The sequence below is a fragment of the Massilia sp. IC2-477 genome (genome assembly GCF_020707265.1).
Classification (GTDB): domain Bacteria; phylum Pseudomonadota; class Gammaproteobacteria; order Burkholderiales; family Burkholderiaceae_D; genus Telluria.
The window spans coordinates 230,687-272,324 of record NZ_JAJFEQ010000008.1 but is presented as its reverse complement, the minus strand read 5'-3'; the positions used below and the strand labels follow the sequence as shown (position 1 = coordinate 272,324).

Sequence of the window (41,638 nt, the reverse complement as noted above, 5' to 3'; positions counted from 1 at the left end):
CCGGGGTGTACGGCCGCCCAACGGCCGGCCGTACAACCCGGTCGTCACCCTGAACGGCTGGTCGCTACCCTGGCGCATGAACAATGGCGTCAAGGAGTTCCACCTGATCGCCGAACCGGTGGTGCGCGAGATCGCACCGGGCATGAAGGCCAACCTGTGGGGCTACAACGGCCAGAGCCCGGGCCCCACGATCGAGGTGGTCGAAGGCGACCGGGTGCGCATCTTTGTCACCAACCGCCTGCCCGAGCACACCAGCATCCACTGGCACGGCCAGCGCCTGCCCAACGGCATGGACGGCGTGACCGGGCTGACCCAGCCCGGCATCCAGCCGGGCAAGACCTTCGTTTATGAGTTCGTCGCGCGCCGGCCCGGCACCTTCATGTATCACCCGCACGCGGACGAGATGGTGCAGATGGCGATGGGCATGATGGGCTTCTGGGTCACGCACCCGAAGAACCCGGCCCAGCACCGGGTCGATCGCGATTTCGTGTTCCTGCTGAACGCCTACGACATCGAGCCGGGCAGCTATACGCCACGGGTCAACGAGATGCTCGACTTTAACCTGTGGACCTTCAACAGCCGCGCCTTCCCCGGCATCGACACCATGAACGTGCGGCAGGGCGACCGCGTGCGCATCCGGGCCGGCAACCTGACCATGACCAACCACCCGATCCACCTGCACGGGCACGAGTTCGAGGTCACCGGCACCGACGGCGGCTGGACCCGGCCCGAGTCGCGCTGGCCCGAGGTCACCACCGACATCGGCGTGGGCCAGATGCGCGCCATCGAGTTCATCGCCGATGAACCCGGCGACTGGGCCTTCCACTGCCACAAGTCGCACCACACCATGAACGCCATGGGCCACGACTTACCGAACCTGATCGGCGTCGACCACCGCGGCGTGGCCGAGAAGATCACCAAGCTCGTGCCCGACTACATGGTGATGGGCGAGAAAGGCGGCTCCATGGGCGACATGGAGATGCCGCTCCCGGAAAACACCCTGCCGATGATGACCGGCCAGGGTCCCTTCGGCGGTGTCGAGATGGGCGGCATGTTCACCGTGCTCAAGGTGCGCAAGGACCAGAAAGCGGGCGACTACAAGGACCCGGGCTGGTACAAGCACCCGGCCGGCACCGTCGCCTACGAATGGAAAGGCGAGGCTCCGGCCGCGGTACGCAACCAGGGCGCGGGTGGCCAGTCCATGCCGGCGAAGAAACCGGCGGACGTGGAAGTCACCGTCCGGAAACCGGGCGGCCACAAGGGCCATCATTGATTAATAACCCACGATAAAAGGAGAACCCCATGAACGCAATTCCAACACTGATGCTGGCAGCCGTCATGGCCGCTGCAACTTCGATGGCGGTGGCCCAGGACAGCGGGCACGCGCATCACGAACATGCCGCCCACGGGGCGCCGGCCGCCGCCGAACTGGCTGACGGCGAGGTGAGGAAGATCGACAAGGACGCCGGCAAGATGACGCTGCGCCATGGCGAACTCAAAAACCTCAACATGTCCGCCATGACCATGGTGTTCCGGGTCAAGGACTCGGCCATGCTGGATGCGGTCAAGCCCGGCGACAAGGTCAGGTTCGCGGCCGAGCGTGTGGACGGCGCCATCACGATCGTCCAGCTTCAGGCGGCCCAGTGAACCGGGAGCCCGGCATGAAAATTACCTCCGTCCTGCGGGCCGCGGCGAGGGCCCTGGCCCTCGGTGCTGCCCTGTTCACCGTATCCCCGCTTACTCTGGCGGCAACGCCGAAAGAGACGCTCGAAGCCTTCCACCAGGCTCTCGCCACCGGCGACAAGGCCAGGGCACTGGCCCTGCTGTCGCCGGAAGTGGCGATCCACGAATCCGGCTATGTCGAGCGCTCCCGCGACGAGTACGCCAGTCACCATCTAGGCGGCGACATGGAGTTCGCCGGGACTACGAGCCGCAAGCTGCTGAAACAGACCGAGCGCATCGACGGCAACACAGCCGTCGTGTGGGAAGAAACCGAAACCACGGGCACGTCGCGCGGCAAGCCCGTGCACCTGTTCGGCACCGGCACGGCAGTCCTGGAGAAGAAGGACGACGGCTGGGCCATCGTTCACGTGCACTGGTCCTCGCGTAAGGCAAAGTAAGAGCACTCCAAGCCAGCCATGCGCCTGCCCCGGCGGGCGCATGCTATCGTGCCCCTGCAATGTCGCAGGCCAGCAGGGACACGCATGCACCCGTCGAACATCGTCCTCCTCGAATTCCATCCCGAACGCGACGAGCTTTGCTACGGCAAGGAGCTGCGCGACGGCCTGTCGGTGGCCCTGCGCACCGGCAGCTCGCTGTGGGTCGCCAACGACGAATCGGTCAGCCTCGAACGACTCACCGTGTGCGCGGAAGACAGCACCGGAAAAAGCAGCTTCACGCGCGATCATCGCCAGTACGCACTGCACGATTTTTTCAATCTGCCGCTGCCGCCGCACGGCGACACGTCGGATGATATCAACGAAGCCGACATCGAAGGCCTGGCCTGCGACGGCAAGTACCTGTGGATCGCCGGCTCGCACAGCCTGCGCCGCAAGCAGCCGAAGGACGGCGACGGCGTGAAAAAGGCGCAGAAGCGCCTGGCCACCATCAGCGCCGACGGCAACCGCTACCTGCTCGGGCGCATTCCCCTGGTCAAAGACGGCGACGGCTATACCCTGGCCCGTGAAAGCACCCACAAGGACAAGCTGCGCAGCGCCGCCCTGCTGCGCGGCGACGAACACGGCAACGAACTGACGGCGCTGCTGCGCGAGGACGAGCATCTTGGTCCTTTCCTCGCCATCCCCGGCAAGGACAACGGCTTCGACATCGAAGGCCTGGCGGTGGCCGGCAAGCACCTGCTGCTTGGCCTGCGCGGCCCCGTGCTGCGCGGCTGGGCGGTGGTGGTGGAAGTCGCGCCGGTGGACGATGCCGAACCGGGACGCCTGCGGCTCGGGCCGGTGGACGACGAGGGCCGCCCCTACCGCAAGCACTTCGTCGACCTGCATGGTCTCGGCATCCGCGACCTGTGCGTGCAGGGCAAGGACATCCTGGTGCTGGCCGGACCCACCATGGACCTGGATGGCCCGGTGACCCTGTTCCGCTGGCGCGGCGGGGCCGAGCCGGGCAAGGACTGCGTGCTGGCGGCGCACGAACTCGAACGGGTGCTGGAACTGCCCTACGGCCACGGCGTCGACCATCCCGAGGGCATAGCGCTGTTCGCCGACGACAGGCAGGGCGGCGCAGCCCTGCTGGTGGTGCATGACGCGGCCTCTCCGAGCCGGCAGATCGGCGACAGCACCCTGGTGGCGGACGTGTTTTCGCTGCCGCGCCGCGGAAAATAGCCGCGCGCCGCTTAATGCCGGTCACTTAAGGCCATCGCTCATCCGTAGGGTGGGCGGGGGAATATAGTCCAGTGGACTATATTCCGCCCACGCGGTCAAATCACAGTACTGCAGCCCGTGCGGCTGTTCATATCACAACTATCACCGCGTGGGCGGGCAAGCCGCCCACCCTACCATTCTCACTAACTGACCGGCATTAGCGCGTCGCTACCCCTTGTGCATAAGCTTCACGACATATGCATATTTCACCCGCTTCGTGAGTTTTGTTGAATTTCGTGCCCCGGGGCCGGTGGTATTCTCGCCGCCTTGCTTTCGCTTGCACCCAATGACACCCAAGAACACCCTGCTGGCGCTGCTCGCGCTGATGTTTGCCTGCGGCCTCACCCAGGCCATGTACGACGCCGCGCACATGCGCATGCCTTCCTGGTGGGCGATCGTGTCGGCCCTGCTGTCGAACTTCCTGCCTTTCTACTGGTACCGCCTCGACAGCGAAGCGCGCCGCTTCCGGCGCTCGCGCTGGATGAGCTCGGCCGTTGTCGCCGTCTCTCCACTCGCTATTCCGCTCTACCTGCTGCGCAGCCGCCCGAAAGGCGCGCGCCTCGCTTCCCTGGCCCGCATGTCGGGGTTCGTGCTGCTGATGCTGGGCGCCACCGTTGTCGGCGGCGTGGCCTTCTTCGCCATGCCTGGCTGAAGCGCACGAGGCCTGCGCCCCGTCCGCCGGGTTTTTGATAAGGTGGCCTCAACGCCGCGCGCCGCGCGGCCGCGGGAGTATTCCCGCCCTTTTCACGAATGGGAGAACAGCATGCGCAAGATGATCATGATGGCCATTGCAGGCCTGCTCTGGAAGAAATTTGGCGGCAAGATGGCGCAACGCTACCCGATGGGTCGCGGCGGCTATCGCCGCTACTGATGCACGGACGGCCAAATGGCCGTCCCAAGCAGTCCACCTTGCAGTAGAATCGCTGGCTTTAAGGCAACTTTCGTATCACCACCTTAAGGCCGACGATGGAACACGCTCAGCAAGAACACAGCAACGAACTCCGGCGCGGGCTCAAGAACCGCCACATCCAGCTGATCGCCCTCGGCGGCGCCATCGGCACCGGGCTGTTCCTGGGCGTGGCCCAGACCATCCAGCAGGCCGGCCCATCCGCCCTGCTCGGCTACGCCCTTGCCGGCCTGGTCGCCTTTTTGATCATGCGCCAGCTCGGCGAGATGATCGTCGACGAACCGGTCGCCGGTTCCTTCGGCTACTTCGCCAGCAAATACGGCAGCCCGATGATCGGCTTCATCTCGGGCTGGAACTACTGGGTGATGTACATCCTCGTCAGCATGGCCGAACTCTCGGCGCTCGGCATCTACGTCCAGTACTGGTTCCCCGAGGTCCCGACCTGGATGTCGGCGCTTGCCTTCTTCTTCCTCGTCAACGCCCTCAGCCTGCTGAACGTGAAAGCCTTCGGCGAGCTCGAATTCTGGTTCGCGATCATCAAGGTGGCGGCCGTGGTCGGCATGATCGTGTTCGGCCTCTACCTCCTGGTCAGCGACACTGCCGGCCCGCAGGCCGGCGTGGCCAACCTGTGGCAGCATGGCGGCTTCTTCCCCTACGGCTTCACCGGCCTGGCGCTGTCGATGGCGGTCATCATGTTCTCCTTCGGCGGCCTGGAGATGATCGGCATCACGGCCGCGGAAGCGGATAACCCGGGCCGCACCATTCCGCGCGCGATCAACCAGGCCATCTGGCGCATCGCCATCTTCTATGTCGGCGCGCTGGCCGTGCTCCTGATGCTCTACCCGTGGCAGAAGGTGGTCACGGGCGGCAGTCCCTTCGTCCTGATCTTCGCTGCGCTCGACAGCAATGTCGTGGCCAACGTCCTGAACCTCGTGGTGCTGACGGCCGCGCTGTCGGTCTACAACGGCTGCGTCTACGCCAACAGCCGCATGCTGTTCGGCCTGGCCGAACAGGGCAATGCCCCGCGCGCCCTGCTCAAGGTGTCGCGGCGCGGCGTGCCGCTGGCGGCGCTGGGTGTGTCCGCCATCGCAACCGGCATCTGCATCTGCATCAACTACTTCCTGCCGAAGGAAGCCTTCGGCATGCTGATGGGACTGGCCGTGGCGGCGCTGGTCATCAACTGGGGCATGGTGTGCTGGAGCCACCTGCGCTTTCGCCGCACCAAGCAGGCTGCCGGCCAGGCGACCGCCTTCCGCAGCCCGTTCTTCCCCTTCACCAACTACCTGTGCCTGGCCTTCCTGGCCGGCATCGTGGTGGTGATGTACCTGACGCCTGGCCTGCAGCTGTCGGTCTGGATGATCCCGGCCTGGCTCGCCCTGCTCGCTGTCGGCTACCGCCTGCGCCAACGCGGTGCCGCCGCCGCAGCGGTATCCGCCTGAGCCGGCACCGAGTCGTGCCGCGCTGGCTTAACAGCCGGGCTATTGCTACAGTATGCCGATGGGGCCGGTGTTGATCCGGCCCGCGATGTATTTACCGACCGTCATCACACCATCCACGCGCTGAAGGAAATGCCTTGAAGAAGATCGTCGCCAGTCTCGTCGCCCTCTCCCTGTTCTCCGCCGATGCAGTGTCCATCGCAGCGGCCCAGGACTATGCCAAGTACTCCGCCGAAGCCCTCGACAGGGAACTGGCCGCCATCGCCACCTCGCGCCTGTCGGTGATGGTACCGATGCGCGACGGCGTGGGACTGTCGACCGACATCTACCTGCCGAAGAATGCCTCGGGCAAGCTGCCGGTCATCCTGTGGAAGACGCCCTACAACGAAGGCAAGCTGAAGGGCTCGACCCAGCGCTACGTGCTGGAGTCGGTCAAGCGCGGCTACGTCTTCGTCGTCCAGAACGAACGCGGCCGTTACTTCTCGCAGGGGAAATGGGAAATCCTCGGCAACCCGCAGACCGACGGCTACGACACCCTGTCCTGGATCGCCCAGCAAGCCTGGTCGAACGGCAAGGTCGGCACCCTCGGCTGCTCCTCATCCGCGGAATGGCAGCTGGCCCTCGCCGGACTGAACCACCCGGCGCACGCGGCCATGGTGCCGATGGCCTCGGGCGCCGGCATCGGCAAGGTCGGACGCTTCCAGGAACAGGGCAACTGGTACACCGGCGGCGTGCCGCGCAACCTGTTCTTCGTCTGGCTCTACGGGGTCGACAATCCGCTGCGCGCCCAGCTGCCGGCGATTGCCGACGACAAGCTGCGCGCACGCATCGAGGCCTACAACGACCTGAATCCGAGCAAGCCGCAAGTCGACTGGAACAAGCAGATCAAGCACCTGCCGGTCGACGGGTTGCTCAGCTCCCTGGGCGAACCCGCCGGCACCTTCGAGCAGCTCATCCAGCGCACGCCAGGCGACCCGGCCTGGCGCCAGGGCGGCCTGTACCACGAAGGCATGGGCTGGGGCGTGCCGGCGCTGTGGTTCAACAGCTGGTACGACGTGTCGATCGGCCCGAATCTCGAGCTGTACAACCACGCGCGTGCGGCCGGCACCGACAAGGAAGCCAGCGCCAACCAGTACGTCGTGGTGGCGCCGAACACCCACTGCGCCTACGCCCGCCTGGGCCCGGACATGACGGTCGGCGAGCGCTCGATGGGCAATGCCAGCTTCGACGTCGACGGCGCCATCTACGGCTGGTTCGACCGCTGGCTCAAGGGCGACAGCAAAGCCTTCCCGTCCACTACCGCGCATGTGCGCTACTTCGAGATGGGCGCCAACCGCTGGCAGAGCGCCGGCACCTGGCCGCCGGAGACGGCAAAACCGATGCGCCTCTACCTGCGCTCGGGCGGCCGCGCCAACTCGCTGTATGGGGACGGCCGCCTGAGCAGCGAAGCCCCGGGCGCGGGCGAAGCGGCGGACCGTTACCGCTACGATCCGATGAATCCGGTGCAGACGGTCGGCGGCGGCGACTGCTGCAACGGCGGCATCGTGGTGCCAGGCGCGTTCGACCAGCGTGCGGTCGAGGCAAGGAACGACGTGCTGGTCTACACCAGCGATCCGCTGCCGAAGCCCGTGAGCGTGGCCGGCTTCGTCGACGCCGTGCTGAAGGTCTCGTCGAACGCCAAGGACACCGACTTCGCCGTGAAGCTGGTCGACGTCGCACCGGACGGCACCGCCTGGATCATCGGCGACACCATCTTCCGCGCCCGCTACCGCAACGGATTCGACAAGCCGGAAATGCTCGCGCCGGGCCAGGTCGTAACCATCCGCCCGACCCCGATCGCGACCGCCATCCAGTTCGGCGCCGGACACCGGATCCGGGTCGAGGTGACGTCCTCGAACTTCCCGAAGTTCGTGCGCAACCTGAATACGGGCGGGGCGAACGAGAGCGAAAAGCAAGGCGTGGTTGCGGACAATGCCGTCCACCACGACGCGGCAAACCAGAGCTACATCGAACTGCCGGTGCTACGCTAGGTCCATGACGACCCGCCATGCCTCCTGCACCTGCGGCCAGCTCACCGCGCAAGTAAGCGGTGAGCCACTGCGCATCTCGATCTGCCACTGCCTGAACTGCCAGCGCCGCAGCGGTGGGCCGTTCGCGCAGCAGGCCCGCTTCCTGCGCGAGCAGGTACGAATCGAGGGGCATTCGACCGAGTTCGTGCTGGCCGGCGACTCGGGCGCCCGCGCCCGCTTTCACTTCTGTCCCCAGTGCGGCGCCACGGTCTGGTACGAGCCCGAGGCGCTGCCGGACTTCATCATGATCCCGGTCGGCGCCTTCGCCGACCCGGGTTTTCCCGCGCCGACAGTGTCGGTGTATGAGGAACGCATGCACGGCTGGGTTGCGCCGCCAGCGGGGGCGCAACGCATCCAGTAAGCACGGCAGGGCTTAGCCCGCCACCTGGACTGCGCCCGCTTCCTGTTCCATCTCTTCGATACGGCGTACGATGTCGCTGAAAGCCATCGAGCGCCCGAACAGCCATCCCTGGGCGTACTGCACGCCGCGCTTGCGCAGGAACTCGGCCTGGGCCTGGCTCTCCACGCCTTCGGCGATCATGCACAGGCCAAGGTCCTTCGCCATGCCGATGATGTGGCCGACCACCTGGCTGGTCGGCGCGCCGGTACCGATCGCTTCGATGAAGCTACGATCGATCTTGAGGTAGTCGAGTTCCAGCGATTCGAGGTAAGACAGGCTTGAATAGCCGGTGCCGAAGTCGTCAATCGCCACCGCGAAGCCATGGCGCCGCAAGGAACCAGTGGTCTCGCGCGCCACTACCGGGTCCAGCAGGCCGCGCTCGGTCACTTCCAGGATGAGGTTGCCGGGCCGGGCCTGCATCGCCTCCAGCTTCAGCTGCAGCTTGTGCATGAAGTTCGGCGTATGGAAGTCGGCCGGGGAAACGTTGATACCGACATGGAAGTCGGGGTGGGACTGCAGGTAGCTGCCCGCATCGTGGCAGACGCCGGTCAGCACCTGCTCGGTGAGTTGCACGATCAGCTCATGCTGTTCGGCGATCGGAATGAACATATCCGGCATCACGATCTCGCCGGTCGGGCGCCGCCAGCGCACCAGGGCCTCCACGCCCATCCACTTGCCGGTTCGCAGGTCGACGACCGGCTGATATTCGAGGAAGAATTCCTTACGCCGCAGGGCCGCCTTCACCGCAGCCGGGAGCGCCATCTGATGGCGCGCCAGGAACAGGATCGCCAGCGACAGAACGATACCGGCCAGCAGGCCGGCGGGCACCAGACGCATGGCGAAGTCGTGTGAGCGAGCCTCGAGGTAACGCAGCGGTACGGCCGCGATGCCTGCCGCCTGGAATCCAGTGGAACGGACTACGGCAACGATGTGTCCGTCTTCCGAAAACACTGCTTCCCTCGCGTTCCCCAGCCGCGCCACCCAGGTGGGGTCGACATACCCGCGCGCGCTCAAGGGCGCGGAGTAATCGACCGAGATCGCGGCCAGCGACACGTCCGCTTCGCCTTTCGCGGTATCGATCAGCAGCCGGCCGTGCAGGATGGCGGCATAGCGGCCGAACTGGAGCACGACGTAGCTGTGCTGGGGCGCGAACGGAAAGCGCACGTCGCTGCGCACCAGGGCCCCGCCCGAGCTCGTATAGGATGGCGGGCCGAGCTCGAGGATGCGCTCCGGCCCCGCGATCGACGAACACAGCATGCGGCTGCCTTCGACGTAGCCAACCGCCTGGATATAGGTCGACGCGAGGTCGATGTCGCGCATCAGGTCGATGCTGGCCGGTGAACAGGGCGGCGCCGCCTGCGCTTCCAGGCGCCGGACCGCGACCTGTACCTGGCGTCCGGTCTCGTCCACGCGCAGCACGACGTCGCGCGCATAGCCGAGTGCGTGCGTGCTTTCAGCCTTGAAGGCCTGGCGTGCCGATTCCTCGATCGCCAGCCACAGGGGAAGCCCGATGCCGGCGGCGACGAGGATCAGCGTGAACAGGACGATCACAGTTTTTTTCATGGTTCCCTGCGGGCTGGCATGAACGTGGTTCAGCGACCGGTCCATACTACAGACGCCGCGCGCGGCCTGCAAACGCGGCACGCCTTTGTGCCGCCGCCGCCACGGGACAGGCACGCGACGGCCATCCGCTATGTTGCATAGCAATATGAAAATAGTTCGCCAGGGTCTTCGTGTGCGCGGCCGTAAGCCTTATCATGCTTGCCGCAAGTCACCTTACAAAGGGGAAGCGTTTATGAGTCAGAGTAAGCCTCTGTCGCTGCATGTACCGGAGCCTACCGGCCGCCCGGGATGCAAGACCGATTTTTCGTACCTACAATTAAGTCCCGCCGGTGCCATCCGGCGCCCACCCGTCGATGTGGCGCCGCTCGACACGAGCGACATCGCAACCGGCCTGATTCGCGTCCTGGACGAGAACGGCGACGCCGTCGGCCCCTGGGCCCCGGAACCGGATCCCGAAATGCTGCGCTTCGGGCTGCGCACCATGATGAAGACGCGCATCTTTGACGCGCGCATGGTGATCGCCCAGCGCCAGAAGAAAATGTCCTTCTATATGCTGTCGCTCGGCGAAGAAGCCCTCGGCACCGCCCAGGCGCTCGCCCTGGAAGACGGCGACATGCACTTCCCGACCTACCGCCAGCAAAGCCTCCTGATCGCCAAGCAGGTGCCGCTGGTCGAGATGATCTGCCAGCTGCTGTCCAACGAGAAGGATCCGCTCAAGGGCCGCCAGCTGCCGGTGATGTACTCGGTGCGCCGCGCCGGCTTCTTCACCATTTCCGGCAACCTCGCGACCCAGTACCCGCAAGCCGTGGGCTGGGCCATGGCCTCTGCCATCAAGGGCGACACGAAAATCGCCTCGGCCTGGATCGGCGACGGCGCGACTGCCGAATCCGACTTCTCCACCGCCCTCACCTTTGCCCACGTCTATCGCGCGCCGGTGATCCTCAACGTGGTGAACAACCAGTGGGCGATCTCGACCTTCCAGGCGATCGCCGGCGGCGAGAGCGTCACCTTCGCCACCCGCGGCATCGGCAGCGGCATCGCCTCGCTGCGCGTGGACGGCAACGACTTCCTGGCCGTACTGTCGGCATCGAGGTGGGCGGCCGAACGGGCGCGTTCCAACCTGGGCCCGACCCTGATCGAATGGGTCACCTACCGCGCCGGTCCCCACTCCACCTCGGACGACCCGTCGCGCTACCGCCCGGCGGACGACTTCCAGCACTTCCCGCTGGGCGACCCTGTCGCCAGATTGCGCCAGTACCTGACCAAGCAGGGCTGGTGGTCGGACGACGAGCATGAAAAGGTCCAGCTTGAGCTCGAAGCGGAAGTCCTCGCGGCCCAGAAAGAGGCCGAGTCCTACGGCATCCTGGGCGACGAGCGCGCCCCGAGCGCCGCCACGATGTTCGAGGACGTGTACAAGGAAATGCCGGAGCACCTGCGCCGGCAGCGCCAGGAACTGGGAGTCTGATGATGGCACGCGATGATCAAACGAAGGACCAGGAAAAGGACAAGGACGCGGCCACCATGCCGATGACCATGATCCAGGCGCTGCGCTCGGCGATGGACGTGGTGATGGAACGCGACAGCAATGTCGTCGTCTACGGCCAGGACGTGGGCTATTTCGGCGGCGTGTTCCGCGTCACCGATGGCCTGCAAGCGAAATACGGCAAGTCGCGTGTATTCGATGCGCCGATTTCCGAAGGCGGCATCGTCGGCACCGCGGTGGGCATGGCGGCCTATGGCCTGCGTCCGGTGGTCGAGATCCAGTTTGCCGACTATTTTTATCCGGCGACCGACCAGATCGTGTCGGAAGCGGCGCGCCTGCGCTACCGCTCGGCCGGCGAATTCACCTCGTCGATGGTGATCCGCATGCCCTGCGGCGGCGGCATCTATGGCGGCCAGACCCACAGCCAGAGTCCGGAAGCCTTCTTCACCCACGTGTGCGGCCTGCGCACCGTGATGCCGTCGAACCCGTACGACGCCAAGGGCCTCTTGATCGCCTCGATCGAAAACGACGACCCGGTGATCTTCCTGGAACCGAAGCGCCTGTACAACGGCCCCTTCGACGGCCACCACGACCGTCCGGTCGTGCCCTGGTCCGGCCACCCGCTGGGCAATGTGCCGACCGGTCACTACACGGTGGAGCTGGACAAGGCCAACATCGTCCGCCCCGGCAGCGACGTCACCGTGCTGGCCTACGGCACCATGGTGTGGGTCTCGGAAGCGGCAGCGCGCGAGAGCGGCGTCGATGCGGAAGTCATCGACCTGCGCAGCATCTGGCCGCTCGACCTCGACACCATCGTCGAGTCGGTCAAGAAGACGGGCCGCTGCGTGATCGTGCACGAAGCCACCCGTACCAGCGGCTTCGGCGCCGAACTGGCGGCCCTGGTGCAGGAACACTGCTTCTACCAGCTGGAGGCGCCGATCGAACGCGTCACCGGTTGGGACACCCCCTATCCGCATGCGCAGGAATGGGCATACTTCCCGGGCCCGGACCGCGTCGCGACGGCCCTGAAACGCACGATGGAGGGTCGCTGAACATGGGTATTCACGTTATCAAGATGCCGGATCTGGGCGAAGGCATCGCCGAGGTCGAGGTCGTCGCCTGGCACGTCAAGCCGGGCGACACGGTCAAGGAAGACCAGGTACTGGCCGACGTCATGACCGACAAGGCCACGGTCGAGATCCCGTCGCCGGTGGCCGGCACCATCACCAGCCTGGGCGGCGAAGTCGGCCAGGCCCTGGCCGTGGGCGCGGAGCTGATCCGCCTCGAAGTCGAAGGCGCCGGCAACTATTCAGGCGAGCAAGCCAGGCAGCAAAAAGAGCAGGCCAAGGCGCCCGCAGCCACGGCGCCGGCCGAAGAAGTCGGCGATCCGCAGCTGGAAGCGGTAGCGCAGGCGGAAGCCAAGCAAGGCGCGACGGCGAAATCGGCTGCACCAGCTGCTGCGCCGCCTCCGAAGGCGCCTGCTCCGCAGCAGCGCAGCTACCAGAACGGCCCCACGCCAATGCGTGCGGAAGGCGAAAAGCCGCTGGCCGCACCGGCCGTGCGCCAGCGTGCCTGGGACCTCGGCATCGAGCTCCAGTTCGTGCACGGCACCGGTCCGGCCGGCCGCATCACGCACGCCGACCTCGACGCCCATGTGGCTGGCCGCCGTGGTGGTGGCCAGGGCGGTGGCAGCGACAACCGCTACGCGAAGCGTGACGGCGAACACGCCGCCCCCGTGATCGGCCTGCGCCGCAAGATCGCCGAGAAGATGCAGGAGGCCAAGCGCCAGATCCCGCACTTCACCTATGTCGAAGAGATCGACGTCACCGAACTGGAGCTGCTGCGCGCCCAGCTCAACGCCAGGTACGGCGCCGAGCGCGGCAAGCTGACCTTCCTGCCGCTGCTGATGCGCGCCGTGGTGCTGGCGCTGCGCCAATATCCGATGATGAACGCGCGTTTCGATGACGCCAACAACATCCTGACCCAGTATGACCCGGTCCATCTGGGTATCGCGGCCCAGACCGACGCAGGGCTGATGGTGCCGGTGGTGCGCCATGCGGAAGCGCGCGACCCGTGGGACAGCGCGCAGGAAGTCGCGCGCCTGGCCGACGCGGCGCGCACCGGCAAGGCCACACGCGACGAGCTCACCGGGTCGACCATCACCATCACCAGCCTGGGACCGCTGGGCGGCATCGTCACCACCCCGGTGATCAACCGTCCGGAAGTCGCGATCATCGGCACCAACCGCATCGTCGACCGTCCGGTCATCAAGGACGGCGCGATGGTGGCGCGCAAGATGATGAATCTGTCGTCCTCGTTCGACCATCGGGTGATCGACGGTCAGGTGGCGGCGAAGTTCATCCAGGCGATCCGCGGCTACCTCGAAACCCCGGCCACCATCTTCGTGGAGTGAAGCTATGGAGACCATTAATACAACCCTCCTGATCATCGGCGGCGGTCCCGGCGGCTACGTGGCCGGCATCCGTGCAGGCCAGCTGAACGTGCCGACCGTGCTGGTCGAAGGCGCCTCGCCCGGCGGCACCTGCCTGAACATCGGCTGCATCCCGTCCAAGGCGCTGATCCACGCGGCCGAGGAATTCTGCAAGGCCCGCAGCTACGCGGCCGAGACGTCGCCGCTGGGTATCACGAGTAGCGAGCCCAGGATCGACCTGGAACGCACGGTGGCCTGGAAGGACGGCATCGTCAAGAAGCTGACCGGTGGCGTCGGCGCCCTGCTCAAGAAGAACGGCGTCAAGCTGGTGAACGGCTGGGCCACCATCCTGGACGGCAAGACCGTCGAGGTGCGCCAGGAAGGAGAGCTCGAGGCCTCGGTGCGCATCCGCTGCGAGCACATGCTGCTGGCGGCCGGCTCGCTGCCCGTCGAACTGCCCTTCATGCCCTTCGGTGGCCCCGTGATCTCGTCGACCGAGGCGCTCTCGCCCGACGCCGTGCCGCAGCGCCTGGTGGTGGTCGGCGCCGGCTACATCGGGCTGGAACTGGGTACCGCCTACAGGAAGCTGGGCAGCCAGGTGACCGTGGTGGAAGCAGCCGACCGCATCCTCCCCGCTTATGACGCCGACCTGGTCAAGCCGGTGGCGGCGGCGCTGGGACGCCTGGGCGTCGAGCTGCGCCTCGGCACCTCCGTGCTGGGCATGGACGGCAACAACGTCCGGGTGCGCGATGCCTCCGGCGTTGAAGCGCTGCTGGAAGCGGACCGCGTGCTGGTCGCGGTCGGACGCAAGCCGCGCACCACCGGCTGGGGCCTGGAAAACCTGATGCTCGACATGATTGGGCCCGCGATCAAGGTCGACGACCAGTGCCGCACCTCGATGCGCAACGTATGGGCCATCGGCGACCTCGCCGGCGAGCCGATGCTGGCGCACCGCGCAATGGCGCAGGGCGAGATGGTGGCCGAGATCGTGTCCGGCAAGCGCCGCCACTTCGCCCCGGCGGCGATTCCGGCGGTGTGCTTCACCGACCCGGAGATCGTGGTAGTTGGCATGTCGCCGATGGAGGCGGACAAGGCCGGTGTGGAGATCGTCACCGCGAATTTCCCGTTCAGCGCCAACGGCCGCGCCATGACCATCGAAAGCACGGACGGTTTCGTGCGCGTGGTGGCCAGGAAGAGCGACCACCGCATCATCGGCTGGCAGGCCGTGGGCGGCGCCGTATCGGAACTGGCGGCCGGCTTCACCCAGTCGATCGAACTCGGCGCCCAGCTCGAGGACATCGCCGGCACCATCCACGCCCACCCGACCCTGGGCGAAGCGGTGCAGGAAGCCGCCTTGCGCGCGCTCGGACACGCCCTGCATATTTGAGGCATTCCTGTCTTCGCTTCCCATGCCGCCCCGAGAGGCGGCATTTTTCATTCTGAGCGCATATTCTTTGCCAGCTGCCTTAGCATGGCAAACGTCATATGCATATTTTCTTACATTTGCAAACAATATTTGCAGTTTTATGCCAAGTGAAAAATTGCGTGAAGTGTAACCCTGACGCAATAATCACTTCGCGCTCGGGAATGAGCCCCAGCGCGTCACCAAGATAAGAAAAGGCACAAACATGTTCAAGAATATTGCAGCCGCTACTGCCCTGATCCTCGCCGCATCGAGCGCCCTTGCCGCGCAGCCGAATACCTTCTACGGGGGCGTTGACGCCGGCCGCACCAAGATCGATGACTTCTCCAAGCGCGACACCAGTGTCGGCGCATTCGTGGGCTACAACATCAACCAGAACTTCGCCGTGGAGGGTGGCTACCGCCGCCTCGCCGACCAGGACATCTACCTCGACGGCGGCGCCGGCATGGTGAAGGGCAGCGCGAAAGCCGACCAGGTGCACCTGTCCGTGATCGGCAGCCTGCCGGTCAGCGAGAACTTCAGCGTCTACGGCCGCCTCGGCCTCAACCGCCTGGAAGCCAAGATCGACTCCAACGTGTACAGCGCCAAGGATCACACCACCAAGGCACTGTATGGCGTGGGCGTCAGCTATGCGATCACGCCGGCCGTATCGGCGCGGGTCGAGGTGCAGAAGCCGACCAGTGATTCGACCAATCTGAGCGCAGGCGTGGCCTTCCAGTTCTAAGCAACACTGCCCGAAGCACGTGCCGTCTGCGGGCGGCATGTTTCATTCATCCGGCATATCTTTTGCATTTTCGCCGCTTTGGCATAGGAGATATGCATACAAAGTTACCTTTACAAAGAATATTCGTGGTTTTTGCGCAAATCATGAATTGCGTATAGTGTATCCTTAGTGCAATAATTCGCCCCGCGCTGGGAAATATTTCTCGGCCGCAATAACCAAGATAAAAAAAGGTACTAACATGTTCAAGAAAATCGCAGCCGCCACCGCCCTGATCATCGCTTCGTCGGCAGCCTTCGCCGCCCAGCCGAGCACCTTCTACGCAGGCGCCGATGTCGGCCGCACCAAGATCGACGACCTGGACCGTGACACCAGCTACGGCGCCTTCGTCGGCTACAACTTCACCCAGACCCTCGCTGTGGAAGCGGGCTTCCGCCGCCTGGCAGACGTGGACTACCGCGTCCTGAACGTGAACACCAAGGTCCGTGCCGACCAGCTGGCCCTGTCGGTCGTCGGTACCTACCCGATCGCTGAAAGCTTCAGCATCTTCGGCCGCCTGGGCCTGAACCGCCTGGAAGCCAAGGCAAGCGCCGGTGGCTTCAGCGCCAAGGACGACGAGACCAAGGCCCTGTACGGCATCGGCCTGAGCTACGCTTTCACCCCGGCCGTGTCGGCCCGCGTCGAAGTGCAGAAGCCTGCCAGCGACGTGACCAACGTCAGCGCCGGCGTGTCGTTCCAGTTCTAATCGGAACGTCGCTCCATGAAAAAACCCGGCCGAGGCCGGGTTTTTTCTTTGGCGCGCGCCCTCGATGTCGCGGGATGTATCAGGCGGCCGCCCGGCCCCTGCCCTGCGGCGCCGACAGCACCATGCCAAGCCGCAGCGCTGTGTCGACCACCTGCTCGATGTCGGGCGCGTAGCCCTTGTCGATCCAGCGCAGTGCGATGTGGATCACGCCGCCGACCACGCCGGCCTGCAGCAGCTCGTCGTCGGGGGCGCCCGGCGGCGCCACGATGCGCGCCACTTCGTGCCCGATCGCGCGCAGCGCACCGTCAAAGGCCTGGTCCACGGCGCGGCTGACGCCCCGGATCTCGACCAGGAACACGCGCGCCGACTGCGGCTCGCGCTGCAGCGCCGCGAAATACGCGTGCAGCATGGCGCGCGAGCGCGCGATGCGCCCGCGCTCCGCTTCGCGCGCCGCCTGGGTGATCTCGTCCAGCACCGAATACGTGACGGCGTTGAAGGAGTCGATCAGCAGCGCTTCGCTGTTGGCGAAGGATTCGTAGAAGTAGCGCTCGGTGAGTCCGGCGGCTTCGCACACCGCCTTGACGGTGGCCTGGTGGTAGCCGCGTTCGCCGTAGACGGCGATCGCCGCGGCGATCAGGCGCGCCTTGCGGTCGGCGCGCCGCTCCTCCTGCGACATCCCGCGGTAGGAACGGGTGGTGGTGAGCTCTGGGTTCATGCCGACATTCTACACAGAAACTTGCCACGAAAATTCTGACAATGTACAGTGTCAACATAAGCTCAAAAATACGAGACAGCATGCATCCATCCGCACCTTCCCCCGCGCGGGCTGCGCCCGACGAGAGTCCGCTCGACGTCCTGATCGTCGGCGCCGGCCTGTCCGGCATCGGCGCCGCCAGCGCCCTGCAGCAGGGCTGCCCCGGCAAGCGCTATGCCATCCTCGAGGCGCGCGAGCGCCTGGGCGGCACCTGGGACCTGTTCCGCTATCCCGGCATCCGCTCCGACTCCGACATGTACACCCTCGGCTACTCCTTCCGTCCCTGGCTGGACGCCAAGGCGATCGCCGACGGCCCGGCCATCCTCGACTACGTGCGCAGCACCGCGTGCGAGAACGGCATCGAGCCCCACATCCGCTACGGCCACAAGGTGGTGGGCGCCAGCTGGTGCTCGCAACAAGCCCTGTGGACGGTCGAAGCACAGCTGGCAAGCGGCGAGAAGCGCACGGTGCGGGCGCGCTTCCTCTACCTGTGCAGCGGCTACTACAGCTACGACGAAGCCTACCGCCCGCGCTTCGAGGGCGAGGACGGCTTCGCCGGCCGCATCGTGCAGCCGCAGTTCTGGCCCGAAGACCTCGACTACAGCGGCAAGCAGGTGGTGGTGGTCGGCAGCGGCGCCACCGCCGTCACCGTGGTGCCGGCCATGAGCGAACGGGCGGCTCACGTCACCATGCTGCAGCGCTCCCCTACCTATGTGGTGGCGCGGCCCTCGCGCTACCGCTTTGCGGAACGCATGCGCCGCCTGTTCCCCGAGCAGCTGGCCTACGGCCTGACGCGCTGGCGCGTGATCGGCGAGAGCATGTTCCTGTACTGGCTGGCGCGCAGCAAGCCGGAACTGGTCAAGCAGAAGATCGTCGAGATGGCCGGCCAGCAGCTCAACTCCCGGGAAGCCGCGGCCGCCCACTTCACGCCCAGCTACAAGCCCTGGGACCAGCGCGTCTGCGTGGTCCCGGACGGCGACCTGTTCAAGGCGGTGCGCAAGGGCCGCGCCTCGGTGGTCACCGACCGCATCGCCCGCTTCACGCCGGGCGGGATTCAGCTCGAATCGGGACGCGAACTGCCTGCCGACCTGGTGGTCATGGCCACCGGCCTGACCCTCAAGCTGTTCGGCGGCGCCACCCTGGTGGTCGATGGCCGGGTGATCGACCCGAGCCGCGCCATGTCCTACAAGGGCATGATGCTGAGCGGCGTGCCGAATTGCGCGCTGGCCTTTGGCTACACCAACGCCTCCTGGACCCTGAAAGCCGACCTCACCGCCGCCTGGGTGTGCCGCCTGCTGCGCCACATGGATGCGCGCGGCCAGGCCATCGCGGTGGCGCACCGCGACCCGCAGGTTCCGGAAGCGCCCTTCCTCGACTTCAATTCCGGCTACGTCGAACGGGCCCGCCACATCCTGCCCAAGCAGGGCGCGCGCAAGCCCTGGCAGGTCTACCAGAACTACCTGCGCGACCTCCTGACCATCCGTTACGGCCGTATCGACGACGGCGTTCTGCGCTTCGGCGCGCAAGGAGCCATGCCATGAAACTCGCCAACCGCGTCGCGGTCGTTACCGGCGCCGGCGGCGGCATCGGCCGCGCCACCGCGCTCTCCCTGGCGCAGCGCGGCTGCCACCTGGCCCTGGCCGACATCGACGGCATGGCTGCCGCCGATACCGCCCAGGCCGCGCGCCAGCTGGGCGTGCGCGCCTCCAGCCATGCGCTCGACGTAGCCGACCGCGCAGCCGTGCGCGCGCTGCCGGAGGCGGTATTGGAAGCGCACGGCCGGGTCGACCTGGTCATTAACAATGCCGGCGTGGCCCTGGGCGGCAGCTTCGAACAGGTGCTTGAGACCGACTTCGACTGGCTCATGGAGATCAACTTCCACGCCGTGGTCCGCATGACGCGCGCCTTCCTGCCGCACCTGCACGCCAGCGACGACGCGCGCCTGGTGAACGTCTCGAGCATCTACGGCATCGTCTCGCCGCCCGGCCAGAGCGCCTACTCGGCCAGCAAGTTCGCGGTACGGGGTTTCAGCAATGCGCTGCGCCACGAACTCGAAGGCAGCAAGGTAGCGGTCAGCGTGGTCCACCCGGGCGGCATCGCGACTTCGATCGCGAAAAATGCCCGGGTGCCGCAGGGCGCCCCGGCGCACGAGATCGAGCGCGGCCGCGCGATCGCCCAGCGCCTGCTGCGCATGCCGCCGGAACGGGCGGGCGAGATCATCGTGCGCGGCATCGAGCGGCGCCAGGCCCGCATCCTGGTTGGCAGCGACGCCAAATTCGTGGCCCTGCTCGAACGCCTCAGCCCTGTCCATTACTGGAAACTTCTCAAGAAAGCGAGCGCCCGATGACTTCACCCCTGCTGTACGTGCTCGGCGGCCTCGCGCTGCTGCTGGTCCTGCTGGCTGTCTTCACCCGGCGCACCGCGCGCCGCATCGAAGCCTACCTGCCGCCCAGCGGCAGTTTCGTGGAGGTCGAGGGTGTGCGCCTGCACGTGCGCGACGAGGGCCGCGGCCCGGCCCTCCTGATGATCCATGGCCTGGGCGGCCAGATGGCGCACTTCAACTACGGCGCCGTGCGCGAACTGTCCCAGCGCTACCGCGTGGTCACGCTGGACCGCCCGGGTTCCGGCTACTCGACCCGCCCCGAGGGCGTGCCGGCCGACCTCGCGACCCAGGCGCGCGCCATCGCGCGTCTGATCGACAAGCTGGGGCTGGAGCGTCCGACCGTGGTCGGCCACTCGCTGGGCGGCGCCACCGCGCTCACGCTGGCGCTCGATCATCCGGGCCAGGTCGGCGCACTGGCCCTGGTGGCGCCGCTCACGCACGCACCAGGCACGGTGCCGTCGGCCTTCCGCGCCCTGACCATCGAAACCGGCTGGCTGCGCCGCCTGTTCGCCGCGACCCTGGCGGTTCCCTTGAGTATCGTGGCCAGCAAGGGCGTGCTGGCCGAGGTGTTCGGCCCCGAGCCCGTCCCGCGTGACTTTCCAACCCGCGGCGGCGGCCTGCTCAGCCTGCGTCCGGGTCAGTTCCTGGCGAGCAGCGCCGATCTGCAGGCGCTTGGCGGGCATATGCCGCAGCTGGAGCAGCGCTACGCCGCGCTGCGCGTGCCGCTGCACATCCTGTTCGGCCGCGAAGACCGCCTGCTCGACTGGCGCGCCAACGGCCAGGCGCTGGCCGACAAGGTCGCCGGCGCACGCCTCGAACTGGTCGACGGCGGCCACATGCTGCCGGTGACCCAGCCCGAACTGACGGCGCGCTTCATCGAGGAAGCGGCGTCTACCCGCCTGGCCCTGGCTGGCTAAACGCGCTTTATTCGCGCGGCGCCGTACCCTGGTCGTACTGGTCGGCGTCGGTCTGGCTGGTGTCCTGGCCGCCCTGTCGGTTCTGGTCCTGGCCGGACTGCTGGCTCCCCGGCTGGCCGGACTGGCGCTTGCCCTGTCCGATGCCTTCCATCCCCGTCTGTACCTGGCCGGACTGGCTGCCGCCGCTGAAGGCCTGGTCGGCCTCCTGGTGCGTGGTGTCGCCGGCGAGCAGGTCATCGCTGCGGCTGGACTGCTGGTTGCCCTGGCCGACCGATTCGCTGCCCATGGCGCCGATGTCGCCGGTACCGCCGGTGCCGACACTGGCTGCGCTGCCCGTGCCGTCGCGCGTGGTCTGGTGGTAGTTGCGTCCCTTTGCGTTATTGCCTTCGCTTTGCATCGACATGCTGGCCTCCGTATTCATGGAATGATGCGAGCATCATAGACCCACGAGGAGCGCGCACGAATAGGCCGGCGCCTGCCGCGACTGTAGGAAGAGGCCGCCGGAAGACAGAAGTTTATTGCAGGAGGGATATGACCAACTGCGACATGCTGTTGGTTTGCTTGAGCATGGCAGTGCCGCTCTGCATCAGCATCTGGCTGGCCGTCATCGCTGCGGTCTCGCTGGCAAAATCCGTGTCCACGATGCGGCCGCGGGCGACCTCGGTATTGGTCTTGATGTTGCTGAGATTGCGATGCACGCTTTCCAGGCGGTTGGCCGTGGCTCCCAGCTGGGCACGCACCTGCCCCACGTCCGCCAGTGCCTCGCCGACCTTGCCGACCAGCACATTGGCCGATGCACTGGAGGTCAGCTCGGTGCCACCCGCGTCGACCGGGTAGCCGGCAAGATTGCCGCCATCGATCGCATAGTAGAGCGAGCCGTTCAGCCTTCCCAGTGCAGGACGGAAATCGACCGACATGGTCTCATCCGGGCTGGCGCCGATCTGGAATACCTGCGGGCCGCTGCCCAGGGTGCCCGGAGTGCTGACCGTATAGCGGATCAGCGGCGAGCCGTTATACGGCGTTTCGTGAATGGTGTCGAGCACCTGCTCGCTGAGCAGGACGTATTCCGCATGCAGGGCCGCACGGTCGTCGTCCGTACTCGAGGCGTCGGCAGCCTGGATCGCCAGGTCCTGGATGCGGATCAGGATGGTCCCGACCGTATCCATCAGCCCTTCCGCCGTCTGCAGCATCGAGATGCTGTTCCGGGTATTGCGCATGGCAACCGCCATCCCGCTGGATTGGGCCTTCAGCCGCGTGGCCACCTGTAGGCCCGACGCGTCATCCATCGCCGAGTTCACCCGGCGCCCCGTTGCGAGGCGGGTCTGGGACTGCGCCAGTGCCTGGCCCGAACGCTGGAGGGCGTTCTGGCTGACAAGGGAAGCGCGGTTGGTGTGGAGACTCAGCATGAAGCTGATTGTATCAGGAAACACATCTTGTCAAAAGGCAAGACGCCACATTACCCTTTCTGGGTGTGGCATCCTGCCAACCGTTTCCCTCCTGTCAAGCGGCCACTGCCTGTTGCCCCAGTACCCTCATCAGGCTCTGCAGGTCATAGGGCTTGCGCAGCACCACTGCATCCGGCCAGTTCGCCACCTCTCCATTCCCGGTCGCAAACACGATGCGCACGCCCGGCGCATTGCTGCGCGCCTGCGCCGCGAGGGCGTCGCCCCACATGCCCGGCAGCTGCACGTCGGTGATCAGGACATCGGTGGCGGCGCTGATCATGGGCAGCGCCGTTTCCGCATCGGGCGCCGACTGCACCCGGTGTCCCAGGTGCTCGAGCAGGGCCGCAGTGCTGGTCCGGATGTTCTCTTCGTCCTCGACCAGCACGATCGCCAGACCGGACGCTTTCGGCGGGGCCGGCGGCGCGGGCGGGGCCTCGGGCGCCCGCTTCTGGTTCGCCAGCACCTGGCGGATGCGCCGCGCCAGGCGTTCGCGGGTGTAGGGCTTGCCCAGCAGTTCGACGCCCGGATCGAGGCGTCCGCCGTGCACGATCGCGTTCTCGGTATAGCCCGAGGTGAACAGCACCGCCAGGTTGGGCAGGCGCTCGCGCGCCATGCGCGCCAGCTCCGGGCTGCGCAGCCGCCCCGGCATGACGACGTCGGTGAACAGCAGGTCGATCGGCACGCCGCTGTCGATCACGGCCAGCGCGCTGGCGGCATCGGGCGCCTTCAGCACGCGGTAGCCCAGGCCCGACAGCATCTCGACCACGGTGGCGCGCACCGCTTCGTCGTCCTCGGCCACCAGGATCGTCTCGCTGCCGCCCACCGCCTGCTGCTGCTCGACCGGGCCGAGCGGTTCTTCGGCGGCGGTGGAGCGCGGCAGGTAGAGCTTGACCGTGGTGCCCTGGCCGATCTCGCTGTAGATCTTGACGTGGCCGCCCGACTGCTTCACGAAACCGTACACCATCGACAACCCGAGGCCCGTGCCCTTGCCTTCTTCCTTGGTCGAGAAGAAGGGCTCGAAGGCGCGGTTGGCTACTTCCGGCGGCATGCCGCAGCCGGTGTCGCTCACCGCCAGCATCACGTACTGGCCGGGGATCACGTCGCCGTGCGCGCGGCAGTACAGGTCGTCGAGCACCGCATTGGTGGCTTCGATCGTCATGCGCCCGCTGCCCTCCATCGCGTCGCGCGCATTGATCGCCAGGTTCAGGAGCGCGTTCTCGACCTGGGCCACGTCGACCGCCGTGTTCCACAGGCCGCCCGAGATCACCATTTCGATCTCGATCTCTTCGCCCAGCGAGCGGCGCAGCAGGTCTTCCATGTTGGACACCAGGCGGCTGATCCTGATGACCTTCGGCTCGAGCGGCTGGCGGCGCCCGAAGGCGAGCAGGTAGCTGGCCAGCTTGGCGCCCTTGTCCACCGCCAGGCGCGCATTCTCGATCCAGCGCCCGCAGTCCGGGTTGGCGGCGCTTCTCGCCACGCCCGACATCTGCAGCAGCTGCAGGTTGCCCGAGATGATCTGCAGCAGGTTGTTGAAGTCGTGGGCTACGCCGCCAGTCAGCTTGCCGATGGTTTCCATCTTCTGCGACTGCTGCAGGGCCAGCTCGGTGCGGCGGATGGTTTCCACCTGCTCGCGGTCAGCCGTGATGTCGCGCCCGATCGCATGCACGTAGCGCTCGTCCGGCGACGCGGTCCAGGACAGCAGGCACCAGCTGCCGTCCTTGCGCCGGTAGCGGTTCTCGAACTTGTTGACGTAGGCGCCGCGGCCCAGCGCCGCCATCTGGGCGACGGTGGCGCTGCGGTCCTCGAGGTGCACCAGTTCGAGGAAGTTCTTGCCAAGGACGTCGGTTTCGGACCAGCCCAGCAGGGCGCCGAAGGCCGGGCTGACCGCCTCCACCCGGCCATCGAAGGCGCACACCATCAGGATGTCCTTCGACAGCCGCCACATGCGGTCGCGCTCGGCCGTGCGCAGCGCCACCTGGCCCTGCAGGTCGTCGTTCAGGGCGGCGTAGCGCTGCGCGGTGTTCTTCTGCTCCTCGATGTCGGTATTGGTTCCCACCCAGCCCACCACCAGGCCATGCTCGCCGCGCAGCGGGACCGCGCGGTTCAGGTGCCAGCGGTAGCTGCCGTCGTGGCGGCGCAGGCGCACGTCGGCCTCGAACACGGTGCCGGTGGCCACCGCTTCGGTCCAGCGGGTGCGCACGGCGTGCAGGTCGCCCGGGTGGATCATGCGCCCCCAACCGTCCGCCGCCAGGTCGGCGTGGCTGAAGCCGCTGTAGCTGTAGATCTTTTCGTTGAACCAGTCGAGACGCCCCTGGGCATCGGCGCCCCAGACCTGGTTCGGCATCGCCTGCGCAAAGGTTCGGAAGCGCGCCTCGCTTTCGCGCAGGGCGCGCTCGGCCAGCACCCGCTCGGTGACGTCGTTGCCCTGTACGAAGATGCCGATCACGGCGCCGCCTTCTTCGCGTACCGGCTGGAACACGAAGTCGAGGTAGTGCAGGCAGCTCTCGCCAGAGGCGGCGGTGAGCCAGATCTCGGTGGCCTCGCCGGTGTGCGATTGGCCGCTGGCATACACCCGGTCGAGCAGCGCCAGGAAACCCTGGGCGGCGACTTCCGGCAGCACGTCGCGCACGGTGCGCCCGACCACATCGGGCCGGTCGACCAGGCCGAGGTAGGCTTCGTTCACCAGCTCGTAGCGGTGCTCGGGGCCAAGCAGCATCGCCATGAAGCCGGGCGCCTGGGCGAACATCGCGCGCAGGCGGTCCTGCTCGCCGGCCAGGTAGCGCTCGGCCCGCACCTTGGCGGTGGTCTCCGTGAGCAGGGCGAGCACGCCGAGCACGCTGCCGTCCTCGGCGGCGACAGGCGAATAGTCGAGGTTCAGCCAGACCTGCTCGGGTTCGCCGTGGCGGCGCAGGTTCAGCTCGGCATCGCGGTAGCACAGCGTGCCGCCAGCCAGGCAGATCCGCATCACGTTATCGTTGAAGTCCGCTTCGTCGGGCCAGCTCTCGCGTACGGGCGCGCCCAGCTGCTGGGGATGGCGCTCGGCTGCGATTTCCGCATAGCCGTCGTTGTAGATCATCACACCGTCAGCGCCCCACATGGTCACCATCGGCACCGGCGAGCGCAGCATCAGCTCGACCGTGTTGCGCACGACGGCAGGCCAGCCGGCGATGGGTCCAAGACTGGTGGCGCTCCAGTCGAATTGCTCGATGAGTCTGCCGAGTTGGCCTGTGCCCTGAGCGAAAGGCCGGGATGCTGCAACTGCCGCTTGCGCCATGCTGAGTGATCCTCGTTTGTAGATAGGCAATTGTAATATCTATGCACTAACAATGAAACATGAATGTGACGCGTCATTACGCAGCGAAGACACATACCTGGAAAATGCGCCATGACATTCTTGCAATGTACAATCGCGCCATCCCAACGGCTTTCGCAGGAGCTGCCCATGATGCCCGACCAACCCGACGCGCCCGATTTGCGGGCTCTGGTCGTCTTTGCCGATCCCTCGCTGCACCGCTCGCGCATCAGCCGCCGGGTGGCCGAAGCCGTGGCCGCCCTGCCCGGGGTCCAGGTCCAGGACCTGTACCAGCTGTACCCCGATTTCTACATCGACGTACGGCGCGAACGCAGCCTGCTCAAGGCGGCGCCGCTCGTCGTGTTCGTGTTCCAGCTGGCCTGGTACACGATGCCGGCCCTCTTGAAGGAATGGTTCGACAACGTGCTCAAGCCCGAGTGGACGCAGCCGCCGGGACGCCTGCAGGGCAAGGCGGTGTTCGCGGCAGTCGCCTGCGCCGGCGCTGCCATCGACTACCGCCCGGGCGGTGTCCATGGGCGGCCGCTGGAGGACTACCTGGCGCCGCTCGAACAAAGCGCGCGGGCCTGTGGCATGGACTGGCTGGCCCCGCACGTGTTCTACGGGGCCGACGCCCAGGACCTGGATGCCGCCGCACGCCACGCCGACGACCTGCGCTCGCTGCTGGCCCGGCATGCGGGCATCGTTACCGAGGAAGGACTCGAGCATGGAGCATGACCTGCTGCTCAACGCGCTCGTCTACCTGAGCGCGGCCGTGATCGCGGTGCCGCTGGCCAAGCGCCTGGGCCTGGGCGCGGTGCTCGGCTACCTGCTGGCCGGGATCGCCATCGGTCCCTGGGGCCTGGGGTTGATCCGCGAAGTCGAGACCATCCTGCACTTTTCCGAGTTCGGCGTGGTGCTGCTGCTGTTCGTGATCGGGCTCGAACTCGAGCCGAGCCGCCTGTGGTCGCTGCGCCGCTCGATCTTCGGCTGGGGTACGGCCCAGGTGGTGGGCGTCACCGCCCTGCTGCTGCTTGCCGCCGTGCTGGCCGGGATCGGCTGGAAGACCGCCCTGATCGCCGCGCTCGGCCTGTCGCTGTCCTCGACCGCGATCGCGCTCACCACCATGCAGGAACGCAACCTGATCCCGACCCCGGCCGGCCAGGCGGGATTCTCGATCCTGCTGTTCCAGGACATTGCCGCGATCCCGATGATCGCGCTGGTGCCGGTGCTGGGCGTGCCGGAAGCGCACGCGGGCTCGGGCTGGGTCGGCGTGCTCAAGGCGCTGGCCGTGATTGGCGCCCTGGTGGTGGCGGGACGCTTCCTGGTGCGCCCGCTGCTGCGCTTCATCGCGCGCACCGGCATGCGCGAGATCTTCACCGCCTGCGCCCTGCTCCTGATCATCGCGATTTCGCTGCTGATGGCCTCAAGCGGGATGTCGATGGCCCTGGGCGCCTTCATGGCCGGCGTGCTGCTGGCCGACTCGGAATACCGCCACGCGCTCGAAACCGACCTCGAACCCTTCAAGGGCCTGCTGCTCGGCCTGTTCTTCATCGCGGTCGGCATGTCGGTCGACTTCGGCGTATTCCTGGCCCAGCCCTGGCGCATCGTCTTCATGGCGGCCGCATTCCTGGCCATCAAGCTGGCCGTGCTGTGGTTCCTGGCGCGCTGGTTCAACATGAGCGGGCGCCAGCGGGTGCTGTTCGCCTTCCTGCTGTCGCAGGGCGGCGAGTTTGCCTTCGTCGTGTTCGGCGCAGCGGCCGCCGCCCGCGTGTTCTCGGCTGATACCGCGTCCACGCTGGTAGTCGTGGTGGCGCTGTCGATGCTGGCCACCCCGCTGCTCCTGATCCTGTACGACCGCGTGCTCGAGCCGCGCTGGCAGCGCCGCCACCAACGTGACGCCGATACCATCGACCCGAACCAGGGCCACGTGATCATCGCCGGCTTCGGGCGCTTTGGCCAGATCGTCGGCCGCCTGCTCCACGCCAACCAAGTGCCGCTCACCATGCTCGACCACGACCCGGACCAGATCGACACCCTGCGCGACTTCGGCTTCAAGGTGTTTTATGGGGACGCGACCCGCACCGACCTGCTGCACGCCGCCGGCGCCGGCCATGCGCGGGCCCTGGTGCTGGCGGTGGACGGCATCGACGACAGCCTGAAGCTGGCAGCCAGCGTGCGCGAGGAATTCCCCGACCTGCCGATCCTGGCGCGCGCCCGCAACGTCACCCACTACTACCAGCTGATGGACCTGGGCGTGACCGTGATCGAGCGCGAGACCTTCGAGTCGGCCCTGATGCTCGGACGCCGCACGATGGAGCAGCTGGGCTTCGGGGCCTACCTTGCGCGCCAGGCAGCGATGCGCTTCCGCGAGCACAACCTGCGGAGCGTGCTCGACGTTTACCCCTATTACAAGGACCGCAAGCAGTATGCGTCGATGGCGCGGCGCGCGCGCGAAGAGCTGCACGCCATGTTCGAACGCGACTTCGTGGCGATCCGCGACGATCGCGAACCGGACCGGGATTGAGGGTCACCCAAGATACGGAAAGTTGCCTATACAAGTGTCGTAAATTCGCTCCCCCGGCACTGTTGCCCTAAGGTAACAGCTATACTCACGCATGCGGGGCGCATAAGCGGTCCTGCCATTCCAGGCGGCGCCGGCCGCGACACTCGTGAATATCTTGGACACTTCCACTGGCTCCGCCGACGCTTCGGCGCTGCTCGCCGCCGAATACTCGGCCCTGATCGACAATGCGCTCGACCTCATGGTGGTGCACGACGGCGCCGGACGCATCCTGCGCGTGAACGCCGCAGCGCGCGCCCTGCTCGGCTACGAGCCGGAAGAACTGGCCGGGCGCCATTACACCGACCTCCTTGATCCCGGCCAGCACGCCGAAGCCCGCGCCATCGAGGCCAGCCTGCATGGCGATTGCCCGGAGCGTACCGACGTGGCCCTGCGGGTGCGGCGCAAGGACGGCAGTGTGATCCAGATGGCGAGCGCGGCGCGCTGGTCGGCCTCGCACCGCCGCATGTTCGTCACCGCGCGCGACGTCACCGGACAGCAGCAGGCGCGCGAAGCCTTGCTGCGCTCGGAGGCGGCGTTGGGCAGCATGTTGGAGAGCATCGGCGACGCCTTCTTCGCCATCGACAGCAACTGGCGCCTCACCTATGCCAATCGCAAGGCCGCCGCCTTTGTCGGCGTCGACGCCGCCGAATCGATCGGCAAGCCGCTGCTCGAGGTGGCGCCCGACCTGCAGCACTCGCCCTCGCTGCCGCGCTACCAGCGCGCGATGCAAACGCGCCAGGCCGACGCGTTCGAGGTGTTCTGGGAGCCGGGCCAGGTCTGGATCGAGGCGCGCGTCTATCCGCACGCGGACGGCATCTCGGTCTACTTTCACGAGATCACCGCCAAGCGCGAGGCCGAGCACGCGCTGAAGAAGAGCGAGCAGCGCTTCCGCAAGCTGTTCAACCAGGCCGGCGACAGCGTCATGATCGTCGACGGCGCGCTGCGCATCGTGTCGGTCAACGACCGCGCCTGCGCGCGCTTCGGCTACAGCCGCGACGAATTCCTCGGCATGCTGGCCACCGACGTCAATTTCGGCTTCCCCGAGGGTCGCGCCCTGCTGGCCGGCCTGCGTGCCGGCCAGGCCCAGCTGCTGCGCACCGACAAGCGCTGCAAGGACGGGACCAGCTTCCCGGCCGAAGTGCAGATCTCGCGCTTCGACGACGAGGGCGAAGAATACTTCCTGGCCGTGATCCGCGACCTGAGCGACCGCGCCGAGGCCGAGCGCCAGCTGCGCGAGAGCGAACGGCGCTTCCGCGAGGTGATCGAGATGACGCCGGCCGGCTACCTGCTGGCCGGCCGCGACGGCGCCCTGCAGGACGTCAACCCGGCCCTGTGCGCCCTGTCCGGCTATCCGCGCGAGATGCTGCTGGCGCTGAGACTGGACGACCTGTTCGTGTCCTGCCCCTTGCCGACGCTCGACGTGTGGGACGCGGGTCCGGCCACGGTGCAGGGCGTCGAAGCGGTCCTGCAGCACCGCCACGGCTACCATATCCACGTGCTGTTCAACGGCAGCATCAAGCGTGACGACGAGGGCCGCGCGCTGTCGCTGACCGGCCTGATGACCGACATCACCGGACGCAAGGCGGCCGAGAACCGCCTGCAGGAACTGGCCACCCACGACACCCTGACCGGCCTGCCCAACCGCGCCCTGCTCGGCGAGCGGGTGCAGCAGATGCTCGATGCCGCCCCTTACGGCAGCTCGGTGGCGGTGATGTTCCTGGATCTGGACCGCTTCAAGGAAGTCAATGATTCCTTCGGCCACGAATCGGGCGACGTGCTGCTGTGCGAAGTCGCATCGCGCCTGCGCAAGGTGATCCGGCCGACCGACATCATCGCGCGCCTCGGCGGCGACGAGTTCGTGGTGGCGGCCCATTGCGCCACTGGCCAGGCGGCCGCGGCGCGCATCGCCGACAAGCTGCTCGACGTGCTCACCGCGCCTATTGCCGTAGGCGGCATCGATGTCATCGTCGGCGCCTCGATCGGCATCAGCATGTACCCGCAGGACGCGCAGACGCGCGAACTGCTGTTCCAGACCGCCGACACTGCGATGTACCGCGCCAAGAACAGCGGCCGCAACCGCTACCGTTTCTTCGAGCCCGAGATGACGGTAGCGACCCGCGAGCGCATGGCGCTCGAGGTCTCGCTGCGGCCGGCGCTGGCGCGCGGCGAGTTCGAACTGCACTACCAGCCGCGCTATGCGCTGGACGGGATGGCGCTGATCGGCATGGAAGCGCTGATCCGCTGGAACCATCCGGAACGCGGCCAGGTCTCGCCCCAGCAGTTCATCGGCATCGCCGAAGAGACCGGGCTGATCGTCCCGATCGGGCGCTGGGTGCTGCGCGAAGCCTGCGCCCGCACGCGCCGCCTGATGGACGACTACGGCACCCGCGTCATGGTGTCGGTGAACGTCTCGGCGCGTCAGCTGGCCCAGCCCGGCTTCGCCGCCGAGGTCTGTGCGGCGCTGGCCGACAGCGGCCTGCCGCCGGCCTGCCTGGAACTGGAACTGACGGAAAGCGCCCTGATCGAGGACATCGAGCACACCGCCTCGATGCTGCGCGAACTGAAGCGGCTGGGCATCCGCATCGCTGTCGACGACTTCGGGACGGGATACTCCGGCCTGGCCTACCTGCGCCGCTTCCCGATCGACGTGCTGAAGCTCGACCGCTCCTTCGTCACCCAGCAGGACGAAAACGTCAGCACCTTCGACTTCGTGAAGGCCTTCGTGGACATGGCGCACGCGCTCAACATGGAGGTCGTGGCCGAGGGCGTCGAGACGCAGGAGGTGTGCGACTTCCTGCGTGCGGCGCGCTGCGACCAGGCCCAGGGATATTACCTGGCGCGGCCGATGCGGCTGGGGCAGTTGCGTGCACTCGTCGGCAGCCAGCCGCCGCCGAAGGAAGGCTAGAAGGCCGGACGTGGCAGCCAGCCCAGGGCCTTGCCGTCCACGTTGTGCAGGTAGAGCCGCTCGTCGGTTTCGGTCGCGCCGGTGATGGCAAGCGAAGCGCCGCCCGGGTCCTGGAGGCTGGCCACGACCGCGCCGTCGTCCGTGAATGCCAGCACGTGGCCATACGCCCGCGGCATGCGCCACAAGGCGCGCGGCACCCGCAGCACGAGTTTGCGCAGGAAGGGCCGCTCGCCCATCGCATCAAGGGCGTTGCGCTGGCCGGCAAGGCCAAGCCAGATCCTGCCCCCGCGCCCACGGGTCAGGTTGTCGGGGAAGCCCGGCAGGTTGTCGAGAAGGACGCTTGCCTCGGTGGACGCGATCCCGATGTCGAGCCGGTCCGAGGCCATCGCGATCTTCCACACCCGGTAGCGCCCCGACTCGGCCACGTAGAGCGAACGTCCGTCGCCGCCGACGGCGATGCCGTTCGCCAGCGAGAAGCCGTGGGCGACAATCCGGGTCATGCGCGTGGCCGGATCGTATTCCAGCACGCGACCCGTCGCGCTCTGTTCGAGGACCTCCAGCAGCGCCGCCTCCTCGGTGCCACCCCATCGCCCCGGCGTGAAGCGCGTCGACGAGTCGGTAAAGTAGATGCGGCCATCGGGGGCGACCGTCACCGAATTGGCAAACGCGATCGGGCTCCCATCCACCGTGTCGCTCAGCACGGTCGTAGCGCCGTCCGGCGCTATCGAGAGCAGGCCCTTGATGGCATCCGCCACAATCAACGCGGCCTGCGCATCGAAAGCCAGGCCGAGCGGCCTGCCGCCGGTGGACGCCACCAGCTCCCTGCCGCTGCCGTCTGCCTGCATGCGCAGGATGCGACCGTCCTGCAGTCCGGTGTAGATCCGGCCGTCGGGCGCCGCCAGCACGTGTTCAGGACCTTGTCCGCCCTCCAGCGCAATGAATCGCTGCTGTCCGAGCTTGTCGTTCGCGGCATAGGGCCCCGTGTAGCCAGGGGCGGGCAGCGCTTTCCAGGCCACCGGATCGACCGGCACCGGCCATAGGCTCAGGTAAGCGGCAAGCGCCAGGAGGGTCAGCATGGCGGGAAGACAGCTGCGCAGGACAGGGCCATGAGTGGCTCGTGATGGATGCACACCGGCAGTGTAGGTGCGATGTCCTGTTCCGGCAATTCGTCCCGCATAGCCCCACAGGCAGCCATTCGGGCGAAACCGTGTAGGATGCGTCATCCGAACCAGAGATAGGTAAGCATCGATGAAACCGGCCATTGCGGTCTATGGGAATGTCTGGCCCGACGAGGCCTTGTCCGCGCTCGAAGCGGAATTTACCTGCTACGTGATGGGGCGCATGGCGCCGGCCGAGGTGGCGGCCTTCTTCGAGCGCGACGCGGCGCAGGTGCGCGGCGTGCTCACCACCGGCACCGTCGGGATCGATGCCGCGCTGGCGGCGCGCTTTCCGGCACTGGAAATCGTCGCCGTACACGGCGTCGGCGTGGATGCCGTCGACCTCGAGGCACTGCATGCGCGCGACATCGTGGTCACCAATACGCCGGATGTGCTGACCGAGGACGTGGCCGACCTGGCCGCCACCCTGCTTCTTACCGTGTCGCGCCGGATTCCCATGCTCGACCGCTATGTGCGCGCCGGCCACTGGCTGGAGAAGCGCCCCCTGCGTCCCGCACGCAGCCTGCGCGGCAAGGTTGCCGGCATCTACGGCTACGGGCGCATCGGCCAGGCGGTGGCGGAGCGGCTGCGCGCCTTCGGCATGGCGATCCGCTACTACCAGCGCAGCACGGGGCCGGAGCCGGCGCTGCGCAGCGACTCGCTGATGGCGCTTGCCGCCGAGAGCGACTTCCTGGTGGCGTGCACGCCCGGCGGCGCCGCAACCGAGCGCAGCGTCGATGCGGCGGTGCTCGACGCCCTCGGTCCGGAGGGGACCCTGGTCAACATCGCACGCGGCAGCGTGGTCGACGAAGCGGCGCTGGTGGCGGCCTTGCGCTCGGGCCGCCTGGGCGCGGCCGCGCTCGATGTGTTCGAAGACGAGCCGATCGTACCGCCGGCGCTGTGGGAGATGGACAATGTGGTGCTCACGCCCCACGTCGGCAGTCTCACGGTGGAGGCGCGCCAGACCATGCGCGAGCTGTGCTTCGACAACCTGCGTGCGCATTTCGCCGGCAAACCGACCCTCACCCCGGTAGCGCGCTGAACGCATGCAAGTCGACGAACGCATGCTGGAAGACCTGCGGCGCTTCAACCACAAGCTGGCGCGCGCGCCGCGCTTCAGCTACCGGCACCCGATCGTGCCCCGGCTTGGGCAGCTTCTCCTGCGCCTGAGCCAACTGGGCGCCGACCGCAAGTTGCGCCGCCAGGGCATTGCCGTCGAGCGGCTGACTGCCGCAGCGGACGGCTTGCGGGTGCCGGTGCGCGTGCTGCGGCCCCCGGCCTCGCCGCGTGGCGTCGTGCTGGACATCCATGGCGGCGGCTGGGTGATCGGCAATCCCGAGATGAACGACGCGCTGAATGCCGCCATCGTGCGCGCCTGCCGGGTCAACGTGGTCTCGGTCGACTACCGCCTGGCGCCTGGAGCGTCGATCGGGGCCATGATGGATGACTGCCTGGCCGCGGCCAGGTGGCTGCTGGAAGGCGGCCTGGCCGCGAGCGCGCACTTGCCCGTGATCGTGCTCGGCGAATCGGCCGGCGGGCACCTGGCCGCCGCCACGCTGCTGCGGCTGAAGGCCTGGCCATCGCTATTGCAGCGGATTGCCGGGGCCGTGCTGTATTACGGCGTCTACGATCTGGCGGGCAGCCCCAGCGTACGCGACGCGGGCCGCGACACGCTGGTGCTCGACGGCCCGGCGATGCTCCCTGCCCTGCGCCTCTTGACGCCCGGGCTGGACGACACGCAGCGGCGCGCGCCGCCGCTGTCGCCGCTCTACGGCGACCTGGCCGGCATGCCGCCGGCGCTGATGTTCACGGGCGGGCGCGACCCGCTGCGCGACGACACGCTACAGATGGCTGCGCGCTGGCGCCACGTCGCGGACGTGGAATTGCAGGACCTGCCCGAGGCCCCGCATGGCGTGATCCACTTCCCCACTGCGATGGGCCGGGCGGCCTGCGCCCATGCCCATGCGTGGATCAATGCGCGCCTGGCGGCTAGAGCACCAGCCCGGCAGGCGCCGGCTGGCGCGTAAAGGTCGGTCCGGCGGTGCCCGGTTTGCCGCCGTCCCACACCAGGCGGTCGATGCACATCCGCCGCCCCGTCATGGCGGTGTCCCAGGCGTGGTACACGATCCAGTCCTGGCTGCCGTCGGGCGAGGCGGTGAAGGAATTGTGGCCGGGGCCGATCACGTTCCCGGGCCGCGAGCGCATCAGGAGCGCTTCGTCGCTCCCCTCCGGCCGGGTGAACGGCCCGAGCGGATGGTCGGCCACCACGTAGCTCACGCCATAATTTTCCTTTTCCCAGGCGCCGCCGCTGTAGAAGCAGTAGTACTTGCCGCCGTGGACGAGCACCGAGGCGCCCTCCACCGTGTGCCAGTCATACACCGCGTCGTACATCGCGCGCTGCTTCTTGAACAGGTGCCAGTCGGCGTGCGGGCGCGCCACCGTGCGCGGCTCTCCCGCCAGGCGGTCCATCGCCACCAGGCGGTCCACTACGATGCCGGTGCCGATGCGGTGGTCGTCCTCCAGTTCCAGGAAGTCGACGCAGTAGTACAAGTACCACTGGCCGTCCTTGTCGCGGAAAGGATGGGCGTCGATCGAGAATTGCAGGTTCGGCACCAGCAGCACGCCACAGTCCGTGAACGGGCCGACCGGATTGTCGGCCACCGCCACCCGCAGCTTCTGGTGCTTGCCTTCGATGTCGCCGCGCGAGTAGTACATCCAGAACTTGCCCTCGCTGTAGGCGACTTCCGGCGCCCAGAAGTGGTCGTCGCCCGGGGTCGTGATGGCATAGCCGGCGCGGTGCCAGTCGACCAGGTCGTTCGAGACCAGCACCGGGAAGCGCCCGCCCCCGGGACCGTCGGGGGCAGTGCCGTAGGCGTAGTAGCGTCCCTCGTGCTTGAGCACGAAGGGGTCGGCCATGATCTCGGGATAGACCGGGTTGCAGTAGGTCTTCAGCATCTGGCTTTCCTTACATTTGGTAGCGCAGGCTCAAGCCATACGTCGTCGGCGTGTAGCGGATGTCGCGCGGACGGATCGGGTCGCCCAGGTAGCTCTCGTAGCGTTCCTTGGTCAGGTTGATCGCGTCGAAGTTCAGCGACAGGTTCGGCGTGATCGCATAGCCGATGCTCAGGTCGACATAAGTCGAGGCCTTGACGATGCGGTCCTGGCCGAAGCGCGGCTCGGCGATCTGCTCCACGAACTTGCCGCGCCGGGTGGCCGCCAGGCGCCCGGTCCAGCCGGCGTGCTCGTACAGCAGCGCAAAGTTGTAGCTCTGGCGCGCCACGTCGATCAGCGCGGTGGTGCGGTAGTCGCCGTTCGGGGTGCGGGTCTGGTTCTCGCCGTCGGTCCAGGTGTAGTTGAACTGCGCGCCCAGGCCGCTCCAGGCCCCCGGCAGGAAGTCGAAGAATTTCTGGATGCCGAACTCGGCGCCCTTCAGCTTGCCCTTGCCCGAGTTCTGCGGGCGGGTCACGCGGTAGTTAACGCCGTTGATGGTTTCCTGCTGCTCGAAGCGCTGCAGGTAGCCGTCGATATCGCGGTGGAACAGCGCGATCTGGGCGTAGCCATTGTCCTTGAAGTAGTACTCGAGGGTGGCGTCGGTGCTGATCGACTCGGTCGGCGCCAGGTCCGGATTGCCGGCCGAACCGGTGCCCGGTGCGTTGACGGTCGGCGGAATCAGGGACAGGGCCGGGTTCAGGTCGGCGAATGCCGGACGGGTGATGGTCTTGCCGACGCTCAGGTGCGACTGCAGGCGGTCGGTCCAGCTCACCACGGCCGAGGCGTTCGGCAGGAAGTTGGTCTCGTCGCTGTCGCGGTTGATCGGCGTGACGACGTCGCCGATGCGCTGGTTGCCCTCGAGCTTGCGGTCGACCTTGATCAGGCGGCCGCCGATATTTCCGGTCACGTCGATGCCGCCCAGCGCGGCCTTCCAGCGCGCGCCCAGGTGCAGCGCGGCGGTGCGCTCGCGCTGCTCGAACAGGCGCATCGGGTCGTCCGGCACCCGGCCGGCCGGCTGGCCGTAGAAGGCGCGTACCTGGTCGGCGTTATGGATCAGGAAGTCGCGCGACGGCGTGTACCACGGGCCGCCCAGGCGGTCCAGGCCAGGGGTCAGGTTCTGGAAAGACGGGCCGAAAGCGGCGATCGGCGACGGGCGCACGGCGCCGGCCGGCAGGTCGCTGGCGCGCTCGCCGCTATGGAAGCTGGCGTCGCGGGTGGACAGGCGGATGCCGCCGGTCAGGGCGGTAATGAAGCTGTCGCCGCCCAGGCGGTAGACGGCGTCGGTGCGGAACTGCGCCTGCTCGCCGCGCGACTCGGCCCAGTTCTGCACCATGCCGCGCAGGACGAACTGGTTCGGATCGCGCAGCGGGTTGCTGGAGGTCGGCGTGGTGATGGCGTTGTAGCCACCATGACCGTCGCGCCCGTAGGTGTAGACCGCGGAACTGGCGCCCGGGATCTGCTGGTCGACGATCACGGTGTCGTTGATGAAGTCGGAGCGCGTGAAGGCCAGGTTGCTGTCGACAGACAGCGGGCCCTGGCGGTACTTCAGGCCAAAATTCAGGAAATGGGTGTCGGTACGCTCGCGCACGCCCCAGGTGCTGGTGGCGGTGTAGGGATCCCAGTCGTAGGGACCGCCGAACTGCGCTGCGGGCGCATAGGCCGACTGGATCGGGCAGATCACGCCGTCGGGCGTGTTGCAGTAGTCGCCCTGCGGGGCCAGCACCACGTTCTGCAAGCGCGGCGTCCAGGTGGCGATGTTCAGGATGTAGTCGACTTCGCTGCGCGACCGGTAGTTGGTACCGAGGTACTGGGCGGTGAATTCGGTCGCCGGGTTGAGCTTCCACTGGAAGGCTGCGTGCACGCTGCCGCGTTCCCGTTCGCCGGCATTGTAGATGCCGCCGATGTTCGGCAGTTCTCCCAGGCGGTCGCCCGGGCGCAGCGGGGCGATCGGCTGGTCGTCGTTCAGGCGGGTCGCGGTGCCGTCGGGGCTGACGGAGAAGATCCGGTCCGGACGGTCGACCCACTGCACCGGCATGCTCCAGTGGTTCTTGTTGTAGGCCACGTCGACCAGCACGCCGATCTCGCCGACTCTGGTCTGCCAGCGGTTGCTCATCAACACGCCCAGGCCCGGATTGTTCTTGTCCTTGGTGCCTTCGCTGCCCTCGACGTAATTGCGGCGCGTCTCCAGGTAGCCGCTGGCGGTATAGCCCTTGAAGTCGAAGGGCGCGCGCAGGCGCACGTTGACCAGGCCCGCGATGCCGCCCTCGAACTGGTTGGCGGTCGAGGATTTGTACACGTCCAGGCCGGCGATCGAATTCACCGGCAGGTCCTGGTAGGAAAGGCGGCGGCCGGTACCGGTGAAGATCTCGTTGCCCTCGATGGTCGTGGCCACGTCCGGCAGGCCGCGGATGATCACCGTGCCGGTTTCGCCCAGGTTGCGTCCCACCTGGACGCCGGCGATGCGCTGCAGGGCGTCGCCGGCGGCGCGGTCGGGGAACTTGCCGATGTCGTCGGCGTTGATCGAATCGACCACCTGCTCGGCATCGCGCTTGATCTGCTCGGCCGAACGGATGCTCGCGCGAATCCCGCTCACCGTCACGGTGGCGACCCCTCCGCCTGCGGGGGCCGGCGCCGCGGCGCCGTCCTGGCCCGATTCACGCGCCCCGCTCTCGGCGGTCGGTTGGCTGGCCTGGCCGGTTTGTCCCTGGCTGGCCTGGGGCGTTTGGGTGCTTTCTTGGGCGGCGGCGAAGCCGATTTGGGCGCACAGCAGCATGACGGCGGCGCAGACTGGCCGGACTTTCAAGGTGCTCATCGAGGTCTCCTGAAAAAGCTTGGCGATGCCTGGATCGGCTCGCCTTTATTGGAATCGGGGTTAGTCATAAACATGAATTGCAATTCATAATTTATGACCAATATGACAAAACTATCCGAAATCGCACCGCAATGGCGCACTCAAGAAACGCTCAAATCCGGCAAAAAGGAGCGACGGAATCACGCTCCACCAGAGGGCAATCCATCTTCATGCTGGTGCGGCGGGCTACCCCGCCATTGACCTGGGCGACCAAACTTTCTGCAGCCCAGTACCCCATTTCGTAGTTTGGTAACAACACTGTGGTGAGCGGTGGCTGGGTATAACGGGCGATGTCCTGGTCGTCGTAGCCGACCACGGAGACCTGGCGCGGCACGTCCAGCCCACGCTCGCGCACCGCTTCGATGGCCCCGACCGCCATCAGGTCGTTCGCGCAGAACAGGGCCGTGGGCGGGTCGGGCAGGTCCAGCAGAGTGCGCGCATGCTCGTGGCCGCTGCTGACCTGCCAGTCGCCTTCGCGCACCAGCAGCGCATCGAAGGGAATATCGCGCGTGGACAGGGCCTGGCGGTAGCCCTTGAGGCGCTCGGCGGCGGCCTCGATCCAGCCTTCGCCGTTGATCAGGCCGATGCGGCGGTGCCCAGCGTCGAGCAGGTGGGTGGTGGCCGCAAAGCCGCCCAGGACTTCGCTCGGCACCACCGAGGAGTACAGGCGCTCCCGCGTATGGCAGTTCAACAGCACGGTCGGCACCCCGGCCAGCGGGGCTGGCACCGAGACCGAGCGCGTGAAGATGGTGGCGTAGACCACGCCCAGCAGGCTGGGGTCGCCCAGCACCCGCTGCAGGATGGTCTGTTCGTATTCGGGGTCGCTGCGGGTGGCGTACACGGAGAGCAGGCAGTCATGCTTCCACGCCGCGTCGCGGGCGCCGTCGATGGTCTGCATCGCGTGCGGGCTGGTGGACAGCTCGTCGGTGAGATACACGATCAGGTTGCGCTCGTGGACGGCGGCCGGATGGCCGGGCCGCTCCACCGGGTAGCCCAGCTCGCGCGCGATGCGCAGCACCTTGTTGCGGGTGGCGGCGGACACCTTGGCCCCGCTCATGTGGTTGATGACGAGGGACACCGTGGACTGCGACACGCCGGCCAGCTTGGCGATGTCGGTCATGGTGGGCCGCCGGGCGCGGCCCGTTTCGCTCATCGCGGCAGCGGCGCGCGCGGCAGCGCGGCGCCGTCGGCATCGAACAGGTGGCCGTGGGCTGGATCGAAGGCGAGCGTCACCCGTTCGCCGTTCTTCGGACAGGGGGCATCGGGACGGCACTTGAGCGACACCATCTCGGGCACGCCCTCGACCTGGGCGTAGACGATGGTGGAATCGCCCAGATACTCGACCAGGGTCACGGTGGCCGGGATCCCGGCGCTCCCTTCTCTCTCAACGCGCAGGTGCTCGGGCCGCACGCCCAGCGTGACCGCGCTGCCCGGCGCGGCATGAGCGGCGTCGGCGGCCACGTGAACCACGGCGCCGCCCGCCAGGCGCACATGGGCGGTTGCGCCCTCCTCGCCCGCCAGTGCGCCGGGCAGGAAATTCATGCGCGGCGAACCGAGGAACCCGGCCACGAACTGGTTAGCCGGCCGCTCGTACAGCTCGAGCGGCGTGCCGGCCTGCTCGATGCGCCCGCCATTGAAGACCACGATCTTCTGGCCCAGGGTCATGGCTTCGACCTGGTCGTGGGTCACGTAGATCATGGTCGCGCCCAGTTCGCGGTGCAGGCGCGCCAACTCGACCCGGGTCTGGCCGCGCAGGGCCGCGTCCAGGTTCGACAGCGGCTCGTCGAACAGGAAGACCTCGGGTTTGCGCACGATGGCGCGGCCGATCGCGACGCGCTGGCGCTGTCCGCCCGAGAGCGCCTTGGGACGGCGCTCGAGCAGGTGGCCGATCTGCAGGATCTCGGCGGCGCGCGCCACCCGCTCGGCGATCTCGTCGCGCGGGACCTTCGCCAGCTTGAGGGCGAAGCCCATGTTCTCGGCCACCGTCATGTGCGGGTACAGCGCATAGCTCTGGAACACCATGGCGATGCCGCGCCGCGCCGGCTCCACGCCGGTGCAGTCGCGGCCGCCAATCTCCACGGTGCCGGAGCTGACGTCTTCCAGGCCCGCGACGATGCGCAGCAGGGTCGACTTGCCGCAGCCCGACGGGCCGACCAGCACCACGAACTCGCCGTCCGCGATGTCCAGGTCGATGCCCTTGATGACCAGGTTGTTCTCGTACTGCTTGGTAATGCCTTGCAGGCGCACAGATGCCATGCTCTCTCCGTCGGTTAACCTTTGAGGCCGGTGGCGGCCAGGAAGCCGTGCGTCACCCGGCGCTGGAACAGCACATAGGCCAGCGCCACCGGCAGCGCGCCGAGCAGGGCCGCCGCCATCAGCTGGGCATAGATGACGCCATACGCGTCGTAGGTCTGGGTCAGCCCGAGCGGGATCGTCATCATCTCGTTCGAGGTGACGATGATGAACGGCCACAGGAAGTTGTTCCACGCGGCGATGAAGGTGACGATCGCCATCGCCCACACGATGTTGCCCGAGAGCGGCAGGTAGACGCTCCACAGGATGCGCAGCGGCCCGGCGCCGTCCATCACGGCGGCTTCGCGGAAGTCGGCCGGCACGGTGTCGAAGAATTGCTTGAATACGTAGATGACCACCGGCGCCACCACCTGCGGCAGCACGATGCCGGCATAGCTGTTGATCAGGCCGAGCTGGTTCATGATGCGGAACAGCGGCACCAGCAGGGCTTCGAAGGGCACAAGAAAGGACAGCATCGTCAGCCCGAACAGCAGCGAGCGTCCGCGGAAGCGTAGCTGCGAAAAGGCGTAGGCGGCCATCAGGGACAGGGCCATCGTCGCCACCGTCACCAGCAGCGCCACCAGCGCGCTGTTGAATAGCCAGCGCCCGACCCGGCCCGCAGCCAGCACCTTGGCAAAGGCCGCCAAGGTCCATTGCTGCGGCAACCAATGGAAGACAGCGGAGACAGTCTCGTGCTCCGGGCGCAGCGCCGTGCTCATGGCCCACAGCAGCGGCGCCACCCACAATGCGACCAGCAGAACAGCCGCGACGGCGCCGACCATGCTCCAGCCGGCATTGGCGCGGGCGTGCAGCGTGCCCTTCATGCGCCCTCCCGCGACAGCCAGCGCGAGAACGCGGCCTGGGCCAGCGACAGCGCCACCACGATCGCCACGAACGCCATCGCGATCGCGGCCGCATAGCCGGCGTCGCTCTGGATGAAGGCGGTCTCGTACATGTAGTGCAGGGTCATGCGGGTGGTGTTGAAGGGGCCGCCGACGGTCAGGATGTAGGTCTGGCCGAACACCTTCATCGAGGCGATCAGCTGCAGCACCAGGGCCAGGCCGACGACCGGGCGCATGGCCGGCCAGGTGATGGTCCGGAACAGGGTGAAGCCGCGGGCGCCGTCCAGCGCCGCCGCCTCGTACAGGTCGGCCGGAATGTTGCGCAGGCCCGCCAGGAAGAGCAGCATGTTGAAGCCGACCGTCCACCAGACCGTGGCGATGGCGACCGAAGGCAGGGCCCAGGTCAGGTCGGCCAGCCAGGCGCGCTGGGTATCGAAGATGTGGTTGATCACGCCCGATGATGGCTGCAGCATCCAGTCGGCGATCAGGGTCATCACCGAGATCGGCAGCACGTAGGGAAGGAAGAAGGCCCCCTGCAGCAGCGCGCTGGCGCGGGTGAAGTGGTCGACCAGCAGCGCCATCAAGAGGCCGAGCGCGGTCAGCGGCACCACGGTCAGCAGCGCGAAATAGAAGGTATTGCCGACCGCCGACCAGAAGGATGGGTCCTGCACCAGCGTCACGTAGTTGT

Annotated in this window: 34 protein-coding genes (1 of these 34 only partly in view); 22 read left to right on the top strand and 12 right to left on the bottom strand. The window is 67.2% G+C overall.

Annotation, left to right across the window (positions count from 1 at the left end; translation table 11 throughout):
- The 8 genes from LK542_RS18005 to LK542_RS17970 form a co-directional block, all read left to right on the top strand.
- The coding region (locus LK542_RS18005; RefSeq protein ID WP_227812966.1) for a multicopper oxidase family protein at positions 1-1,273 on the top strand (1,273 nt) is incomplete at its 5' end.
- A 29-nt stretch (positions 1,274-1,302) separates the two neighbouring features.
- Positions 1,303-1,647, top strand: coding sequence for a copper-binding protein (locus LK542_RS18000; RefSeq protein WP_227812965.1), 345 nt, complete (start codon positions 1,303-1,305; stop codon positions 1,645-1,647).
- Between the two features lie 14 nt (positions 1,648-1,661).
- Positions 1,662-2,120, top strand: coding sequence for a DUF4440 domain-containing protein (locus tag LK542_RS17995; protein WP_227812964.1), 459 nt, complete (start codon positions 1,662-1,664; stop codon positions 2,118-2,120).
- Between the two features lie 84 nt (positions 2,121-2,204).
- On the top strand, positions 2,205-3,341 hold the full coding sequence (locus LK542_RS17990) for a DUF3616 domain-containing protein (protein ID WP_227812963.1): 1,137 nt from the start codon (positions 2,205-2,207) through the stop codon (positions 3,339-3,341).
- A gap of 325 nt (positions 3,342-3,666) precedes the next feature.
- The gene (locus LK542_RS17985) at positions 3,667-4,032 is read left to right on the top strand and encodes a hypothetical protein (protein WP_227812962.1); all 366 of its coding nucleotides are present in this window, start codon (positions 3,667-3,669) and stop codon (positions 4,030-4,032) included.
- A gap of 314 nt (positions 4,033-4,346) precedes the next feature.
- Positions 4,347-5,726: an amino acid permease gene (locus LK542_RS17980; RefSeq protein ID WP_227812961.1), complete on the top strand. Its 1,380-nt coding sequence runs from the start codon at positions 4,347-4,349 to the stop codon at positions 5,724-5,726.
- Positions 5,727-5,860: 134 nt separating this feature from the next.
- Positions 5,861-7,753, top strand: coding sequence for a CocE/NonD family hydrolase (locus tag LK542_RS17975; RefSeq protein WP_227812960.1), 1,893 nt, complete (start codon positions 5,861-5,863; stop codon positions 7,751-7,753).
- 4 nt (positions 7,754-7,757) lie between these two features.
- On the top strand, positions 7,758-8,153 hold the full coding sequence (locus tag LK542_RS17970) for a GFA family protein (protein WP_227812959.1): 396 nt from the start codon (positions 7,758-7,760) through the stop codon (positions 8,151-8,153).
- 12 nt (positions 8,154-8,165) lie between these two features.
- Here LK542_RS17970 and LK542_RS17965 read toward each other — a convergent pair whose 3' ends face one another.
- Positions 8,166-9,755, bottom strand: coding sequence for an EAL domain-containing protein (locus LK542_RS17965; protein WP_227812958.1), 1,590 nt, complete (start codon positions 9,753-9,755; stop codon positions 8,166-8,168).
- 232 nt (positions 9,756-9,987) lie between these two features.
- Between LK542_RS17965 and LK542_RS17960 the strand changes: the two genes are divergently transcribed.
- The 6 genes from LK542_RS17960 (at position 9,988) to LK542_RS17935 (ending at position 16,558) form a co-directional block, all read left to right on the top strand.
- Positions 9,988-11,220: a 3-methyl-2-oxobutanoate dehydrogenase (2-methylpropanoyl-transferring) subunit alpha gene (locus tag LK542_RS17960; RefSeq protein ID WP_227812957.1), complete on the top strand. Its 1,233-nt coding sequence runs from the start codon at positions 9,988-9,990 to the stop codon at positions 11,218-11,220.
- Between the two features lie 2 nt (positions 11,221-11,222).
- Entirely contained in the window at positions 11,223-12,290 is a 1,068-nt protein-coding gene (locus LK542_RS17955) for an alpha-ketoacid dehydrogenase subunit beta (protein ID WP_374040165.1), read from the top strand.
- Between the two features lie 2 nt (positions 12,291-12,292).
- On the top strand, positions 12,293-13,651 hold the full coding sequence (locus LK542_RS17950) for a dihydrolipoamide acetyltransferase family protein (RefSeq protein ID WP_227812956.1): 1,359 nt from the start codon (positions 12,293-12,295) through the stop codon (positions 13,649-13,651).
- A gap of 4 nt (positions 13,652-13,655) precedes the next feature.
- Positions 13,656-15,056: a dihydrolipoyl dehydrogenase gene (gene lpdA / locus LK542_RS17945; RefSeq protein ID WP_227812955.1), complete on the top strand. Its 1,401-nt coding sequence runs from the start codon at positions 13,656-13,658 to the stop codon at positions 15,054-15,056.
- A gap of 241 nt (positions 15,057-15,297) precedes the next feature.
- Positions 15,298-15,816, top strand: coding sequence for an outer membrane beta-barrel protein (locus tag LK542_RS17940; protein ID WP_227812954.1), 519 nt, complete (start codon positions 15,298-15,300; stop codon positions 15,814-15,816).
- 238 nt (positions 15,817-16,054) lie between these two features.
- Entirely contained in the window at positions 16,055-16,558 is a 504-nt protein-coding gene (locus LK542_RS17935; RefSeq protein WP_227802429.1) for an outer membrane beta-barrel protein, read from the top strand.
- A 79-nt stretch (positions 16,559-16,637) separates the two neighbouring features.
- Here the strand turns inward: LK542_RS17935 and LK542_RS17930 are convergent, their stop codons facing one another.
- On the bottom strand, positions 16,638-17,273 hold the full coding sequence (locus LK542_RS17930) for a TetR/AcrR family transcriptional regulator (protein ID WP_227812953.1): 636 nt from the start codon (positions 17,271-17,273) through the stop codon (positions 16,638-16,640).
- An 80-nt stretch (positions 17,274-17,353) separates the two neighbouring features.
- Here LK542_RS17930 and LK542_RS17925 point away from each other — a divergent pair, with 80 nt between their 5' ends.
- The 3 genes from LK542_RS17925 to LK542_RS17915 are packed head-to-tail and all read left to right on the top strand — an operon-like array spanning position 17,354 to position 20,612.
- Positions 17,354-18,853: an NAD(P)/FAD-dependent oxidoreductase gene (locus tag LK542_RS17925; protein ID WP_227812952.1), complete on the top strand. Its 1,500-nt coding sequence runs from the start codon at positions 17,354-17,356 to the stop codon at positions 18,851-18,853.
- Positions 18,850-19,659, top strand: a complete 810-nt coding sequence (locus tag LK542_RS17920; protein WP_227812951.1) for an SDR family oxidoreductase — start codon at positions 18,850-18,852, stop codon at positions 19,657-19,659. Before LK542_RS17925 ends, LK542_RS17920 begins: the two co-directional genes overlap by 4 nt.
- Positions 19,656-20,612, top strand: a complete 957-nt coding sequence (locus LK542_RS17915; RefSeq protein WP_227812950.1) for an alpha/beta fold hydrolase — start codon at positions 19,656-19,658, stop codon at positions 20,610-20,612. The genes LK542_RS17920 and LK542_RS17915 overlap by 4 nt, the downstream gene beginning before the upstream one ends.
- Positions 20,613-20,619: 7 nt before the next feature.
- On the opposite strand, the gene LK542_RS17910 is transcribed toward LK542_RS17915, so the two are convergent.
- The 3 genes from LK542_RS17910 to LK542_RS17900 form a co-directional block, all read right to left on the bottom strand.
- Positions 20,620-21,015: a hypothetical protein gene (locus tag LK542_RS17910; protein WP_227812949.1), complete on the bottom strand. Its 396-nt coding sequence runs from the start codon at positions 21,013-21,015 to the stop codon at positions 20,620-20,622.
- A 112-nt stretch (positions 21,016-21,127) separates the two neighbouring features.
- Positions 21,128-22,018: a flagellin gene (locus tag LK542_RS17905; RefSeq protein WP_227812948.1), complete on the bottom strand. Its 891-nt coding sequence runs from the start codon at positions 22,016-22,018 to the stop codon at positions 21,128-21,130.
- Between the two features lie 94 nt (positions 22,019-22,112).
- The gene (locus tag LK542_RS17900) at positions 22,113-25,331 is read right to left on the bottom strand and encodes a PAS domain S-box protein (RefSeq protein WP_227812947.1); all 3,219 of its coding nucleotides are present in this window, start codon (positions 25,329-25,331) and stop codon (positions 22,113-22,115) included.
- Between the two features lie 168 nt (positions 25,332-25,499).
- On the opposite strand from LK542_RS17900, the gene LK542_RS17895 reads away from it, so the two are divergent.
- From LK542_RS17895 to LK542_RS17885, 3 genes are all read left to right on the top strand, one after another.
- Positions 25,500-26,084 carry an NAD(P)H-dependent oxidoreductase gene (locus LK542_RS17895; RefSeq protein ID WP_227812946.1) on the top strand — a complete coding sequence of 195 codons (585 nt, stop codon included), beginning with the start codon at positions 25,500-25,502 and terminating at the stop codon, positions 26,082-26,084.
- Positions 26,074-27,873, top strand: a complete 1,800-nt coding sequence (gene kefC, locus LK542_RS17890; RefSeq protein ID WP_227802438.1) for a glutathione-regulated potassium-efflux system protein KefC — start codon at positions 26,074-26,076, stop codon at positions 27,871-27,873. Before LK542_RS17895 ends, kefC begins: the two co-directional genes overlap by 11 nt.
- Positions 27,874-28,027: 154 nt before the next feature.
- On the top strand, positions 28,028-30,817 hold the full coding sequence (locus LK542_RS17885) for an EAL domain-containing protein (protein ID WP_227812945.1): 2,790 nt from the start codon (positions 28,028-28,030) through the stop codon (positions 30,815-30,817).
- Here the strand turns inward: LK542_RS17885 and LK542_RS17880 are convergent.
- Positions 30,814-31,893, bottom strand: a complete 1,080-nt coding sequence (locus LK542_RS17880) for an SMP-30/gluconolactonase/LRE family protein (protein WP_227812944.1) — start codon at positions 31,891-31,893, stop codon at positions 30,814-30,816. The two genes, LK542_RS17885 and LK542_RS17880, sit on opposite strands and share 4 nt — an antisense overlap.
- Before the next feature lie 172 nt (positions 31,894-32,065).
- Between LK542_RS17880 and LK542_RS17875 the strand changes: the two genes are divergently transcribed.
- Together LK542_RS17875 and LK542_RS17870 are read left to right on the top strand one after the other, a co-directional pair.
- Positions 32,066-33,016: a 2-hydroxyacid dehydrogenase gene (locus LK542_RS17875; protein ID WP_227812943.1), complete on the top strand. Its 951-nt coding sequence runs from the start codon at positions 32,066-32,068 to the stop codon at positions 33,014-33,016.
- A gap of 4 nt (positions 33,017-33,020) precedes the next feature.
- Entirely contained in the window at positions 33,021-34,001 is a 981-nt protein-coding gene (locus tag LK542_RS17870; RefSeq protein WP_227812942.1) for an alpha/beta hydrolase, read from the top strand.
- Here LK542_RS17870 and LK542_RS17865 read toward each other — a convergent pair.
- The 6 genes from LK542_RS17865 to LK542_RS17840 form a co-directional block, all read right to left on the bottom strand.
- The gene (locus tag LK542_RS17865; RefSeq protein WP_227812941.1) at positions 33,964-34,929 is read right to left on the bottom strand and encodes a glycoside hydrolase family 43 protein; all 966 of its coding nucleotides are present in this window, start codon (positions 34,927-34,929) and stop codon (positions 33,964-33,966) included. The two genes, LK542_RS17870 and LK542_RS17865, sit on opposite strands and share 38 nt — an antisense overlap.
- 10 nt (positions 34,930-34,939) lie before the next feature.
- On the bottom strand, positions 34,940-37,777 hold the full coding sequence (locus LK542_RS17860) for a TonB-dependent receptor (RefSeq protein ID WP_227812940.1): 2,838 nt from the start codon (positions 37,775-37,777) through the stop codon (positions 34,940-34,942).
- A gap of 151 nt (positions 37,778-37,928) precedes the next feature.
- Positions 37,929-38,936 (bottom strand): LacI family DNA-binding transcriptional regulator, encoded by a 1,008-nt coding sequence (locus LK542_RS17855; RefSeq protein ID WP_227812939.1) that lies wholly within the window; start codon positions 38,934-38,936, stop codon positions 37,929-37,931.
- Between the two features lie 29 nt (positions 38,937-38,965).
- Positions 38,966-40,072: an ABC transporter ATP-binding protein gene (locus LK542_RS17850; protein ID WP_227802445.1), complete on the bottom strand. Its 1,107-nt coding sequence runs from the start codon at positions 40,070-40,072 to the stop codon at positions 38,966-38,968.
- 14 nt (positions 40,073-40,086) lie between these two features.
- Positions 40,087-40,932 (bottom strand): carbohydrate ABC transporter permease, encoded by an 846-nt coding sequence (locus tag LK542_RS17845; RefSeq protein WP_227812938.1) that lies wholly within the window; start codon positions 40,930-40,932, stop codon positions 40,087-40,089.
- Positions 40,929-41,638 carry the 3' portion of a carbohydrate ABC transporter permease gene (locus tag LK542_RS17840; RefSeq protein ID WP_227802447.1) on the bottom strand. Its footprint extends 172 nt past the window's final position, so the window shows 710 of its 882 coding nt (coding positions 173-882); its start codon lies off the right edge, out of view; its stop codon occupies positions 40,929-40,931. The genes LK542_RS17845 and LK542_RS17840 overlap by 4 nt, the downstream gene beginning before the upstream one ends.

Bases quoted from the DNA above. Each gene is read 5' to 3' on its own strand.
- LK542_RS17980 (WP_227812961.1), top strand. From the start codon at position 4,347: ATGGAACACGCTCAGCAAGAACACAGCAACGAACTCCGGCGCGGGCTC.
- LK542_RS17870 (WP_227812942.1), top strand. From the start codon at position 33,021: ATGCAAGTCGACGAACGCATGCTGGAAGACCTGCGGCGCTTCAACCAC.
- LK542_RS17965 (WP_227812958.1), bottom strand. From the start codon at position 9,755: ATGAAAAAAACTGTGATCGTCCTGTTCACGCTGATCCTCGTCGCCGCC.
- kefC (WP_227802438.1), top strand. From the start codon at position 26,074: ATGGAGCATGACCTGCTGCTCAACGCGCTCGTCTACCTGAGCGCGGCC.
- LK542_RS17900 (WP_227812947.1), bottom strand. From the start codon at position 25,331: ATGGCGCAAGCGGCAGTTGCAGCATCCCGGCCTTTCGCTCAGGGCACA.
- LK542_RS17960 (WP_227812957.1), top strand. From the start codon at position 9,988: ATGAGTCAGAGTAAGCCTCTGTCGCTGCATGTACCGGAGCCTACCGGC.
- LK542_RS17845 (WP_227812938.1), bottom strand. From the start codon at position 40,932: ATGAAGGGCACGCTGCACGCCCGCGCCAATGCCGGCTGGAGCATGGTC.
- LK542_RS17860 (WP_227812940.1), bottom strand. From the start codon at position 37,777: ATGAGCACCTTGAAAGTCCGGCCAGTCTGCGCCGCCGTCATGCTGCTG.
- LK542_RS17920 (WP_227812951.1), top strand. From the start codon at position 18,850: ATGAAACTCGCCAACCGCGTCGCGGTCGTTACCGGCGCCGGCGGCGGC.
- LK542_RS17930 (WP_227812953.1), bottom strand. From the start codon at position 17,273: ATGAACCCAGAGCTCACCACCACCCGTTCCTACCGCGGGATGTCGCAG.
- LK542_RS17970 (WP_227812959.1), top strand. From the start codon at position 7,758: ATGACGACCCGCCATGCCTCCTGCACCTGCGGCCAGCTCACCGCGCAA.
- LK542_RS17880 (WP_227812944.1), bottom strand. From the start codon at position 31,893: ATGCTGACCCTCCTGGCGCTTGCCGCTTACCTGAGCCTATGGCCGGTG.
- LK542_RS17995 (WP_227812964.1), top strand. From the start codon at position 1,662: ATGAAAATTACCTCCGTCCTGCGGGCCGCGGCGAGGGCCCTGGCCCTC.
- LK542_RS17985 (WP_227812962.1), top strand. From the start codon at position 3,667: ATGACACCCAAGAACACCCTGCTGGCGCTGCTCGCGCTGATGTTTGCC.
- LK542_RS17940 (WP_227812954.1), top strand. From the start codon at position 15,298: ATGTTCAAGAATATTGCAGCCGCTACTGCCCTGATCCTCGCCGCATCG.
- LK542_RS18000 (WP_227812965.1), top strand. From the start codon at position 1,303: ATGAACGCAATTCCAACACTGATGCTGGCAGCCGTCATGGCCGCTGCA.
- LK542_RS17895 (WP_227812946.1), top strand. From the start codon at position 25,500: ATGATGCCCGACCAACCCGACGCGCCCGATTTGCGGGCTCTGGTCGTC.
- LK542_RS17850 (WP_227802445.1), bottom strand. From the start codon at position 40,072: ATGGCATCTGTGCGCCTGCAAGGCATTACCAAGCAGTACGAGAACAAC.
- LK542_RS17875 (WP_227812943.1), top strand. From the start codon at position 32,066: ATGAAACCGGCCATTGCGGTCTATGGGAATGTCTGGCCCGACGAGGCC.
- lpdA (WP_227812955.1), top strand. From the start codon at position 13,656: ATGGAGACCATTAATACAACCCTCCTGATCATCGGCGGCGGTCCCGGC.
- LK542_RS17955 (WP_374040165.1), top strand. From the start codon at position 11,223: ATGGCACGCGATGATCAAACGAAGGACCAGGAAAAGGACAAGGACGCG.
- LK542_RS17950 (WP_227812956.1), top strand. From the start codon at position 12,293: ATGGGTATTCACGTTATCAAGATGCCGGATCTGGGCGAAGGCATCGCC.
- LK542_RS17905 (WP_227812948.1), bottom strand. From the start codon at position 22,018: ATGCTGAGTCTCCACACCAACCGCGCTTCCCTTGTCAGCCAGAACGCC.
- LK542_RS17925 (WP_227812952.1), top strand. From the start codon at position 17,354: ATGCATCCATCCGCACCTTCCCCCGCGCGGGCTGCGCCCGACGAGAGT.
- LK542_RS17910 (WP_227812949.1), bottom strand. From the start codon at position 21,015: ATGTCGATGCAAAGCGAAGGCAATAACGCAAAGGGACGCAACTACCAC.
- LK542_RS17865 (WP_227812941.1), bottom strand. From the start codon at position 34,929: ATGCTGAAGACCTACTGCAACCCGGTCTATCCCGAGATCATGGCCGAC.
- LK542_RS17915 (WP_227812950.1), top strand. From the start codon at position 19,656: ATGACTTCACCCCTGCTGTACGTGCTCGGCGGCCTCGCGCTGCTGCTG.
- LK542_RS17855 (WP_227812939.1), bottom strand. From the start codon at position 38,936: ATGACCGACATCGCCAAGCTGGCCGGCGTGTCGCAGTCCACGGTGTCC.
- LK542_RS17990 (WP_227812963.1), top strand. From the start codon at position 2,205: ATGCACCCGTCGAACATCGTCCTCCTCGAATTCCATCCCGAACGCGAC.
- LK542_RS17935 (WP_227802429.1), top strand. From the start codon at position 16,055: ATGTTCAAGAAAATCGCAGCCGCCACCGCCCTGATCATCGCTTCGTCG.